Origin of the sequence: Glutamicibacter sp. M10 (genome assembly GCF_025452055.1) — a bacterium.
Taxonomy (GTDB): Bacteria; Actinomycetota; Actinomycetes; order Actinomycetales; family Micrococcaceae; genus Glutamicibacter.
Genome location: NZ_CP104918.1, coordinates 2,759,243 through 2,816,913 on the forward strand (window position 1 = coordinate 2,759,243; position 57,671 = coordinate 2,816,913).

Annotated in this window: 48 protein-coding genes and 6 pseudogenes (2 of these 54 running past the window's edge); 22 read left to right on the plus strand and 32 right to left on the minus strand. The window is 55.5% G+C overall.

Features of this window, described 5'->3' with window-relative positions; translation table 11 throughout:
* The 4 genes and pseudogenes from N6V40_RS13445 to hpaD all read left to right on the plus strand — a co-directional run.
* Positions 1-241 (plus strand): annotated as a pseudogene (locus tag N6V40_RS13445) (fumarylacetoacetate hydrolase family protein); it begins 1,285 nt to the left of the window's first position.
* Positions 241-899, plus strand: a pseudogene (locus N6V40_RS13450) (GntR family transcriptional regulator). Before N6V40_RS13445 ends, N6V40_RS13450 begins: the two co-directional pseudogenes overlap by 1 nt.
* 51 nt (positions 900-950) lie before the next feature.
* Positions 951-2,426 (plus strand): annotated as a pseudogene (locus N6V40_RS13455) (aldehyde dehydrogenase); the annotation flags it as partial.
* A 63-nt stretch (positions 2,427-2,489) separates the two neighbouring features.
* Positions 2,490-3,587 carry a 3,4-dihydroxyphenylacetate 2,3-dioxygenase gene (hpaD, locus tag N6V40_RS13460; protein ID WP_396268668.1) on the plus strand — a complete coding sequence of 366 codons (1,098 nt, stop codon included), beginning with the start codon at positions 2,490-2,492 and terminating at the stop codon, positions 3,585-3,587.
* A 158-nt stretch (positions 3,588-3,745) separates the two neighbouring features.
* On the opposite strand, the gene N6V40_RS13465 is transcribed toward hpaD, so the two are convergent.
* Positions 3,746-4,456, minus strand: coding sequence for a FadR/GntR family transcriptional regulator (locus tag N6V40_RS13465; protein ID WP_131087919.1), 711 nt, complete (start codon positions 4,454-4,456; stop codon positions 3,746-3,748).
* 153 nt (positions 4,457-4,609) lie between these two features.
* On the opposite strand from N6V40_RS13465, the gene N6V40_RS13470 reads away from it, so the two are divergent.
* The 5 genes from N6V40_RS13470 (at position 4,610) to N6V40_RS13490 (ending at position 11,712) form a co-directional block, all read left to right on the plus strand.
* On the plus strand, positions 4,610-5,971 hold the full coding sequence (locus N6V40_RS13470) for an SLC13 family permease (protein WP_262197980.1): 1,362 nt from the start codon (positions 4,610-4,612) through the stop codon (positions 5,969-5,971).
* Positions 5,972-6,015: 44 nt separating this feature from the next.
* Positions 6,016-7,242 carry a CaiB/BaiF CoA transferase family protein gene (locus tag N6V40_RS13475; RefSeq protein ID WP_131087917.1) on the plus strand — a complete coding sequence of 409 codons (1,227 nt, stop codon included), beginning with the start codon at positions 6,016-6,018 and terminating at the stop codon, positions 7,240-7,242.
* The gene (locus N6V40_RS13480; RefSeq protein ID WP_131087916.1) at positions 7,243-8,751 is read left to right on the plus strand and encodes a carboxyl transferase domain-containing protein; all 1,509 of its coding nucleotides are present in this window, start codon (positions 7,243-7,245) and stop codon (positions 8,749-8,751) included. It begins immediately after the preceding gene.
* Between the two features lie 94 nt (positions 8,752-8,845).
* Positions 8,846-10,486: an ABC-F family ATP-binding cassette domain-containing protein gene (locus N6V40_RS13485; RefSeq protein WP_262197981.1), complete on the plus strand. Its 1,641-nt coding sequence runs from the start codon at positions 8,846-8,848 to the stop codon at positions 10,484-10,486.
* 128 nt (positions 10,487-10,614) lie between these two features.
* The gene (locus N6V40_RS13490) at positions 10,615-11,712 is read left to right on the plus strand and encodes a fatty acid desaturase family protein (RefSeq protein WP_131087914.1); all 1,098 of its coding nucleotides are present in this window, start codon (positions 10,615-10,617) and stop codon (positions 11,710-11,712) included.
* An 80-nt stretch (positions 11,713-11,792) separates the two neighbouring features.
* Here the strand turns inward: N6V40_RS13490 and N6V40_RS13495 are convergent, their stop codons facing one another.
* The 7 genes from N6V40_RS13495 to N6V40_RS13525 form a co-directional block, all read right to left on the minus strand.
* The gene (locus N6V40_RS13495; RefSeq protein ID WP_396267883.1) at positions 11,793-12,467 is read right to left on the minus strand and encodes an MFS transporter; all 675 of its coding nucleotides are present in this window, start codon (positions 12,465-12,467) and stop codon (positions 11,793-11,795) included.
* Positions 12,386-13,348 (minus strand): MFS transporter, encoded by a 963-nt coding sequence (locus N6V40_RS13500; RefSeq protein ID WP_396267885.1) that lies wholly within the window; start codon positions 13,346-13,348, stop codon positions 12,386-12,388. The genes N6V40_RS13495 and N6V40_RS13500 overlap by 82 nt, the downstream gene beginning before the upstream one ends.
* Before the next feature lie 97 nt (positions 13,349-13,445).
* Positions 13,446-14,174, minus strand: a complete 729-nt coding sequence (locus N6V40_RS13505) for a TetR/AcrR family transcriptional regulator (protein WP_262197983.1) — start codon at positions 14,172-14,174, stop codon at positions 13,446-13,448.
* A gap of 81 nt (positions 14,175-14,255) precedes the next feature.
* On the minus strand, positions 14,256-15,245 hold the full coding sequence (locus N6V40_RS13510; RefSeq protein ID WP_262197984.1) for a DUF1700 domain-containing protein: 990 nt from the start codon (positions 15,243-15,245) through the stop codon (positions 14,256-14,258).
* A 104-nt stretch (positions 15,246-15,349) separates the two neighbouring features.
* A complete protein-coding gene (locus tag N6V40_RS13515; protein ID WP_242632423.1) occupies positions 15,350-16,261 on the minus strand; it encodes a sugar ABC transporter permease in 912 nt (303 codons plus the stop codon).
* The gene (locus N6V40_RS13520) at positions 16,261-17,850 is read right to left on the minus strand and encodes an ABC transporter permease subunit (RefSeq protein WP_262197985.1); all 1,590 of its coding nucleotides are present in this window, start codon (positions 17,848-17,850) and stop codon (positions 16,261-16,263) included. The genes N6V40_RS13515 and N6V40_RS13520 overlap by 1 nt, the downstream gene beginning before the upstream one ends.
* 123 nt (positions 17,851-17,973) lie before the next feature.
* A complete protein-coding gene (locus N6V40_RS13525; protein WP_131087909.1) occupies positions 17,974-19,239 on the minus strand; it encodes a sugar ABC transporter substrate-binding protein in 1,266 nt (421 codons plus the stop codon).
* A 265-nt stretch (positions 19,240-19,504) separates the two neighbouring features.
* Between N6V40_RS13525 and N6V40_RS13530 the strand changes: the two are divergent.
* Both N6V40_RS13530 and N6V40_RS13535 read left to right on the plus strand, forming a co-directional pair.
* A pseudogene (locus tag N6V40_RS13530) lies at positions 19,505-21,192 on the plus strand (alpha-amylase family glycosyl hydrolase).
* Between the two features lie 118 nt (positions 21,193-21,310).
* Positions 21,311-22,324: a LacI family DNA-binding transcriptional regulator gene (locus N6V40_RS13535; RefSeq protein ID WP_262197986.1), complete on the plus strand. Its 1,014-nt coding sequence runs from the start codon at positions 21,311-21,313 to the stop codon at positions 22,322-22,324.
* A 121-nt stretch (positions 22,325-22,445) separates the two neighbouring features.
* On the opposite strand, the gene N6V40_RS13540 is transcribed toward N6V40_RS13535, so the two are convergent.
* Entirely contained in the window at positions 22,446-23,786 is a 1,341-nt protein-coding gene (locus tag N6V40_RS13540; protein ID WP_262197987.1) for an MFS transporter, read from the minus strand.
* Between the two features lie 266 nt (positions 23,787-24,052).
* Between N6V40_RS13540 and N6V40_RS13545 the strand changes: the two genes are divergently transcribed.
* Positions 24,053-24,748 (plus strand): IclR family transcriptional regulator, encoded by a 696-nt coding sequence (locus tag N6V40_RS13545; RefSeq protein ID WP_262197988.1) that lies wholly within the window; start codon positions 24,053-24,055, stop codon positions 24,746-24,748.
* Between the two features lie 86 nt (positions 24,749-24,834).
* On the opposite strand, the gene N6V40_RS13550 is transcribed toward N6V40_RS13545, so the two are convergent.
* From N6V40_RS13550 to N6V40_RS13560, 3 genes are all read right to left on the minus strand, one after another.
* A complete protein-coding gene (locus N6V40_RS13550; RefSeq protein WP_262197989.1) occupies positions 24,835-25,962 on the minus strand; it encodes an MFS transporter in 1,128 nt (375 codons plus the stop codon).
* Between the two features lie 261 nt (positions 25,963-26,223).
* Positions 26,224-29,277, minus strand: a complete 3,054-nt coding sequence (locus N6V40_RS13555; protein WP_262197990.1) for an AAA family ATPase — start codon at positions 29,275-29,277, stop codon at positions 26,224-26,226.
* Positions 29,274-30,440 (minus strand): exonuclease SbcCD subunit D, encoded by a 1,167-nt coding sequence (locus N6V40_RS13560; protein ID WP_131087902.1) that lies wholly within the window; start codon positions 30,438-30,440, stop codon positions 29,274-29,276. Before N6V40_RS13560 ends, N6V40_RS13555 begins: the two co-directional genes overlap by 4 nt.
* A 51-nt stretch (positions 30,441-30,491) precedes the next feature.
* On the opposite strand from N6V40_RS13560, the gene N6V40_RS13565 reads away from it, so the two are divergent.
* Positions 30,492-31,430: a hypothetical protein gene (locus tag N6V40_RS13565; RefSeq protein ID WP_262197991.1), complete on the plus strand. Its 939-nt coding sequence runs from the start codon at positions 30,492-30,494 to the stop codon at positions 31,428-31,430.
* A gap of 89 nt (positions 31,431-31,519) precedes the next feature.
* Here N6V40_RS13565 and N6V40_RS13570 read toward each other — a convergent pair whose 3' ends face one another.
* From N6V40_RS13570 to N6V40_RS13590, 5 genes are all read right to left on the minus strand, one after another.
* Positions 31,520-32,521, minus strand: a complete 1,002-nt coding sequence (locus N6V40_RS13570) for a 3'-5' exonuclease (protein ID WP_131087900.1) — start codon at positions 32,519-32,521, stop codon at positions 31,520-31,522.
* A gap of 196 nt (positions 32,522-32,717) precedes the next feature.
* Complete coding sequence (locus N6V40_RS13575) at positions 32,718-33,215, minus strand: SRPBCC domain-containing protein (protein WP_262197992.1); 498 nt, start codon at positions 33,213-33,215, stop codon at positions 32,718-32,720.
* A gap of 135 nt (positions 33,216-33,350) precedes the next feature.
* On the minus strand, positions 33,351-34,046 hold the full coding sequence (locus tag N6V40_RS13580) for a hypothetical protein (RefSeq protein WP_131087898.1): 696 nt from the start codon (positions 34,044-34,046) through the stop codon (positions 33,351-33,353).
* Positions 34,043-34,954, minus strand: a complete 912-nt coding sequence (locus tag N6V40_RS13585) for an ABC transporter ATP-binding protein (protein WP_262197993.1) — start codon at positions 34,952-34,954, stop codon at positions 34,043-34,045. The genes N6V40_RS13580 and N6V40_RS13585 overlap by 4 nt, the downstream gene beginning before the upstream one ends.
* A 28-nt stretch (positions 34,955-34,982) precedes the next feature.
* On the minus strand, positions 34,983-35,342 hold the full coding sequence (locus N6V40_RS13590) for a GntR family transcriptional regulator (protein ID WP_131087896.1): 360 nt from the start codon (positions 35,340-35,342) through the stop codon (positions 34,983-34,985).
* Positions 35,343-35,670: 328 nt separating this feature from the next.
* On the opposite strand from N6V40_RS13590, the gene N6V40_RS13595 reads away from it, so the two are divergent.
* Genes N6V40_RS13595 through N6V40_RS13605 form a run of 3 tightly spaced genes read left to right on the plus strand, consistent with a single transcriptional unit; the run spans position 35,671 to position 38,646 of the window.
* Positions 35,671-36,288, plus strand: coding sequence for a DUF4956 domain-containing protein (locus N6V40_RS13595; RefSeq protein ID WP_262197994.1), 618 nt, complete (start codon positions 35,671-35,673; stop codon positions 36,286-36,288).
* Positions 36,285-37,058 carry a polyphosphate polymerase domain-containing protein gene (locus N6V40_RS13600; RefSeq protein WP_262197995.1) on the plus strand — a complete coding sequence of 258 codons (774 nt, stop codon included), beginning with the start codon at positions 36,285-36,287 and terminating at the stop codon, positions 37,056-37,058. The genes N6V40_RS13595 and N6V40_RS13600 overlap by 4 nt, the downstream gene beginning before the upstream one ends.
* Positions 37,059-37,065: 7 nt before the next feature.
* Complete coding sequence (locus N6V40_RS13605) at positions 37,066-38,646, plus strand: CotH kinase family protein (RefSeq protein WP_262197996.1); 1,581 nt, start codon at positions 37,066-37,068, stop codon at positions 38,644-38,646.
* Positions 38,647-38,894: 248 nt separating this feature from the next.
* On the opposite strand, the gene rdgB is transcribed toward N6V40_RS13605, so the two are convergent.
* From rdgB to clpS, 6 genes and pseudogenes are all read right to left on the minus strand, one after another.
* The gene (rdgB, locus tag N6V40_RS13610) at positions 38,895-39,530 is read right to left on the minus strand and encodes an RdgB/HAM1 family non-canonical purine NTP pyrophosphatase (RefSeq protein WP_262197997.1); all 636 of its coding nucleotides are present in this window, start codon (positions 39,528-39,530) and stop codon (positions 38,895-38,897) included.
* Positions 39,527-40,261 carry a ribonuclease PH gene (gene rph, locus N6V40_RS13615; protein WP_131087891.1) on the minus strand — a complete coding sequence of 245 codons (735 nt, stop codon included), beginning with the start codon at positions 40,259-40,261 and terminating at the stop codon, positions 39,527-39,529. The genes rdgB and rph overlap by 4 nt, the downstream gene beginning before the upstream one ends.
* Before the next feature lie 289 nt (positions 40,262-40,550).
* Positions 40,551-41,345 (minus strand): annotated as a pseudogene (locus tag N6V40_RS13620) (MBL fold metallo-hydrolase); the annotation flags it as partial.
* Positions 41,342-42,265, minus strand: coding sequence for a glutamate racemase (murI, locus tag N6V40_RS13625; protein WP_262197998.1), 924 nt, complete (start codon positions 42,263-42,265; stop codon positions 41,342-41,344). The pseudogene N6V40_RS13620 and the gene murI, both read right to left, overlap by 4 nt.
* Positions 42,266-42,268: 3 nt before the next feature.
* Positions 42,269-42,846, minus strand: a pseudogene (locus tag N6V40_RS13635) (DUF2017 domain-containing protein).
* Between the two features lie 2 nt (positions 42,847-42,848).
* A complete protein-coding gene (clpS, locus tag N6V40_RS13640) occupies positions 42,849-43,133 on the minus strand; it encodes an ATP-dependent Clp protease adapter ClpS (RefSeq protein ID WP_262198000.1) in 285 nt (94 codons plus the stop codon).
* Between the two features lie 141 nt (positions 43,134-43,274).
* Between clpS and N6V40_RS13645 the strand changes: the two genes are divergently transcribed.
* From N6V40_RS13645 to N6V40_RS13655, 3 genes are all read left to right on the plus strand, one after another.
* Complete coding sequence (locus N6V40_RS13645; protein WP_131087886.1) at positions 43,275-44,573, plus strand: nicotinate phosphoribosyltransferase; 1,299 nt, start codon at positions 43,275-43,277, stop codon at positions 44,571-44,573.
* 40 nt (positions 44,574-44,613) lie between these two features.
* Positions 44,614-45,207 carry an isochorismatase family protein gene (locus N6V40_RS13650; RefSeq protein ID WP_262198001.1) on the plus strand — a complete coding sequence of 198 codons (594 nt, stop codon included), beginning with the start codon at positions 44,614-44,616 and terminating at the stop codon, positions 45,205-45,207.
* An 84-nt stretch (positions 45,208-45,291) separates the two neighbouring features.
* Positions 45,292-45,876: a dihydrofolate reductase family protein gene (locus N6V40_RS13655; RefSeq protein WP_131087884.1), complete on the plus strand. Its 585-nt coding sequence runs from the start codon at positions 45,292-45,294 to the stop codon at positions 45,874-45,876.
* A 149-nt stretch (positions 45,877-46,025) separates the two neighbouring features.
* Here N6V40_RS13655 and N6V40_RS13660 read toward each other — a convergent pair whose 3' ends face one another.
* The 7 genes from N6V40_RS13660 to N6V40_RS13690 form a co-directional block, all read right to left on the minus strand.
* On the minus strand, positions 46,026-47,792 hold the full coding sequence (locus N6V40_RS13660; protein ID WP_262198002.1) for a DEAD/DEAH box helicase: 1,767 nt from the start codon (positions 47,790-47,792) through the stop codon (positions 46,026-46,028).
* Between the two features lie 54 nt (positions 47,793-47,846).
* Positions 47,847-48,098, minus strand: a complete 252-nt coding sequence (locus N6V40_RS13665; protein WP_131087882.1) for a DUF3039 domain-containing protein — start codon at positions 48,096-48,098, stop codon at positions 47,847-47,849.
* A 224-nt stretch (positions 48,099-48,322) separates the two neighbouring features.
* Positions 48,323-49,888 carry a transporter gene (locus tag N6V40_RS13670; RefSeq protein WP_262198003.1) on the minus strand — a complete coding sequence of 522 codons (1,566 nt, stop codon included), beginning with the start codon at positions 49,886-49,888 and terminating at the stop codon, positions 48,323-48,325.
* Positions 49,864-50,628 (minus strand): ABC transporter ATP-binding protein, encoded by a 765-nt coding sequence (locus N6V40_RS13675; protein ID WP_262198004.1) that lies wholly within the window; start codon positions 50,626-50,628, stop codon positions 49,864-49,866. Before N6V40_RS13675 ends, N6V40_RS13670 begins: the two co-directional genes overlap by 25 nt.
* Positions 50,629-50,748: 120 nt before the next feature.
* Positions 50,749-51,027, minus strand: a complete 279-nt coding sequence (locus tag N6V40_RS13680; protein ID WP_262198005.1) for a tetratricopeptide repeat protein — start codon at positions 51,025-51,027, stop codon at positions 50,749-50,751.
* Between the two features lie 50 nt (positions 51,028-51,077).
* On the minus strand, positions 51,078-51,662 hold the full coding sequence (locus tag N6V40_RS13685) for a thioredoxin domain-containing protein (RefSeq protein WP_262198006.1): 585 nt from the start codon (positions 51,660-51,662) through the stop codon (positions 51,078-51,080).
* Between the two features lie 5 nt (positions 51,663-51,667).
* Entirely contained in the window at positions 51,668-53,365 is a 1,698-nt protein-coding gene (locus N6V40_RS13690; RefSeq protein WP_262198007.1) for a hypothetical protein, read from the minus strand.
* Positions 53,366-53,526: 161 nt separating this feature from the next.
* On the opposite strand from N6V40_RS13690, the gene N6V40_RS13695 reads away from it, so the two are divergent.
* Entirely contained in the window at positions 53,527-54,843 is a 1,317-nt protein-coding gene (locus tag N6V40_RS13695) for an AI-2E family transporter (protein WP_262198008.1), read from the plus strand.
* A gap of 29 nt (positions 54,844-54,872) precedes the next feature.
* Here the strand turns inward: N6V40_RS13695 and N6V40_RS13700 are convergent, their stop codons facing one another.
* Positions 54,873-55,223, minus strand: a complete 351-nt coding sequence (locus tag N6V40_RS13700; RefSeq protein WP_131087876.1) for an Rv1322 family protein — start codon at positions 55,221-55,223, stop codon at positions 54,873-54,875.
* A 59-nt stretch (positions 55,224-55,282) separates the two neighbouring features.
* On the opposite strand from N6V40_RS13700, the gene nucS reads away from it, so the two are divergent.
* Entirely contained in the window at positions 55,283-55,978 is a 696-nt protein-coding gene (gene nucS / locus N6V40_RS13705) for an endonuclease NucS (RefSeq protein WP_131087875.1), read from the plus strand.
* A gap of 65 nt (positions 55,979-56,043) precedes the next feature.
* On the plus strand, positions 56,044-57,252 hold the full coding sequence (gene nagA / locus N6V40_RS13710; RefSeq protein WP_262198009.1) for an N-acetylglucosamine-6-phosphate deacetylase: 1,209 nt from the start codon (positions 56,044-56,046) through the stop codon (positions 57,250-57,252).
* 63 nt (positions 57,253-57,315) lie between these two features.
* Here the strand turns inward: nagA and N6V40_RS13715 are convergent, their stop codons facing one another.
* Positions 57,316-57,671, minus strand: the 3' portion of a protein-coding gene (locus tag N6V40_RS13715; protein WP_396267898.1) for an NAD-dependent epimerase/dehydratase family protein. Its footprint extends 625 nt past the window's final position; the window shows 356 of its 981 coding nt (coding positions 626-981); the start codon falls outside the window, past its right edge — the gene reads right to left on this strand; the stop codon is at positions 57,316-57,318.

Below are 57,671 nucleotides of genomic sequence, written 5' to 3' on the forward strand. Positions count from 1 at the left end.
AGTCCAGCCAGGCGATGTGATCGTTGCAGACTCAGACGGCATTGTGGTCATCCCACCAGCAATGGTTCAAGAAGTTGCCGCAGAAGCGGTAGTCACCGAGTCCAATGACGAATTCATTTTCGCCATGGTCAAACGTGGCTACGGCATTGAAGGCCTGTTCCCAATGAATGCTGAGTGGAAAGCCAAGTACAACGCTTGGCAAGAAGCAGGATGCCCGGAGCTAGATTCATGGTCACTCTAATGACTGCTTCGAAGTCCGAGGTCGCTTACCAACTGGTTTCAGAGCGAATCAACACAGGCGCCTACTCCCCGGGTACCGTCTGGTGCTTGGCACTATTGCCGAAGAACTTGGCTGCTCGGTAGTACCGGTACGCGAAGCAATTCGCCGGCTAGAAGCTGAAGGGCTAGTTCACTTCACTCGAAATGTCGGAGCCACGGTGGCCCAGGTTGATTCCACCCTCTACCTGCACACAATGCAGACGCTGATGATTATTGAGTCTGCGGCAACCGCGCTAGCCGCCGATGCCATGGACGCCGCGTGGCTGTCCAAGGCCCGAGAGCTGAACGAAAAAATGCGTCAATGCTTGGAAGATTTTGATCCGCTAGCTTTCACCCGCATGAACACCGAGTTCCACCAGCTGCTCTACGGCCAGTGCCCCAACCCGCACATTCTTGATCTAGTGCAGCGCGGATGGCGCCGACTTGCAGCGATGCGTGCCAGCAGCTTCACACACATCCCGTACCGTGCCCGCGAATCGGTCAAGGAACACGATGCGCTCCTGGATTTGATCGCCGATCACGCCACCCCGGCGCAGATCGAAGCGGCCTGCCGCGAACACCGCGCCCATACCCTGAACAGCTATTTGAAGGCTGCGGGCATGGAACCGAGCGCGATCTAGAACCTGATTTTTCACGACACACCAACACTCACCAGCACGAAAGGAATTGCCATGAGCAAGCACTTCGTACCAGAACACCTGCCAACTCACCTGCAGCACTACATTGACGGCGTATTTGTTGACTCCAAAGGCGGAGCAACCTTCGACGTTCAAGAACCGGTCACCAATCAGAATTACGCCACCGCAGCTTCTGCTCAGCCAGAAGACGTGGATCTGGCAGTCGCTGCCGCCAAGAAGGCCTTCAAGGAAGGACCTTGGTCCAAGATGCTTCCGCGCGAACGTTCGCGGGTACTGCATAAGATCGCTGACATCGTTGAGTCCCGCGATGACGAGTTGGCTCTGCTTGAGTCCTACGACTCCGGTCTGCCTATCACCCAGGCCAAGGGTCAGGCCCGCCGGGCGGCAGAGAACTTCCGCTTCTTCGCTGACCTGATCGTGGCTCAGGTAGATAATTCCTTCCGCGTGCCAGGGCGCCAGATGAACTATGTGAACCGCAAGCCAATTGGCGTGGCCGCACTGATCACCCCATGGAACGTTCCGTTCATGCAGGAATCTTGGAAGCTCGCTCCGGCCATCGCTACCGGCAACTCCGTGGTGATGAAGCCTGCCAGCTACACGCCACTTTCTGCTGGCCTGTGGCCTGGGATCTTCCGCGAAGCAGGCCTGCCTGAAGGCGTTTTTAACCTGATCTTCGGCTCCGGCTCTGTGGCCGGAGACTACCTGGTCAAGCACCCAGATGTGCCACTGGTTTCCTTCACCGGAGATTCCTCCACCGGCGCCACCATCTCCACCGCGGCTGCCCCGTTCTTCAAGGGCCTGTCCCTGGAGCTAGGCGGCAAGTCCCCGGCAGTGGTCTTCGCCGACGCTGATTTGGATGCGGCCCTGGATGCCACCGTCTTCGGCGTGTTCTCGCTGAACGGCGAGCGCTGCACCGCCGGCTCCCGCGTGCTGGTCCAGCGCGATATCTATGATGATTTTGTTGCCAAGTTCGCAGAACGCGCCAAAAACATCCGTGTGGGCCTGCCAAGCGATCCGAAGACCGAGGTCGGCTCGCTGGTGCACCCTAAGCATTTCGAGAAGGTCATGAGCTACATCGAAATCGGCAAGAAGGAAGGCCGCCTGCTGGCCGGTGGCGGCCGTGCCGAAGGCTTCGAAGAGGGCAATTACGTTGCCCCTACCGTTTTCGCCGATGTCGCCCCTGATGCACAGATCTTCCAGGAAGAAATCTTCGGCCCAGTGGTAGCCATTACCCCGTTCGACACCGACGAGGAAGCGCTGGAGCTGGCCAACAACACCAAGTACGGCCTGGCCGCCTACGTATGGACTTCCAATTTGAAGCGCGCGCACAACTTCGCGCACCAGATCGAGTCCGGCATGGTGTGGCTGAACTCGAACAACGTCCGCGACCTGCGCACCCCATTCGGCGGTGTGAAGGCTTCGGGTCTGGGACGCGAGGGAGGCTACCGTTCGGTGGACTTCTACACCACCCAGCAGTCCATCCAGATCACCCTGAACGAAGCCCACTCCCTAAGTTCGGCGTCTAACTCGTACTTTGATTGTTTGCAAAGGAGCAACAACATGAGCAAAGAGATTTCTAACCCAATCCCTACCCCTTCTCTTTCAGCGCCGGATATTCTGCGCTGCGCCTACGCCGAACTGGTGGTCACCGACCTGGCCGCCTCGCGCAAGTTCTACGTGGACGTACTAGGCCTTCATGTTTCTTATGAAGATGAGAACCAGATCTACCTGCGTTCCTTCGAGGAATTCATTCACCACAACTTGGTACTCACCAAGGGGCCGGTGGCAGCGCTCAAAGCGATGGCATTCCGTGTACGCTCCACCGAAGAAGTGGATAAGGCCGAGGCTTACTACAAGGAACTGGGCTGTCGCACCGAACGCCGCAAAGAAGGCTTCGTCAAGGGCATCGGCGACGCCGTGCGTGTGGAAGATCCACTGGGCTTCCCTTACGAGTTCTTCTTCGAAACCACCCACGTTGAGCGCCTACACATGCGTTACGACCTGTACTCGGCTGGAGAATTGGTTCGTCTGGACCACTTCAACCAGGTCACCCCAGATGTGCCCCGCGGACGTAAGTACCTGGAAAACTTGGGCTTCACCGTCACCGAGGACATTCAGGACCAAGAAGGCACCACCTACGCGGCCTGGATGCAGCGTAAGGGTACCGTGCATGACACCGCGCTCACCGGTGGTGATGGACCACGTCTGCACCACGTAGCTTTCTCCACTCACGAAAAGCACAACATCATTCAGATCTGCGACAAGATGGGTGCACTGCGCATCTCGGATCGCATCGAGCGCGGCCCAGGCCGTCACGGTGTCTCCAATGCGTTCTACCTGTACATCTTGGATCCAGATGATCACCGCATCGAGATTTACACGCAGGACTACTACACCGGCGATCCAGACAACCCGGTCATCACCTGGGATGTGCACGATAACCAGCGCCGCGACTGGTGGGGCAACCCGGTTGTACCGTCCTGGTACACCGAAGCTTCCAAAGTCTTGGATCTGGACGGCAACGTTCAGGAAGTTATCGCCCGCACCGATGACTCGGAGATGGCGGTGACCGTCGGCGCCGACGGCTTCTCCTACACTCGCGAAAAAGATGAAGACGGCACCTACCGAGGTGAGCCGTCGAAGGGCTTCAAGCTGGGCAACCAGGTATAGGACACATCATTCAAAAGACTCCTGTGAGACAACGTCATCTCGTTATCCCACGGGAGTCTTCGCGTTTGAAGCACGTGGAGCTGTAGCCCGCGCGCTAAATCCGAATCAGGTGACCGTCTGGATCTGCGCCGGCATTAGATACTCAACAACCCGCTGACCTAGGAAAGATCCTTAAGCAACGCAACGTCGGAAACCATCTCGATGTGCTCTTGCATCGCAACCGCAGCACCCTGAGAATCACCATCTCGGATTGCCTCAGCAATTTTCCGATGCGACTCCAAAGACCGCTCCGGACGCCCGGGCTGACCCAGAGATTCCAGACGCGTTTCTAGCACCATCTCGGAAATAAAAGTCATCAGCTTCTGTAGAACCGCAGACTTTGCGGCCCTCGTAATTGCCTCGTGGAAAAGTTCGTCACCCTTCTCACCTCGGCCGCCATTAGCAATTTCTTCACCCATGACATCCAGGGCTTGGTTGATGCTTTTGAGGTCCTCTTCGGTACGTCGTTCGGCCGCCAGCGATGCCAACTTCACTTCGAGGGTGCTACGGGCTTCGACAATTTCGGGAAGCCTATTTTCGTGTTCGCGTAGCTCCCGCAACACTGTGGCCACACTCGGTCGATACACCAAGACGGCACCGGTTCCGTGCTTTACGTCAATGACGCCCAAGACCTCCAACGCCACAAGCGCTTGAGCCAACGTTGCTCGGGAAACCCCAAGCTGGTCTGCTAATTCTCGCTCAGCTGGCAGGTGGTCACCGGCCCCGAGTTGCTCTTGTTCCACAAAGGCCAGGATCTGCTGCATGAGCTGTTCATAAAGCCTAGGGCGCTGCACTTTGGCAAAGCCCTTAGGCTTCTGGATCTCAGCCATGTTCACTCCTTTTTGATGTTTCTTAGCACCAACCTACACCGAAAATTGACTTGACAAGACACTCAGAGTCTAGGAGGCTAGGCCAGTGAGCCAGTGACGCTCGTCACATACAAACTACCTCGCTTTGCGGCCACCACGAAAAGGATATTCCACATGTCTGTCGCATTAGTTTCCATCATCATTCTGGCGGTGATGTTCATCGTCGCCACAATGTTCCCCATCAATATGGGGGCCCTGGCCTTCGTCGGAGCATTCCTGCTCGGCACTCTTTTCCTTGGCATGGATTCCAAAGAAATTCTCGCCAGTTTCCCTGGCGGTCTGTTCTTAACGTTGGTAGGCGTTACCTACCTCTTTGCCATAGCCCAAAATAACGGCACCATCGATATCTTGGTGGACAGAGCCGTGAAACTGGTGGACAGCCGCATTGCGCTGATTCCTTGGGTCATGTTTGTCATCACCGCAGCCATCACCGCCATTGGCGCCTTGGGCCCAGCGGCGGTTGCGATCATCGCACCTATCGCTTTGAACTTCGCGCAGCGCTACAAGATCAACCCACTGATGATGGGCATGCTCGTTGTACACGGCGCCCAGGCCGGCGGCTTCTCCCCTATCGCCGTCTACGGCGTCATCGTCAACGGCCTGATCGACAAGGCCGGTTTTGAATTCAGCCCGACCGCTTTGTTCCTGACCAGCTTTATTTTCAACCTGGCCATCGCCATTGTCCTCTTCCTCGTTTTGGGTGGACGTAAGCTTGCCGGCCAGCGCGCTGGTGCAATTGCTGAACGTGTTGCCGAAGCACGCTTAAGCGTTTCTGCCGGTGCCCATGCGGCAGACGTTGACTTCAAGGCCAGTGGCTCGGGAACCTACGGACCACGCGACCCAGCTGGCGACGGTGCCGCTCCGCATGCTCCGGGCCAGCGTTTTGGCCAGATTATGACCATCATCGGATTGATCGCCCTGGCAGTAATCGCTCTGGGCTTCAAGGTTGATGTTGGATTTGTTTCGATCACCATCGCTGTCTTCCTCGCACTGGTCAACCCGGCTGCACAAAAGGGTGCCGTCAACAAGATCAGCTGGTCTACCGTCTTGCTCATCTGCGGCATGCTCACCTTTGTTGGTGTCCTGGAAGAAGCCGGAACCATCAAGTACGTTTCTGACGGTGTGGCCAACCTTGGGGCACCATTGCTCGCCGGGCTACTGATTTGCTACATCGGCGCTGTGGTCTCCGCCTTCGCGTCCTCCACCGCCATCTTGGCAGCATTGATTCCACTGGCCATTCCATTCCTTGACAGCGGATCAATCAGCGCTACCGGATTGATCTGCGCGTTGGCCATCGCCTCGACCGTTGTTGACGTCTCGCCCTTCTCTACCAACGGTGCGCTGGTTCTTGCCAATGCCCCGGAAGGCACCGACAAGGACCGGTTCTACAAGCAGGTGCTTGGCTACGGCGGCATCATCGTTGTTGCAGGACCAATCTTGGCTTGGGCGCTGCTGGTACTTCCCGGTTGGCTCTAAACACTAATTCTCATTACTTACCTGCCATCTAAAGGAGGCTCCTCATGAGTTCAACTACGCAAACAGCTGCCACTTCGAGCCAAGGTGCCACCGGACCACTGAGCGGCTACGTTGTTCTGGACCTAACCCGTGCCTTGGCCGGCCCCCACGCCGGCATGATGATGGGCGACCTTGGCGCCAAGGTCATCAAGATCGAGACCGTCGGTACCGGAGATGACACCAGAAGTTGGGGTCCGCCCTTTGTTGGACCAGAAGATAACCGTCAGGCCACCTACTTCCTGTCGTGCAATCGCAATAAGCTCTCGCTGTCACTAAATCTGAAAGATGAAGAGCACAAAGCCAAGCTGGTTCAGTTGATCAAAAACAGCGATGTTCTGATGGAAAATTTCCGCACGGGCGTGCTGGACCGACTCGGCTTCAGCGTTGAGGTTCTTCACGAACTGAACCCGCGCTTGGTCATCTTGTCGATTACCGGTTTTGGCCACGACGGACCAGAAGCTCACCGCAGCGGTTACGATCAGATCCTTCAAGGTGAAGCTGGGCTCATGTCGATCACCGGTTCAGGCCCGGAAGATCCACAGAAGGTCGGTGTTCCCATCGCGGATCTGCTCTCCGGGATGTACGGAGCCTACGGCGCATTGGCCGCGCTACTTGAACGAGAAAAGACCGGACGCGGACAGGTAGTTCGCACCTCCCTGCTGGCCTCAATCATCGGTGTGCATGCGTTCCAAGGAACCCGTGCCACCGTGGCCGGACAAAATCCGAAGGCCATCGGTAATCACCACCCCTCGATCGCCCCGTACGGTTTGTACGCCTGTAAGGACTCGAAGGTTCAGATCAGCATCGGCAGCCAGAAGCTGTGGCAGAACTTCGCCAACTCTTTCGGTCTTCCTCCTGATGATCCACGCTTTGCCGATAACTCGGCCCGCGTGGAAAACCGTCCGGAACTGAACGTTTTGATCGAAGAAGCATTCGCTAGCTACACCGCGCAGGATCTGCTAGTCGCACTCGATGAAGCCGGGATTCCTTCGGGCAAGGTACGCAGCATCGAAGAAGTGTATGAGTGGGAACAGGTCAAGTCGCAAGGTCTGATCGTCGAAGTTGAGCATGAGGTCCTTGGCAAGATCAACCTTCCTGGCCCCCCGCTGCGTTTCTTTGACCCGGCCACGAATCAGGAAACCACACGCACCAAGCACAGCGCACCTCCAGTACTCAACGGTGACGCCGAAGAAATTGAGCAATGGCTACAGGCTCGAAAGGATGAAGCCTAGATGAGTACCCCAACGTTGCGCATCGACGCCGCGGCCCTGCTTGATATTGTGCTGGACGCTGATTCTTTTGAATCTTGGGATAAAAAGCCACAACAGCCACCGCTGAGCGCAGAATACGCGGCAGATCTTCAGGCGGCCGAAGCTAAAAGTGGCGCCGACGAAGCGGTTATTACCGGTAAGGGTCGGATCCACGGGCGCGAAGTGGCGGTCATCGTTTCTGAGTTCAAATTCCTTGCCGGTTCTATCGGGCAGGCAGCGGTACAGCGCATTGTGGCTGCGATTCAGCGGGCCACCGCGCAAAAGCTTCCGCTGCTCGCCGGACCAGCCTCCGGCGGTACCCGAATGCAGGAAGGCACACTGGCATTTTTGGGCATGGTCTCCATTACCGATGCGGTGCGTCGACATAAGGAAGCTGGCCTGCCTTACCTGGTGTACCTACGTCACCCCACCACCGGTGGTGTCATGGCTTCGTGGGGATCATTGGGGCATATCACCGTCGCTGAACCCGGAGCCCTGCTAGGCTTCCTGGGCCCGCGCGTCTACGAAGCACTTTATGATCAGACGTTCCCAGATGGCGTGCAGGTTTCAGAAAATCTGTTCCGTAAGGGACTGATTGATGCTGTCGTTCCGCCGCAGGAACTCTCCAGCTTGGTAGATCGTGCGTTGTCTATTTTGCAGGCAGCTCCGTCGGGCAATGAATTTCCGGCCCCGGCAGGTCAGCCGTATCTGCGCGAAAGCAAAGACGTCTGGGAATCGGTGATTGCTAGTCGCAACCCCCGTCGGCCCGATACTCGGATGCTGTTAGCATCTGCTGACGAGGCCTTGCCGCTGAACGGCACCGGCCAGGGTGAAAAGGATCCCGGCTTGATGCTTGCCCTGGCTCGCTTTGGCGACCAGGGGTGTGTGGTAATTGGGCAACAGCGTCCTCGGCACCCGGAGACAGCAAGTTTGGGTCCAGCGTCGTTACGTGAGGCACGACGAGGTATGCAGCTGGCTCAAGAATTGAACTTACCGTTGGTGACCATCATTGATACCACCGGAGCCGAGCTATCGGTGCAGTCAGAAGAAGGTGGGTTGGCCGGGGAAATCGCGCGATCGCTGAATGAACTCATTGGCCTGCGCGCCCCTTCGGTGTCAGTGCTCTTGGGCCAAGGAACTGGTGGCGCAGCGTTGGCACTGCTCCCGGCGGACCGCACCCTGGCTGCCGAAAATTCTTGGCTTTCGCCGTTGCCACCGGAAGGTGCCAGCGCGATCATTCACCGCACCACCGACAAGGCGGCCGATATGGCTCGCGGACAAAAGATCAGTGTTGCTTCATTGTGCGAGGCCGGACTAGTTGACCATGTAGTGGAGGAACAGATCGATGCGGCGAAGCGTCCTCGCGAATTCTGTCAGGAACTTGGCGCTGCAATTGCTGCCGAGATTTCGTTGGCGCGGGCTATTCCTGATGCCCATCGTTTGGCGCGTCGTCAGCTGAAGTTCCAGCGCATTGGTGAAGCTTCCGCCTAGGAAGTCATCACACAAAAGTGGTTCGAGCTCTTCTAATATGAGGGCTCGAACCACTCGTCTGTGTTCAAGCTGATTTCAAACTAGACTTAACGCCATGACTGCAACACTCGTGGCCAAAGACCTTTCTGGTGGCCACGCCCACCGAACCCTGTTTTCTCTTCTGAGCTTCACTGCCAGTACCTCGGATGTTTACGGAGTGGTGGGAGCCAACGGCGCAGGCAAATCAACTTTGCTCTCGCTGTTAGCCAAGGCAGCAACCCCACAGGCAGGAACGGTCAGCACCGCACCGGATTCTGCTTTTATCGGATGGCTTCCTCAGGAGCACGAAAGAATTCCTGGCGAAACGATCACCGGATATCTGGCTCGTCGCACTGGTTGCGCCGAGGCCACCGCACGCATGGAAGCCACGGCAGAAGACCTAGGTAGCGACAAGCCGGGCGCCGATGATGCCTACGCCAACGCTTTTGATCACTGGATGGCCTCCGGCGCCATGGACCTCGAGGACCGCATTCCTGAGGTGCTGGCCAAATTAGGTTTCACCCTGTCTTTAGAAACGGAAATGACAGCCCTTTCCGGCGGACAAGTAGCCCGAGTCGCTCTGGCAGCGCTACTGCTTTCTCGTTTTGACATCATCTTGCTTGATGAGCCCACCAACGACCTAGATCTCGCCGGACTCGAACTGCTTGAAGAGTTCATTAATTCCCTGCGCTCCCCGGTCATTCTGGTATCCCACGACCGCGAATTTTTAGCGCGTTGCACCACCGGCATCATCGAATTGGACCTGGCCCAAAATAAGGTGGCCGTCTATGAGGGTGGCTATGACTCCTACCTCGCCGAACGTGCCATCAGCCGCACCCATGCCCGGGAAGCCTACGAGCAATTCGAAAATCAGAAAGCCGACCTCGTCTCCCGTGCCCGCACCCAGCGCGAGTGGTCTTCCCAAGGCGTACGTAACGCCATGCGTAAGGCGCCTGATAATGACAAGATCCGTCGTCGTGCCAATAGCGAGTCCTCAGAAAAGCAGGCCGCCAAGGTTCGCCAAATGGAATCTCGTATCGCCCGGCTGGATGAAGTTGATGAACCTCGCAAAGAGTGGATACTGCAATTCTCGATTGCACCCGCACCGCGTGGCTCATCGGTGATGTGCACTTTGAACGAAGCGGCGCTACAGCAGGGCGACTATAACTTTGGTCCGGTCTCCGTGCAGGTTAATTCCGAGGACCGCATTGGCATCACCGGCCCCAATGGTGCCGGCAAGTCCACACTGCTGAACATGTTGCTCGGCAAGCTCTCCCCGGATCACGGCAGTGCTTCGTTGGGTAGCTCGGTGAGCATTGGCGAAATTGATCAGGCCCGTAGCCAGCTGCCAGGGGATCTGGCCTTGGGCATGGCTTTTGAACAAGCGGTCCCCGAGTATTCGTCAGCTGAAGTGCGCACCCTGCTGGCAAAGTTTGGGCTGAAGGCAGACCAATCCACTGCGCTGGTCAAGTCCTTGTCACCCGGCGAACGCACCCGCGCGTCGATGGCTCTACTGCAAGCGCGTGGCGTGAATCTGCTGGTGCTTGACGAGCCGACGAACCACTTGGATGTCCCGGCCATCGAGCAATTAGAAGAAGCCCTCGAAGCTTACGAAGGCGCGTTGCTGTTGGTCACCCACGACCGTAGGTTGCTGGAGAATGTCCGGCTTACAACCCGTTGGGAAATCTCCGATGGCCAACTCACCGTTGTCTATTAATACGGGAGAAGATCAAGGACATTTAGGGTTCGTTCACAGACGCATACCGTAGTCTTGAAGACATAGGAGCCGAGACTTTCCGTTCTTTCGACTGAGATGTCGCCAGCTACTTCAACTTAGGAAATTACTTGAGTAGCAGTTCCGTTCTTCAGAACTCCGCACCTACCACCAGGCCCGGAGACCCCAAGAGCTTTTTCCACGTTAAGAAACTCGTTCAGGATGCAGGTTTGTCCGGACGTCGTCGCGCCCATTACCTTGGCCTCGGATCAGTGCTGGTTATCCTTTTGGGTTCAGCCATTGCCGGGTCAATCCTCTTGGGCCACAGCTGGTTCCAGCTACTGATTGCTGCAGCGCTGGGAATCCTACTTACGCAATTTGCATTCCTCGCACACGAAGCGGCCCACCGTCAGATCCTGTCCTCGGGCAAGACCAATGACAAGCTGGGCCAGTTCCTGGCCAATATCGTTGTGGGCATCAGCTACCAGTGGTGGATGAACAAGCACAACAAGCACCACGCGACTCCCAACACCATTGGCAAGGATCCCGACATCGAGTGGGACACCATCTCATTCCAGCCGGTTGATGCTCAGCGCCAGCGTGGAATCCTCAAGTGGATCACCGAGCGTCAGGGATACCTGTTCTTCCCATTGTTAACGATGGAAGGATTGAATCTTCATATTCAGTCAATCCGTTACTTGTTCACCGCTGATCGCGCCAAGCGCCGTAAGCGTGAGATCTGGGCTATCGCACTGCGTGTGGGACTGTATGTTGCACTGATTTTTGTCTTCCTTCCCGTTGGCATGGCGTTCGCTTTTATCGGCGTGCAGCTAGCTGTCTTCGGTATCTACATGGGCGCTTCATTCGCACCGAACCACAAGGGCATGCCTATGGTTCCGGGCGATGCTCGCATTGACTTCTTCTCACGTCAGGTACTGACCAGCCGTAACATCATGGCTCGCTCGTCGTGGGGCAACCGGATTCTCTCCCACCTGTTTGGTGGCTTGAATTACCAGGTGGAGCACCACCTGTTCCCTTCCATGCCGCGTGCCAATCTTGCAGCAGTGTCCGACATCGTGCGTCAGTACTGCGCAGATCACCAGATCCCCTACACCGTGGCCAGCATGCGCGAATCCTACGCACAGGTGATCACTTACCTCAACAAGGTGGGCCTGTCCGCACGAGATCCTTTTGATTGCCCTTTGGTTTCTGGCTACCGCGTGAGCTAAGAACTATCTGCAGGCATTACCAATAAAGCGAGAGGACACTGACCAATTGGTCTGTCCTCTCGCTTTTCGCTTTGCTGCCCTTATGGCTGAGCGTCGGCAGGTTGGCTCGGCTTCTTAGGTCCAACAACCTCGATCGCACCAGTCACCGTGCATTGCGCACCTTCTTCAACCGGGATGTATTCTTCTCGCGTTGAGACGCGCTTGATGGTACGGCTTTGCCGTAAGTCAACGATGGCCACCAGCAGGGTTGCAATCACCAATACTGAGATCGCGACGAAGGATAATTCCATGGCCACTGAGTAGCCGGCAACGTGGTTCAAACCGTAGAAGATTGCGGTGATCACCGCGATGCCCACAGCAGTTCCCACACGTTGCGAAGTCTGCATCAGACCGCCGGCGCTGCCCGAATTGGCCACGGGCACTTCCATCAGGGTCAACGCCTGGTTGGGGGAAATGATGAAGCCTTGAGCAATACCGATAAAGGTCAGTGACAACAACATCCACCAGACGTTGAGGTTGCCTCGATCTTCGAAGAACACCACAGCAATCGTTGCAATCAAGCCCAACAACGCACTGAGCGTTCCCCCGATCAGCAGCTTGCGCCCCAGCGTGGTGGCATAACGGCCTGCAATATGAGAACTAAACGCCGAAAGCAAGGCAGCGGGTAAACAGATCAGGCCAGCTTCCAGTGCAGTGAAACCTTGGGAAGCTTGAACGTAGATGGCCACCAGCACCCACACGCTGGAGACACCCATGAAGTACAGTCCAGCAATGAGCGTACCGTTGGTGAAACTGCGAATTTTGAACAATCCCAGTTCCACCATTGGCTCACGGCCACGTTCTTTGTAATTTTTTCCCACCAGATCCACACCAACAGCAACACGGCGGCTGCGAGAAGCAACCACCACAACATTGGATTTTCGCGGCCTTGAACAAAAGGTAGCAACAACGCAAAGATGCTCATCGCCAGCACCAGTCCACCCACTGGATCCAGATCGAGTTTTCCTGCTGGCTTGGTGAATAGTGGTTTGGGAAGCCACAAGAGAGCTAGGGTGATGGCGACTACGCCTACGGGAACGTTGATGAGGAAAGTCGAACGCCAGCCTGCATCCGCACCCAGCCAGTTGATCAATAGCCCACCGAGTACCGGACCAACGGCTACGGAGAATCCGACCACGGTGCCCAACAGTCCGTAGGCGCGTCCTCGGGCGGCACCGCGGAAGTGTTGCTGGATCATGCCCATAACTTGCGGGTTGAGCAGCCCTGATCCAATGCCCATGATAAATCGGGCAACATTGAGCATCAGCGGATCAGCGGCGAACCCCGCCAAGATGCTGGCCACGGTAAAAATCGCGACACCGGCGACAAAGATGACACCTCGACCCAGCAGGTCACCGACCCGTCCGGCGGCGACAAGAACCACGCCGAAGGTCAATGCATACCCGGCTAGAACCCACTGCATATCGGCTTCGCTGGCGTGCAACGTGGAACCGATGGACGGTAGCACGACGTTGACGATACTGACCGAGACCAGCGACATGAACATGGCAGCGAGCAGCACACCGAGCAAGCGCCAGCGGGCTGCCGGTGATAGTTCTCCGGACTCAGGTGGCGCTTCGGGTGGGCTCTGCGACATAGTGGGCAACTTTCAGCACATTTTTCGAGCCACAGGATCCTTTGGCTTTAGTCCCTACAGCGCAACTACGTCGCGGATTATTCCTTGACCAGAAGTTTTATGCTTGGTCAGTCTCGGATTGACGATTTTTCGACACGCACTGTTCAATGGCAAGAATCCGAGTTTCGATAACTTCTTCAAAGAGCTCGTCACTATCCGGCGCAGGCAGTTCTAGTGCCTGACGCGCTAACGGTGCTGAAATCTCTGGGTAGGCATCAAGACGTTGTGCTGAGACAAGGTGGCTCAAGGAGTCCGAGTTCCCAGCTTCACGTCGGTCAAAGAAGTAATCAACGTGCAGGACAAATCCCAAAACGTCTCGTTCTAGCGCGCGAACCATGGTTACCGCTTGTTGCAGCGTCAGCCCGATTTCAACGTAGAAACGTAGTACACGCTCAATGAGTTCGGTGCGTCGTGGTCCGGGCGCGACATCTACCTTGTCGTCCCAGCTCATTTGGGATGCACGTGGGTAGGCGCGATAGGCAGTCCGCGTGGCGACGTAGGCCTGGCGGACTCCTTGCTTCCAGTTGGAAGAATCAAATTCAACCAGCGGGCTAATAGCTAGGAAGCGTTGCACTGCGAGGTTAACGACCTCTTGACGGTCCGCCACGTAGTTGTATAGGGCGCGGGGCGTAACACCAAAGTCGGAAGCCAGGCGGTGCATGGTCAGTGCTCCGTACCCTTCAGCACCAGCAATTTCCAGTGCCTTTTCGGCCAACAAATCTTTGCTTAAAGATGTGAACTCAGAATCTTTGCGGGGGCGTCCGCGTCCTCGCTTCGCCGTCGGCACGGGCGAAGTTTCCTTAATTTCGGCCATCTCATGAGGATATACGCAATATCGGAGTAAATACGTTTAGCACGCCCAATAGCACTAGAACAAAGCCAATAGCTTTCGTGCCCGCTCGTGCCACAGATCCGCAGCCATGGCCAAGTGGCCTGCCGCAAATGCCAAACCGCCAGCTAGCCAAGGCCACAGTAGAACTGCACCATAGGTACTCGGTAGCGAGGCGCTAAAGCCTGCGACAATCACCAGTATCCCGGTGACGACCAAGGCAATATGTGCACTCTTCCAGCGCAGTGGAAGCAAGATGGCCAGTACCACCAGCAACGCAGCCGGGGCCAAAATCATCCACACCGGACCTTCAAAACCCTGCAAGCCCTGGAAGGTAGTAAAGGCAACTGCAGCAGTGAGGAGCACCGCAGCGGTGATCATCCATCCTGGGTCTGGACGGGCCATGGAACCACGCATCATCAATAGTGGTGTGAATATCTGGGCCCACAACAATACAGTGACCGGGATGAAATACGCGGCCATAACTGAGCCGCCGCTGATACAAACAGCGCTCATCAGCAACGCCCCGATAACCTGAAGAATCAGCGACGTCACACCGCTAATTCGCAATGGGATCAAGCTCAACACAGCCGGGATAAACGCCAACCAGATCAGCTGCGCACCCATCACTTTTTCAAGCTCGGCCAGCCAGCCGCCGGGTGAATTCAGCCAACCAGTCAAACCAACCGGGCCAATCATCGCGTCGTGTGGCGGGGAGAAAAGAACCACCACTACGGTGATCAGCGACAAAGCAAAAATTGGCCAAGCCAGAATTCGAGTCAAGAAGTGCTTACCACTGCTCACTTCCAAATCTTCGGGTTCGGTGCGCTCGAACTTCATCGCTCTGACGGCAGGCTCCCCCAGCAGACTAATTAGTTCGCGCTTACGCCGTCCACCATCGGGCAGTCGTTTAATCTCGTCACGAGTTTGTTCAAGAACTTGCTTGCGTTCATCCTCGGAGAGGAAATCCAAGGCACGGCGAAGTTGCTCCAAGTAATTGCGGGCAGCACGTGGCAGGTTCTGGCTCATGGTTTTAACTTTACGTGGAGCGGGCAGCGCTAGAGCGCAATAATGCGGGGCAACGCCAGTGGCGTGCCCCGCATCGTCAATAGTTATTAGCGTCTAATCCTGCTTTATTTGCCAGCGCCGGCAGTCAATCCCCCGACAATGTACTTCTGCAAGAACAGGAACAATGCCATGACCGGCAACGCTGCAAGCACTGCACCGGCGGCAAAGACCGACCAGTTGGAAGTGAATTCTTCAGACACATAGGAGTAGAGCCCCACGGCCAGAGTCTGCTTTTCTGGAGAAACCAGAACGACAGAGGCCAGAACAAAGTCGCTGGTGCTAGAGATGAAGGACAACAGCCCCACCACGGCGAGAATCGGGGCAACCAGGCGAAGAATCATCGTGAAGAAAATGCGCGCATGGCTCGCACCGTCAATCTTGGCTGCTTCATCAATTTCCACCGGAACGGTGTTGAAGAAGCCGTACATCAGGTAAGTATTCACACCCAAGGCACCGCCAAGATAAACCATGATCAACGCGATCTGGTTATCAATTCCCAAGGCCGGGAACACATCGCCCAGGGAGGTCAGCAGAATAAAGATTGCCACTACAGCCAGCAGCTGCGGGAAGATCTGCACAACGAGCAAACTAACCAGACCTACTCGCCGGCCGGTGAAGCGCATACGCGAGAAGCTGTAGGCAGCTAGTGCTCCGAGGAAGACCGAAGCTACCGCCGTGGTTAGCCCGATGAACAGCGTGTTGGCGAACCAGGCTGCATAGGGTCGCTGCTCGTTGTGGAAGAGATCAATGTAGCTCTGTAGCCCGATGGTGCTGAAGAATCCGTTGGAGGAGAGCAAGGTTCCCTCGGGATTCAGCGATGCGGATAGTACGTACAGCAGTGGGAATGCCGCATAGATGCACAGGGCCACACCAATCAGGTGCCGCCATCCGGTGGTGGCGAACCACTTGCCAAAGGTTCGCCGAGCGGGCTTCGGGATGGAACGGAAAGTTGGTGTTGATGTCATGTCGGCGCTCATTAGTTCAGCTCCTCCAGTGCCTTGGTCTGCTTGAAACTGATAATTGAGATGATGGCAACGATCACGAAGATGATGATGGAGAACGCACTGGCCAAACCATAATCACGTTGGGATCCGACGAAGGCAACCTTATAAACCAATGAAATCAAGATGTCTGTTGCGCCGACGTTCAGCCCTGCGTCTTCCAAACGCGGACCACCTTCGGTGAGCATGTAGATGATGTTGAAGTTATTGAAGTTGAAGGCAAATGAGCTGATCAACAACGGAGCAACTGAGACCAGCAACAATGGCAACTTGATCAGACGGAAGATCTGCAAAGGCTTGGCACCGTCAATGGTGGCAGCTTCTGATAACTCCTGCGGGATGGACTGCAATGCGCCGGTACAGACCAAGAACATGTATGGGAAGCCGAGCCACAGGTTAACCCAGAGCACTGCGAACTTTGCGAGCCAGGGGTCGGTGAGCCATGGGATTTCCGCTCCGCCAAAGAGAACTTGGTTTACAAAGCCAAAGTCCTTGTTCAACATGCCTGCCCAGACCAGACCGCCCAAGAAGGCAGGGAATGCGTAGGGAAGAATTGAGATGACGCGGTAAATCTTGCGCCCCCTCATTCGCATGTCGTTGAAGACGATAGCCAGGAAAAGTCCCAAGAAGAAGGTGGAGGCTACCGAAAGGAACGCAAAGGCGAAGGTCCATACGGTCACCGAGAAGAGCGCGCTACGAATGGATGAGTCGGTGAAGGCACGGGTGAAGTTATCAAAGCCCACATTGATGGACCAGCCCGGCATCAGCTGCGAACCGTCCTCTGCGGTGAACGCGCCCACGCCAGTGTCTTTGTAGACGGTGCCCGTTTTCTGATCCGTCATCGTGTCAGCATTGCTGTCGTAGCTCAGTGATGAGGTGTACTGGTAGGCGGTTCGTCCGTCGCTGGTGCGCAGGGTGCCTTCAGCTGGATCATCGCTCAGTGCGACCTTCAGTGAGGTCACTTCCTCTTGGCGGCCCAAAAGATCAGCGAATTTTAGCTGTGTGTAGTTTTCTAGGCTGGCCGGATCAACCGGTGCAAAGGCGTCGTCCACGTCGCCTAGTAGCTGTTGGCCGTCACGTTCGATAACCATGGCCAGACCGTCAGCACCGTTGTACATCGTGACAGGGTAGCCAGGTGATCCAGCAACGCGTTCCTGGTTGGACTGCAAGAGTGAAGACACCGCGTCGGCTTTATCCGAGTTGTGCCCGGAGCCGTAGTTGGTGAACGCAATATAGCCGGTATAACCAATGACAAAAACTTGGAAGATAAGCAAGAAGATGGTGCCCGGAAGCAAGTACTTTGCAGGAAGCCAACCCTTTTTGAAGTAGACAACATTGATCACCACAGTGATCACTGCGATGACTGAGGCAATCAACCATGCTTCACGGCCGATAGCAGTGAAAATTGCAAAGAGCGCCGTCGCATCAACAAGTGCGACCAAAATGATCTTGATTAGCGTTGAGCCTAGGCTCGTGCTTGATGCATGAGCGAAGCGTTGTGCAGCTGGGGACAGCTTACGCTTGGGATCCTCAGTACTGTTCGGTGGTGCCTCAGGGGCTGTCATAGTCATCTTCCAGATGTGCCTGTCATTAAAATTCGTTCAGTGCTGGCCGGAGATAGACGCCGGAGCCGGCGGCGATGGCCGTTCCGGCTCCAGCGTTATCGGTACTACTTTGAGCAGGCGAGCCTACTTGTTGATGGCCTTTTCGATATCTTCGGTCATCTTCTTCCAACGCTTGGTTGGGTCGGCCTTGCCAGTGATGATTTCAGCTTCAGCAACACCCCAGTATTCCCATACCGCTGCCATCTCTGGAACGTTTGGCATTGGAACACCGTTGGCGCCTACTTCGCCGAAGGCGGCGATCGTCTTGTCAGACTTGGCGGCTTCGAATGCTGCCTTATTTGCAGGTGGACGGTTGCCAACTTCGTACAGCTCGGTCTGAACTTCTTCGGTACCGATGTAGTTGGTCAGGAACTCAGTAGCTGCCAGCAAGTTTTCGGTCTTCGATGAGACGAAGAAGCCCTGAACGGCAACAAATGGCTGCGCTTCTTCTCCACCGGCACTTGGGATTGGATCAATAGCTAGGTTGATCTTTCCCTTTTCGGCCGCTTCCACGTTCCATGGACCAGTCAAGAGGAATGGTGAGTCGCCCGAGGCGAACTTTTCCTTGGCAATGTCAGCGTCGATGCTGGTCTTTAGAGTTCCAGCCTCACCCTGCTCTGCCAGCCACTTGGCGAATTCAACGCCACCCTCGTTACCAATCTGCAGGTCCTTCGGGTCGTACGCACCGGTGTCATCGGTTCCGAAGACTGGAGCGCCAAACGAAGTCTGGAATGGGTAGGCGTGGAATGGGTCGCCCACTTCGGTGACCTGCACCAGGAATGGGAACTTGGTGTCTGCCTTTTTGCCAGCAGCGATCATGTCGTCAAAGGTTTTTGGGGCTTCCTTGACCAGGTCTGCGTTGCGCAGTAGGGCCAAGTTTTCGGTGGCATATGGCACGCCGTAGCTCTTGCCTTCGTAGCTCATGGCGTCGACGGAAACTTCTTGGAAGTCACCAGCCTTGTCCCCCAGCTCAACTGGCTGAACTACACCGTTGTTGACCAGGTTGCCCAACCAGTCGTGGGCGCCGATGGTGATGTCGGGGCCCTTGCCGGTAGGAACCTGACGCAGGAAGTCTTCCTGGATCTTGGAGAAGTCCTTGACGACCAATTTCACTTTGACGCCGGACTGCTTCTCGAAGTCGGCGGCTGCTTCTTTGAGCACTGGCTGACGGTTTGCGTCAACCCAAACGGTTAGCGATCCACCGGAGGCGGCAGCTGGTGAGGATTCTGCGGCAGCAGGGCTAGAGGATGGTTGGGTTGTTGAACCGGACCCGCCGCAAGCAGTCAGTGATAGAGCTGCAATTGCAGTCAATGCTCCGCCAAGTAGCCAAGGGTGTTTGTTCACCTTCATGGAATGTCCTTTCGTGACAACTTTGTCCGATGGGCCGGTGACGTTACGGTTTTCCGCAGAGCCGCCGGTGAAGTCTAAAAATGCGAGTGCGCATAATTTGTAAGCGTTTCCAGAGTGGCACAGATCACGAGACTTGGCAAGACAAAAGATAAAAAATCCGATTCTTAGGCAAAGTAGACAGATACTGGCGCTCAGCGGACGTTATTCATGAAAAGCAAGAATGCAAGCGTTTACAATCAAGTCGTCATCTATTATCGTTACCGTCATGACTCAAACACGTACCGACGTTGAAAACCTCGCTGAATCCAAAGATGCGCAGTGGTGGCGCTCCTCGGTGATCTATCAGATTTACCCTCGCTCCTTTGCTGATTCCAATTCGGATGGCATGGGCGACCTAAAGGGCATTACGCAACGGCTAGAAAGCATCGCAGAACTTTCTGTTGACGCCATCTGGCTCTCACCTTTCTTCTCGTCTCCGCAGAAGGACGCCGGCTACGACGTCTCCAACTACTGCGATGTAGACCCGTTATTCGGTACCCTTCAGGACTATGACGCAATGGTGGCGAAGGCGCATTCGTTAGGCTTGAAGGTCATTGTTGACCTTGTTCCTAACCACTGCTCTGATCAGCACCCATGGTTCCAAGAAGCCCTTGCGGCAGCTCCCGGCTCCCCGAGCGAGATCGCTTTATGTTCCAGGACGCCCCGGAAACGGGCCTTCCAAATAACTGGGAATCGGTCTTTGGTGGACCTATGTGGACCGCCACCACTAACCCAGACGGAAGTGTAGGCCAGTCTTACCTCCACGTTTTTGATTCTTCGCAGCCCGACTTTAATTGGAAGAATGAGGAAGTTCGGGCTATGTTCCGCGATGTCCTTCGCTTCTGGTTAGATCGTGGCACCGATGGCTTCCGCGTTGATGTGGCTCACGGGTTAATCAAGGCTGAGGGCCTACCGGACTTCACCCCGAATCCGATGGCAGCTTCCATGGGCGGCACCGAAGAACTTGCACCATGGTGGGGTCAGGATGGTGTTCACGAGATCTACCGCGACTGGCGCAAGGTCATCGATGAATATGACGGTGAGCGTGTCTTGTGTGCAGAAGCTTGGGTTAATCCACTCTCGCTGATGGCCAAGTGGGTTCGCCCAGATGAGATGCATCAGGCATTCAACTTCCCGTACCTGTCTTGCGACTACGACGCGCAGCAGATCCGCGAAACCGTCGATGAGTCGCTGAAAGAATTTGGCGCGGTCGGAGCACCAAGCACCTGGGTATTGTCCAACCATGACGTGGTCCGTCATGCCACCCGCTTGGCACTAACGGACGAAAATCCTCAGGGTGAAGGCATCGGTCCAAAAACCCCTAACCTTCCGGATCCTGCGGTCGGCCTGCGCCGTGCACGTTCTTCAACCGCGCTCATGCTTGCCCTACCCGGTGGCGCCTACCTTTATCAGGGTGAGGAGTTAGGTCTTCCGGAAGCAATCGATCTGCCCGACGAAGCACGCCAGGACCCGACTTGGTTCCGCACCAACAAGGAACGCTACGGCCGTGATGGTTGTCGAGTTCCTTTGCCATGGGAAGCCGAGGGAGCCTCGTTCGGGTTTAGCGACAACGGCGAAAGCTGGTTGCCTCAGCCTGCCCAGTGGGCGTCTTTCGCTCGCTCGGTCCAACGTGATGATCCCGATTCCACGCTGAGCCTGTACCGAAAGCTACTGGAGCTACGCAAGACGCACAACCTAGGTGCGGGTCAGCTGACCTGGGTCACCGATGAACAGCCAGATCTGTTGGCATTTACCAACGGCAAGATCCTGGCGATAGCCAACTTCGGTCAGTCACCGTTGGATCTTGGGCAGCTGGCAAATGGCGCGCAAGAACTAGTGCGCAGTCAGCCTGCAACGGATGCGGAGAACGGGAGCATCCCTGCGGAAACCACCATCTGGTTCTTGCTGCCTTAGTAAGGTCACATGGTGCTTGTTCTATTGAGAGCACCGGTACTGTTGAAAAGTGGCCGCGGTCTGGAGATATTTCATCTTCATCACCACCGCGGCCACAAACACTTAGGAAGGACTTATCGTGGCAGGGATTAAAGATGTCGCTGAAGCGGCCGGAGTCTCTATCGCGACCGTCTCTCGCGCCTTATCGGGACGCGGCTCCGTCTCGTCCTCCGCGCAAGAGGCAGTGCAACATGCTGCCGCGGAACTGGGATATGTAGTTTCGTCCTCGGCGTCTGGCCTCGCCTCAGGACGCACCCGAAATATCGGAGTCTTAGTTCCGGTCATCAATCACTGGTTCTACGCCAGCGTGCTGGAAGGCATTACCAGCTCACTGATGAACGAAGGTTATGACACCACGCTGTATCAGCTGACCAAAGACCGGGCACAACGCGAAAAGATCTTCTCGGACTTCCTACTCCGTCAGCGTGTGGATGCGGTGATCGCGGTCAACGTTGAATTGGATACTGAAGAAGTCCAGGCGCTACACGCCGTGGATAAGCCTTTGGTTGGAGTCGGTGGACCGCTTCCCGGTGTTCCGACTTTGCATGTTGATGATGAAGGTATCTCCGCATTGGCCACTCAGCATCTAATTGCTTTAGGCCATGAACGTATTGGATTTATTGGTGGCAATGAAGAAACCGACGTTGACTTCAGGGTCCCCAGCCATCGGCGCACCGGTTATGAAAGCGCACTGAAAGATGCTGGAATTCCCGTAGACCATTCTTTGTGTCTTGGTGCAGACTTCACCATGCCGCAGGCCTACACGATTGCCAAACAATTGCTCGGCAGCCCGGCTGCTCGCCCGACGGCAGTGTTAGCCGCCAGTGATGAAATGGCCATCGGTGCCATACTCGCGGCCCGTGATCTGGGGTTGCAGGTCCCCCATGATCTATCAGTGATTGGCGTGGATAACCATGACCTCGCTGAGATGTTTGGTCTAACTACCGTCGAGCAGCGTCCACATGAACAGGGAAATCTTGCTGTCGCGATGTTGCTTCGGGCCATTCGCGGTCAGGAGCCGGCGGCAGCTCATGAACTGGAGCACCGTCTGGTTGTACGCTCCTCAACCATGAAGCCGCAGCCTACTTCTTAGCTTGTTCGTACCTGGAGCTACGGTAAGTAATTCTTCTGAAGTCGATAGTACAAAAAACTGCCCGAGTAACAACTGGAATGAGATCCAGCCGCTACCCGGGCAGTTTGTCGTTCGGTGTCTTCTAGAGCGCGCCTTCCAGATCAGCGGAAGTTCCCTCAACCTCTTCCACATTCAGGTTTCGGCCACGCGTCTCGCCGGCCCACAATACGGCACCGACCGAGATGACCGTCAGAACCATAATGTAGATAGCGATGGAGATGGATGACTTGGTCGTTTCGAGCAAAATCTGCGCCACGGTGGCAGCAAAAGCGCCGCCAAGAATAGCGCCGAGTGCGTAGCCAATCGAGATGCCTGAGTAACGCACATGTGCAGGGAACATTTCGGCGTACATGGCCGACTGAGGTCCGTAGGACAGTCCCAATCCGACGGTTAGAACGAAGATTGCTACCGTGTACAGCACGATATTTCCCGTATCAACGAGCATGAACATTGGAATCATCCAAACAAACACCAGACCGTAGCCAATCACGAAGGTTGCTCGGCGTCCGATCACGTCGGAGAGCCAACCGCCAACCAAGGTGAAGATCAGCCAGCCAACCGAACCGATAGTGGTTGCCAAGAGCACCGGCGCCACTGGCATTTTGAGCACTGCAGTGGTGTAGGAAATGAAGAACGCGATCACCAAATATCCAGCGGCATTGTTGGAAATAAAGATCAGCGCGGCCTGGATTACCTGCTTGGTGTTTTTTGCCATCAGCTCGCGAAGCGGCGTGTGCTCGGCAGCTTTGCGTAGGGCCAGCTGCTTAAACACTGGGGATTCTTCCACAGCTCGGCGGATCACGTAGCCCACAAGAACAAGTACGACCGAGAGTAGGAATGGGATGCGCCAGCCCCAAGCCCCGAAGGCTTCGGGAGACATGGAAATTCGAAGAATGTAGAGCAAACCGGTAGCCAAGATCATGCCAATTGGCACACCGATCTGCGGGAAGGAACCGAAGTATCCGCGACGATTCTTGGGAGCGTGCTCCACGGCCATCAAAGCTGCACCGCCCCATTCACCGCCGGCCGAGAATCCCTGAATAACGCGAAGAAGCACCAAGAGGATTGGTGCTGCAATGCCAATGGATGCATAGGTTGGCAGCAAGCCAATCAATGCGGTGGCCACACCCATAAGAATCAGGGTGAGGACAAGAATTCTCTTGCGTCCGTAGCGGTCCCCCAAATGACCTGCTACCACCGCACCCAGTGGGCGGAAGAAGAACGAGATTCCGATCATTGCGAAGGAAAGAATCTGAGCTAGTCCAGGATTTGATGCACCGAGCGGTGCGAGGAATAGCGGGGTCAGAAGTGTTGCGGTGAGTTGTGCAAAGATGAAAAAGTCGTACCACTCAATGGTGGTTCCCACGAGAGTGCCGGCGAGAACGCGACGCTCTTCCTGGGTGCGAGTGACTGTGGATGTCATGGGCGCCCCTTGAAGCTTACTTTACCGACCGTTCGGACGGTTTATGATGCTCTCAATCATAAACACAGAGTGAAGCAGATCACAACAATCGCAGGTTTCTTGCCCAAACTCTGAATGCAGAGCTATAGACCGCGCTCGAAAAGAATTCGGTGTTCTAATAGAGAACGACTAAAATTTCGAATAAGAGCAACTATTCAGCAGTCGCAAGGCTCACAGCGAAGGCGCGTGGAGGCATTGGAAAATGCCGTGTGCCAGATTGAAGTTTCATGCCTACCTCTCAGACGCTTTCCCGCGGAATCCGCGTCCTAGAAATCGTCGCCAATTCGCCGGTGCATCTGTCTATCGCGGACATTGCCGAAAAGCTTGAAGTGCACCGTTCCATTGCATACCGAATCATCCGGACTCTAGAACAGCATCACCTGCTCAACCGTGATGACGCAGGGCATATCCGTTCTGCTTCGGGTCTTGCCGTACTTGCCCGTTCGGTACAACATGACCTTCAAGCGATCTCCACAGTAGAACTCACCACGTTGGCCAATGAACTGTCTATGACAGCATTTGTTGCCGTCTGGGAGTACGACTTGTGCACCACCTTGCAATCCGTTGCACCCCTAAATTCGCAGCGCGCTATTGTCCACCGTCCCGGATCGGTGCACGGCATGGATGTAGGCGCTGCAGGCATCGCAATTCAATCGCATTACAGCAAAGAGCAATGGGACTCGCTGGAAAGCACCGTGGACTACCGCGACGCGGCGGTTCAGGCACGCCTCGACGGCTACGCCACCAGTGAGGATGAAGTTATCCAAGGCGTAACTTCCATCGCTGTCCCGATTGCCCAGCCTGGTCAGACCCCTGCCGCCTTGGCTGTAGTTTTTGCTAGCAGCACTGTTGATAGCTTCGAACCAATCATCGAGGAACTCAAACTGGCAGCACAACGCATTGCCGACAAGCTTTCTGCCTAATCATCGGCACAACGGCAAAAGGCGACCCCGCGATGAATCGTGTTTCACGATTCACTGCGAGGTCGCCTGTTCAGTTTCTAATGGAACTAGCGCACCCGCGAGAGCGACGGAGCTTTGGCAACGATAATCTTCATTGCCAGGGCCGCGAGGAAAATAACGGCAGCACCGCCGCTGGATACCCAGAACGCTCCGAGGTAGCCCAGCGAATCAGCAAAGACACCGGCCAAGCCGTTGCCGATGGCCGTGCCAACAACAATGCCGGCGGAGAGCATAGTCATCACCGTAGATAGTCGGGCAGCCGGAGCAACTTCCCCACCCAGAGTCATGACCGTGACAATTACCGGTCCTACGGCAAAGCCAGCAACAAACAACGCCACGACCATCCATGGTGTGCTTGAGGCCAGGTGAAGACCGAAGCTCAAAATAGTCAGCAAAGCACCGCAGAGAACCCAACGGTTGATCTGCCTAAAGTACTGTGGCCAGGCGGCAACAGAAATGGCTGCGATGGCACTGGACAATCCCATGGCACCATAGAGCAGGCCACCCTGGTTCGAGTTTCCCTGTTCCCCGGCAAAGGCCAAGGTACCGGCGGCAGAGGAACCAAAAACAGTTCCCAGTGCGATCATGCCCAGGACCAGCGCACTGATAGCAGCAACTTGAGCTCGAGTAATTGACACCTTTGGTGCACTCTTCGCGCCAGCTACCGGCTTCACTACATTTCCGGTGCGGTGCGTGGCAAAAATTGGAACCAGCACTAGCGTCAGAATGGCGGCTAAGTACAACGGCAGCACAGGATCAACCAGCGAAGCCAGCAAGCCGACTGCCACCGGACCGAACACAAAGCCCAATTCATCAAACATGGATTCAAGGCTTAGTGCAGCCGAAAGCACTTTGGGATTTTTCTGCTGCTGGCGGGTCATGGCAATCCACCGAACACGAGACATCGGGCCAACCTGAGGTCCCGTTGCTCCGGTAATGAGACACATAAGAACCAGCAACGGCACAGACAGTTCTGGCCCGCTGGCGCCAAGGAGGGTAAGCAAGACCAGCAAAACACTATGGATCAGAGAGACGGCCACCAAGATGGGACGCTGACCAAAACGGTCAGCAAGGTAACCAACGCTAGGCCCGCCAACGGCAGAGCCTAAACCAACCATGGCAGCAGCAAGACCACCCAAGGCATACGAGCCGGTGGTGGCTGTCACCAGGGTCATGGACCCGATGGTAAGCATCGCCAGAGGAAGGCGAGCAAAAATGTTAGCGGTAGGAACGGTGCTCCTACCAGGGGAACGAGTGCAGAGTAACCGGATTTCATCGCTGAATCCTCACGGTTTCCTTTGGACAACGCATATTGAGTCAACAAAAACTCCATAACGAAGCGTACGTCGTCCCGCGCCCCCCGACGTACAAAATTTCCCAAGCATGCCTAATGGCACTACCTACAAGATAGCTAGCCGGGCGGAACAAGTCCAGTTCTAGAGACTAAGGGTAAGCAACCCCTCACGTTGGATCGTTGAACCGTACTGAGTTTTGAGCACCGAGACGCGATTAGTAATGCGCTGCTTCATCTCTGCCACATGCGAAACCAGACCGATGGTCCGCCCACCAGCTCGCAGATTTTCCAAGGCCTGCATGACTTCTTCCAACGTTTCGGCATCGAGGGAACCGAAACCTTCATCAACAAAGAGCGTTTGCATATCCACCGCTCCAGAATGGTGGGAAATCACGTCGGCCAGCCCGAGGGCCAGCGCCAGTGAAGCCATAAAGGTTTCACCGCCGGATAGGGTCTGGGTTTCGCGATATTTGCCGGTCCATGAATCTAGGACACGCAATCCAAGACCAGATTTTGAATTGCCTTGCTTGGAGTCGTCGTGGTGCAGTGAATACCGCCCACCACTCATGGCATCAAGACGTTCAGTTGCCGCGATGGCCACTTCTTCTAAACGGGCGGCCAGCACATAGGTACTCAAGGTCATCTTGTACAGATTCTCGCCTCCACCTCGAATGACCTCAGCTAGGGACCGCAACCGCCGATAGGACTCGATGACCGGTCCGGCATCCGCGCGCAACTTCTCAAGTTGACCGACCGACTCGTCGTGGCGTTCCAGTCTGGTTTGCGCTAGAACAACACGTTCGCGGGCCACTTCAAATTGCTCCTCCGCGGCGCGGGCCAATTGGGCGGCTTCTAGGATCTGCTCTTCATCAGGTGCTCGGAGACCGTCAGTTTCAAGTTCCAGTGCTTTGCGGCAATCTTCAGACTGTTCGAGAGTGGCAATGGCACTGGCTAGATCCGCGTCGGTTCGCTGGATCTGTCGCAGCTGTTCACGCTCTGGTGCATCAAGCAAGGCGGCCTCAAAGTCAGCCAGAGTGGCAAAACCTGCACCAGTTCGTTGTGTATTCCACGTGGCTTCGGCTTTATTTAAAGCCGCGACTGCGTCATGAAGCAGCTGTAAAGACTGCACGGCTCCAGACAGTCCATTGGATTGTTGCGAAAGTTCTGCGACCAAGGCTGCGAGATTATCTTTACCTTGGCGTAGTTCTGTCAGCTTGGCGTCCAACTGCTTCAGCTGCTCCGCCAGCGATTGGGCGTTTTGCACAGCGGTGGCGTGCTCCAGCGACACCTGCGAAACGCGGGCCGTTAGCTGTTCGACGCGTTGGCGTACCTGCTCCAGTTTTTTCACTCGTGCAGCCACTTCAGTCTGGCGCTTGCTAGCTTGCTCCAGCGTGTTTTGTGTTTCCCCAAGGTCAAGACGTAGCTGCTCCACGGTGTTTTCGCCCGCTGCCTGCTGAGCCGTCTCCAATTTTGCTAGGAGCATGTCTCGGCTTTGTGCGGTCTTTTGTCCTTGGGAACGAGCACTTGCCACGGCGGCTTCAAATTCCAAGATTTGTTCATCATCAATCAGCGTAGCATCGGCATCAGCCTGTGCCGGTGCCGGATGTTCTGCCGAACCGCAGACCAGGCAAGGTTGCCCATCTTCCAACGCCGCGGCCAGTCGCAATGCGCTTTGGTTTAGTTGCTCTGTGCGCAGAGCTAACAAGCTTTTTTCGGTGTCAACAATCTTCAGTTCTTGTGCACTGGCCTTTTCGCGGGCTGAAAGAACCTTTTTCTCTAAATCATCACGGACCGTCGCATGCCCAATTTGGGTTACGAGCAGCTGCTGGCGCTCTTTGACTTGTTGTAAATTTTCACCCGCGGCCACTTGGTCCAGGTCTTCGGCCTCCAGCTTTTCTCGTTCAGTTTTCAGCTGAGCTACTTCAGCCTGAGCTTTGTCCCGGGTCTGCTTATGCTCTGTTGCCAGCTGTTCTGCTTTGCCGACTTGAGCCGCCAGCAACGTGCGCTTCTGTTCTTCTTCGACAGCAGATTTGGCCACGGCGTGTTCTTCGGCTGCCACCAGCGCGCGCTCTCGAAGATCTTCGAGGGCTTGAATATCAGATCCGCAATCTAGTTCAAGCGCAGTGTTTAGCCACAACTGATGTTTTTCCCACGACAAGGTGCTCTCGTGCTTGGTCGTCTGTGCAGTTTTGACCTGCGCCAGGTAGGCCTGCACCGAGACTGCCTTGACGTCATGTTCCAATTTGCTGGCTGCGATCGTTGCGCCTTCATGCTGTTGGGCATAACGAGTCTGTGTTGCGCGCAGTTCGCCCAGTCGCGCAAATACTCTTTGTTGCTCTTCTAACTTCTTAGCGTCCTGAGCAGTTCGCGTCTTTTGTACCCGCAGCTTTTGCGCTTCTTCATCCGCCTGCGCTCGCAAGACATCGATGCGGCGGTGAAAATCAGCAAAGCGGTCATCGACACTTAGTAGCGCCGCATCATCTTGTTCTTCGGAGTTCGTCGGAACTTCCCTACCAGCTAAGAACGCGGCGGCTTCAGCGGCAATGGATTCTTCGCTGGCGCTTAGACGTGCCTCAATGGTCTCCGTGTTTTTGCGTTCTTCGGCCAGCCTGGCGGCAAACTCTTCTTCAATCCGCGCGTAATCGCTCGTGTCGAATAGGTTGGCCAATAGGTCTTCGCGGTCCTTGGCCTTGGCACGTAAGAAATCTGCAAAACCACCTTGCGGGAGCATGACCACTTTGGTGAATTGCTCACGGTCCAGTCCCATGAGACTGCCCAAGACATGGCCAACTTCATCGTTACGCGTCGACAGTTCCTTCCACCCGCTACCGGTGAACTCGCGCAGCAGGCTAGATGCCTTCTGTTCAGTTGTCTTGTTCTTGCCACGCTTTGACGGGCGCATCCATGCCGGTGATCGAGTGACTTCAAATCGGCGATCACCAATGGTCAGTTCACAAACAATTTCCGGCGCTAAGTCTGACGCTGCGTGGTCTGAACGGATTTGTCGGCTTCCAGTTCGGCTACCGGGCAGCGAACCGTAGAGCGCATAACAAATTGCGTCCAAGATACTTGATTTACCAGCTCCGGTGGGGCCATCAAGGAGGAAGAGTCCCCCGTCAGCTAGTTCATCAAAGTTAATCTCTTCACTGCCTGCGAAGGGACCAAACGCCTGAATTTGAAGTTTATGGATTCTCACTGGCTAACCTGCGATTCTCGGGTGGCACGGATGACCGAAGTGATGACTTCACGTTCTGGTTCATCTACAGAACGTTCACGCACATGCTCCATGAAGTCGCTGACTACTTCTTCGGTACTGGCCGCCTTGGCCATTCGTTCTGCATAGCTTGACGGCTTTTCTTTGTCATCTGCACCCTCCGGCGCAAAGTTCAGCACCACGGTATCCGGGAAGCGTTCGCGGATTACTGTCATGGCATCCGCTGGCCGTTGCGAATCAGTGAGCGTGACCTGACACCAGGCGGTGGTGGCGAATTCAAGAGCAGGATCACTGAGCAGATCTGCCAGTTTGCCTTTGAGCACCGCTAACTTTTTCGGCACGGTCAGCAAGATTTCTTGGATTGATTCAATGCCTTGAGCATTGGTGTCGATAAGCCACACACCTTTGGTTTGATTCACTTCAGAGAATGAATAAGCCAAGGGTGAGCCCGAGTAGCGGACATGCTCACGGACTTTCTGTCGCCCGTGGAGGTGCCCGAGCGCGGCATAGTTGAAATGCTCAAATAGCTCGACCGGTACCACATCAAGGTTGCCGGTGCTGAGTTCGCGTTCTGAGTCGCTTCCGATTCCTCCCGCGGCAAATAGATGAGCCATGGCGATTGATACAACCGGTTTGTCGATGCCAGTCCTCGTCTTCAGATGCTCATCGATGGTTCCAATGGCCGCGCGAACCACTGCTTCATGGCTGGCCTTGGTGACACCCAAACGCTCCATGACCATTCGTGGTTCCAAATATGGGATCCCATAAATCAGAACCTGGTGGTCTTCAGCTTCACGAACTACCGGAATGAGCATGCGGTCAAGATCCGCAATGATGTGCACCCCAGCGCTGTCCAAAAGGTCAGCACCAAATCCTAGACGAGACGCTGAGTCGTGGTTTCCGCTGGTAATCACGATGGTGGCACCTGTGGCGCGTAGTTCTCGCAAAACCCAGTTGCACAGCTGGACGGCATCCACATGCGGAAGAGCACGATCATAAATGTCACCTGAGATCAGCACCACCTCAACCTGCTGATTGATGGTGATGTTAATAATCTCTTGCAACACGGTTCGTTGCGCTTCGAGCAAGGAGGCACCGTGAAAGGTCCGTCCCAAATGCCAGTCTGAAGTGTGAAGCAATCGCATGTTTCCAACCATATGCAATAACAGGGACAACTTGGACATTAGAATAGAGGTGTGAATGAAACCGGTGAATCTGCAGTCCTGCCAGAGAACTACTCAGACAAGGTGTTTGCGATCTTGCTCGGCCTAGCCGACGGCGCAACCCACGCCCGTGACGACATCGATCCCGGAGCCACCGAAATCCTTCCGCTCTATATGGCCGATGGCCTGCTAGAAGCGTTGGAGTGGGCTCGTGACGGTGTTGCTAGCGATGAAGCCGCCTGCATGTGGCTGGCTGCACTTCGCGGCTACAAAAAACTTACCGGGTCCTTCCCGGCCGGCGCTCCGGAACCCCTGAGCCGCTGGATTGATAAGGAATTCCCTAAGGTCGAGATCTTCGAGAAGATCGCCGACGGAGACCCGAAGAACATTGCTGGGCTAAACAGCGTAGACATGGGCCATCCAGGCCGCCCAACAGCGCCGGGTGCTGACTCCACGGGTGTGTTGCCTCGTGCAGCCATTACCGCGTTGTTGGCTCGCGTTCCTGTGGGCACCACCGAGTCCTTGGCTCGTTCCGCAGCCTTCCTAACCCACGACGTTCAAGCAGCAAAAACCGCTGTGGCCGCGGCAAAGATTCTTCGCACCGCGATCGAGCGCAGCGAAGAGTCCGCTGGCGAGTGGGAGTCACTGCTCGAAGGCCTTGAAGGACCGTCGGCTGATGCCCTGCGTGAAGTGGTCACCAAGATCCGCGAGAACATTAGCCTGTCCCCCTCAGCAGCCTACGACGCTTACTTTGGTGAGAATGCTGTTGAAGAATCCGAGGAATCTGATGTCTCGGCAGCTCCGGAGTCGATCGTTGCCGATCCAGAAGATCGGGATCCAGAGGTTGACGCTTACGCCGTAGCCTTGCTGGCTGCGATCTATGGAACCGAAGCTGTCGGAGATCGTCCGGCCAGCGCGTTGGATGACATCATTTCTGAATTACACGATCGTTGGATGGATCTAGTCGCTTAGCCATTGCACTGAACCATGACGAACTGAAGGCCGGCTCATTGAGCCGGCCTTCAGTTCGTTAATGCTGAAATTATTTGACGGGTTGCGAACTAGACGGTCAGTCCGAAGCCGCCAACCATTTGCATAAATTCGCCTTCGGAAATGATCGAAACTTTCTGACCATTTTCGCGCAGGCGCAGTACGTGTTTTGCCTTGTTGGTCAATCTGCCGTTGGCAAGATCCTCAGGAACAAAACCGTCACCAACCACCAGTGCCGTGGTGGCACGGGTTACCCGCGAAGCAGTTTGCGCACCGTTCTCCGCAGCCAATTCTTTGGCTTGTGAACGGGGCAATGCCAAGTTGCCGGTGAACACCATGATCTGCCCGAACAATGGATGACTTGGGTCAGCGTCGTGGTTTGGCGTCGGGTTAGGACCTTCTTGCGGCCAATTATTAAACGCATCTTGGGGAGGCAAGGGATGACCCGATGCCAGCCAGCCTTGAGCGTCGCGGGTTGCCCGCGAGTATTCGTCGCCTGGCAGCCAGGCCGAGGTCAGTCCGAGGCGAACACCGTAGTGGTCAGCGGTCTCTAGCAGTGACTCAAAGCCTGCGCGTTCGGCGATATCGATCATTGCCCAGGCACACGCTACGGAGTCGGCGAGCGCCTCGTGGTGATTCTCGATGGGGTGCCCTGCTTCTTCAGCGACGAAGGGCAGTGAGTAACTCGGTAGGTCGTAGGCCTTACGCGAAAGTTTCACCGTGCAGAGGTGAGCGATTTCCGGTACGCGGATCCCACTGGCTTCAGACGCGGCACGGATTACACCTGAATCAAAGGAGGAATTGTGGGCGACCAGTACGTCAGGCCCGATGAAGTCCAGTAGCGCTGGCAGTAGCTCGGTAACGCGCGGAGCATCAACCACCATGTCTGGGGTGATGTGATGAATCGATACGTTGCGCGGGTCAAAGTGGTCAAAGCCCACAGGCGGCTTCATGAGCCACTGTTTGGTTTCAACGATCTGCCCGGAACGGACTTTGACCAGACCCACCGAACAGGCGGAGCCGATAAAACCGTTTGCTGTCTCAAAATCTACTGCTGTGAAGTCCAATGCCACGCCCAATAGCTTACTCTCCTTAGCTCAAGACTCGGCATTCAAGACCTCGGCTAGGTTCGAAGGGAATCTGCCAGGTTGCATCGACCCGGCCGGCGTTTTCCTTGCATGTCAGTGCTGACGTGCGCGTATTACCCATGGCCCGAAAACTGGGAGGTTCTACCAAGGCAGGGCATCTCACATTGGAGTGGTGCGTGGTTTATGAGTTGAACAGCGTCTTATAGTATTCGCTCAGTCCCGGATAGTAGTTAGGTTCAAACACCACAAGGACAGCGTCTTTTCCACTCACGGCAGCGACCAGTCTATCCAGATAAAATTCCCATCCAGGTCCCACCGAAGAGGCCATCTGCGGATCAAGTCCGGGCATCCGGAAGACCAATTCGCTCCCCTCGTCCCGCGTCTCGATGTGCAGTTCCAGCTGCCAGCTTTCGCTGCCCTGACCCGTGCGAACTTCCAGAAGCAAGGCGCGCTGGTCGCAATCAACAATCTCCACCGACTCTGTGGGTGAGCCTTCTTCGGCACTGAGCGTGACCTGTACCCGCCGGTTCGCGGGCTCCCCCTGCCAGGTTCCAAACCACTGATCTAGATAGTCCGAGTTAACGAGGTACCGCCATAATTTAGTCGCCCTGATCCTGAAAGAGCGCCGTAATTCCAAGACATCCAAATGATCTCGCGTCCCCGTTCCTTGGATACTCATGGCGGTTCTCCTACGCGATAGCGGCGGCATTGTCGAAGTCTTCAAAGAGTAACAAGAGTCTCTTAGACCAGACAGAGCAATGCCCCCGCCAGTGGCGAGGGCATTGCAATTGATGTACCCGTTCTATTCCAGCGATCAGGCGGTGGCTTTGCGCAAGGTGAGATATGAACCAGCAGCCATCAGTACAGCTGCGAGCGCACCCCACAGGCTGACAGACCCGGCAGTCCAAGTCAACGCCCAGCTCCAGAACTGATCCCAGAAGCTCGTGAAAGTGAACAAAGCGATAATGCCCAGGATCAGCAATCCCAACAGAGTAAAGAAGACCACCATGCCGGCATGGCGCCAGCGCATGTAGATGGTTGCGATAAAGAACCCAACCATGAACAGCAGGACCATTAGCACGAAGTAGAACATGATCTGGATGAACCCGTTATTGTCGGCAATCCATTGCAGTGCGAAGAATCGTCCGTCAAGTCCCCACCCGCCGGTAGCGGTTTCCACCAAACCCATGAGGTAGTAGAAGACCGAGAGTACTAGGGCACAGACCGAGAACAGCATTAGGGTACCCAAGTAGAAGGTACGTCGCGAGATGCTCATCGCCATGGAGAATGGGAATGTCATCGTCAGCGCTTGAATACCAAGCGCCAGGAAGTACCACATGGGTGCCTGAGCTCCGCCGCCATACAGCACGCCGTCCCCTCCGCTTCGGCGAACCAACCACCAAATAGCCACAGTAAAGAGGAACGCACTGATCAGGATCATCAGCGGAATACCGATAAAGGTGGCTTTATTGATCAGCTGCATGCGCGCAACTTTCATGATGCGGTTCATGCTCGTGCCTCCGTTCTTTCATCAGTTCCTTCGTTGGTGCTCAACGCACTGCGAACCACCAGCTGCTGCAGTGAGACTGGGCTCAAATCCAACCCCATGAGCTTTGCTTGTTCGCGTTGGTCCGCGCTGAGCTTGGCCTTGATGGTCACGCTGGCCAGCGCGCCCAGTGAATCACGGTGCAGTACGTCGGCCGCCTCAATGAATTCTTGGACCCTCTTCGCATCGCCGGTTACGGTAACAGCGGCCCCACGCAGCTCTTCAGCGTCACTGTCCACTACGATCCGGCCCTTGTCGATCACGATGACGTGTTCAAGCAGGTTCGCCACCTCATCGATCAAGTGGCTGGAAAGCACGATGGTCCGCGGATACTCGGCAAAATCTTCAACCAGGCGGTCGTAGAAGATCTGCCGTGCCACGGCATCCAAGCCCAGATACGGTTCATCAAAGAAGGTGATCTCGGCGCGAGAAGCCATGCCGATGATGACGCCGACAGCGGAGAGCTGACCGCGGGATAGCTTCTTGATCCGGCGCTTGGTAGGCAAGGCGAAGGCCTCAACGAGATCTTGAGCAAGTTGCTCGTCCCAGTTCTCGAAGAACATCGCCGCGGCTTTGAAAGCTTGATGGACTTTGAAATCGTCGGGGTACTTTTGCGATTCGCGAATGAAGCAGATGCGCGAAAGGATCAGGTCATGCTCGAATGGTTCGTGCCCGAAGATGTGCGCCGTGCCCTGATCAGGGTAGTTCTGTCCGGTTAGGATGGACATCAGTGTGGTCTTGCCTGCGCCGTTGCGGCCGAGCAGCCCGTAGATCCGGTTAGGTTCCAAATCCAGAGTCACATTGTCCAGGGCGCGTACGTCTTTATACGTCTTGCTCAGCTCGCGGGTGGCGATCGCTGTTGATCGAGTCATGCCGTTCCTCCCTACCTCGTGATGGTTTTTAGCCTGCTGAACCGGTCTTGATCATGGATACCAGTTCTTCGATGCCGATGCCGAGCTTGGATGCTTCGGCGGTCAGTGGTGCGATGAATTGCTGTTGGAATTTCTCGCGGCGCTTTTCGCGTAACCGCTGTGGCGCGCCCTGCGTGACAAACATGCCGATCCCCCGCTTCTTGTAGAGCAGCCCGTCTTCCACCAATCGATTAATGCCTTTGGCAGCCGTCGCTGGGTTGATCCGGTAGAAAGCCGCGAACTCATTGGTTGATGGAACTTGCGCTTCTTCAGCTAGAACACCAGAGATGATGTCGTTCTCGATCAGCTCAGCGATCTGCATGAAAATCGGTTTCGAATCATCGATCATGCTGGCCCCTCTCCGTGCTCAAACCCACCAGGTTAGTTAGTGGGTTAGTTACTCATGCAACTAACCATAGAACCCATTCTGGTAGAGCGCAAGCCGTGACCCATTTTTCCTTTCTGGGCATTCTCATAATCAATGCATACGAAAGCCAAAATTTCGTTGAAATTCCTCAGCATTCCGCGCTTTTAACTGCTGTAAAACAATCCATTTTTCTTGTCCGAGAGTTCCCTTTGACCTGTGCCTTAGGTTCTACAAGTGGTCGTCCTACGAATCACACAGTAATGAATTCAATGATTATTGCAGCCCCCTTCCGAAAACATCAAGGAAATTCATGAACGTCTTGCTCTTTGCCGCTGCCGATATCGCTGCCATTCTGATCCTCACCTTTGGCCTCTACCTTCGTCGCCACCGACGCCGAGATTTGGCGGTGTCCTACATCGGAATCAACATCGGTGTTTTCGCCGTCGCCACTGCACTGGCCGGAAGCACCGTAAGCGCCGGATTGGGCATGGGTTTGTTCGGAGTTCTCTCTATCATCCGCCTACGCTCAACCGAGCTGGAACAGCACGAGATCGCCTACTACTTCTCAGCTCTGGCCATCGGTCTGATCACCGGCATGGGCCCAACCCCCATCTGGCTGCCACTGGCCTTGGTCGCGCTCATCCTTATCGCCATGCTCATTGCCGATCACTCCAAGGTTCTTCCTACCTACCGACACCAAGAAGTCATTCTGGACCGTGCTATCGCTAACGACGCTGAGATGTTTGCCCACCTGAGCCTGCTCTTCGGTGGAGCAACCATTCACCAGGCCGTTGTTCAGCAGCTGGACTTGGTCAATGACAAAACCATCGTCAAGGTCCGTTATTCACAGGCCAACGATGCGCTACCAACCTCAGCTTCGACCCGTTCGGTCGAAAATCATGAAGTTATTTCGGAGCAAGCACGATGAATTTCACCGACAGTCTAGAAACCATCAGCCTTGAACAGCTCAACGAGGCCGCCGCTTTACAAACCCGCACCGACCGCAAATACATATTGACCGAGCAGCAGGCAGAACAGGTACTTCCCCTCCTAGCCCAGCAAGCACTGGTCCTGTCCATTGATGGACGCCGGTCATCGGACTACACCTCGGTCTACTTTGATACCCCTGACCTAGCCAGCTTCCATCTAGCCGCCCACCCGCGTCGACGTCGCTTCAAGGTACGCACTCGTAGCTACATGGATACCCAGCAGTGCTATCTGGAAGTGAAAACCGAAGGTGCCCGTGCACAAACGGTCAAAGAACGCATCGAGCATCCGTTTATCGCTCGGGACGCGCTGAGCGAGAATTCGCTGAACTACATTCAAGAGACTTTGGACCACGAGCTAGGAAGCTGTCCCATCCTTCCCAGTGCACTGACACCAGTGATCGATTCTTCCTATACCCGTACCACCTTGTATCTGCCACAAACCAATAGTCGGGTGACGGTGGACGAGAACTTGGTATGGCGGGATCCAAAGTCAGGCTTCCAGCTTGAATGCAACGAGATCATCGTGGAAACCAAATCAGCTATGAATGCTGGGCCTGCCGACAAGTTGTTGTGGAGCCGCCAAATCCGGCCTTCGCGGATCTCAAAGTTTGCCACCGGTATGAGCCTGCTGCATAAGCATCTTCCAGCCAACCGCTGGCACAACACCACCACACATAAAATTTCCACCGCAGTATCCCTGCATCCTTAGGAGCATCATGATTGACTCACCCAAACATCGGGCGCAGTCCCCAGGTCGTTTCTCCGTGAAATCACCACGCGTCTTAACTGCCGTTGCCTCATTGTCCATTGGCGCCCTAGCCTTGGCCGGTTGCAGCAATGCTGCCCAAGCGCAAAGCGTAGTCAACACGGATATCAGTACCGAAACATCAGCCTTCTTTAATGCCGATTCGGTGCACGAGATCAGTGTGACCGCGGAGCCTGATGACATTACCAAAGCACTCAAGGCTTACGCAGCTGATGGAACGAAGGACTGGATCTCGGCCGACGTGACCATTGATGGTCAGACCTTCAAGAATGTCGGCATGAAGCTCAAGGGCAACTCCACGTTGCGTGGAGCTGACGAATCATCGGATGCTGCCACCCTTCCGTGGGTTGTGCGGTTGGACAAATTTGAAGAGAACCAAAGCTACTCAGGGCGAACAGAATTTGTTGTTCGCACCAACTCCAGTGAATCCTCACTCAATGAGGCCGTAGCCCTTGATTTGCTCGGCGAGGCAGGACTTGCCACCGAGCACGCCGCGGCCACACAATTCAGTCTCAATGGTTCCGACGCTGAACTGCGTTTGGTGATCGACAACCCGTCCGATGAGCTCTACAGCGATGAAACCTTTGAGGGTGATGGCATCACGTACAAGGCTGATGCTGACGGTGACTACTCCTACCGAGGGGATTCAGCAAGCGACTACGAATCAGCCTTCGAAGTTGAGGCAGGTGAAGATGATCTAACTCCCATCGCCACGTTCCTGGACTTTGTGAATAACTCTTCAGATGAAGACTTCGCCAGCAAGCTCTCCGAGTATCTCGACACCGACCAATTTGCCACCTACTTGGCCATGCAGGATCTGGTCTCCAACACAGATGACATTGACGGCCCAGGCAATAACTCGTTCTTGCGCTACGACACGGCAACCAAGAAGATGACCGTCGTGGCGTGGGACCAGAACCTATCCTTCGGTTCGATGCCAGGTGGCATGGGCGGAGCAATGGGTGGAAACGGCGGCGGTCCAGGAAAGATGGACGCCGATTCATTGTTGACCAGCATGCTGCCTGATGGACTCAAGCTAGCGGATGCCAAGAAGCAGATTGCTGCTGGCACGGTTCCTGACGGTATGGAACTGCCTGAACAGATGAAGCTTGAGGACGGCACCAAGCTCATTGATGTTCTCAAGGATCTGGTTGATGGCGACATGCCGGACGGTCTCACCTTTGGTGGAGGCGGTGGTGGCCAGCGTCCAGAGATGAACGGTGACGGTGGTGCACCGGGTGGGAACATGACTCCCCCAGATCAGAATTCAACGGATGATTCCAAAACCACTGACTCCAAGGCCACTGACTCCACGTCTACGGACACTGGCGATAACAAAGCAGCTGGCGGTCAGGGCGGCGGCAAGATGGGCGGAAAATCTAACCCGCTGGTAACCCGCTTCTTGGCTGATGAAGATTTCAAGGCGCAGTATGAGTCAGCAAAAACTGAGCTTTCCGACAAGCTCTACGCCTCGGGAACCGCTGAAGAAATTCTTAAAGTGGACCGACCTGCTGACCAGCGAGGCCAGTGATCTGGTTGATTCAACGACGGTGACCAGCGAAGCAGATTCGATCCGCACGCACTTCACCTCTGATTCGGCTGATAGTTCTTCATCTACGACCCAGCAGCCATCAACCGCTCCAAGATCTGAGGAGGATGACGCCGCACCAAGCGCATCAACTTCAGCAGCTACTGATTCCTAAGCATCACTTTTCCCAAAAGTCAGGCCAGCATCCCGGTACAGGGATGCTGGCCTGACTGCTTAGAATCGCTAAGAACTTAGTCTTGCTTCAAGGCTTTGTCAACGGCCCCGACAATCACGGGGAGCAAGACTGCAAAAGCACGTGCTCGGTGCGAGATCGCGTTCTTTTCTTCCGGCGTGTGCTGTGCCATCGACTTGCCAGCACCCACAGGTTCAAAGATCGGGTCATAACCGAAGCCATGTTCACCAGCACGTTCGGTGCGTAGCGAACCTTCAACCTTACCCAGCTCAACGTGCTCGTCACCGGCCGGGGTGGCCAGCGCCGCGGCACAGACAAACTGTGCCCCACGGTGCTCTGCGGCTATATCGCCAAGCTGCGCAAGCAACAGGTCAATATTCGCTTCATCATTGCCGTGGACACCGGACCAACGCGCCGAGAAGATTCCCGGAGCTCCGCCGAGCACATCTACGCTCAAACCCGAATCATCGGCGAGCGCAATGAGTCCGGTAGACGCAGAGATTTCGCGGGCCTTCTTTAGCGCATTGCCTTGGAAGGTTACTTGGTCTTCTACTGGATCTTTTGCGCCGGCAGTTGCGGCGTCAATGACCTGAGTATCAACATCCAGTCCGGGCACTTGTCCGCGCAGCAGTTCGCGTAGTTCACGCAGTTTGCCTTGGTTATGCGAAGCAAGGACTAGAACTGGCTTGCTCATTTGGTGTTCTTCAGAGTTTCGCGCTGGATCTGAGCCAGCTCGTTGGTTCCGCTCAAAGCTAGATCCAACAGCTCATCAAGTTCGGAACGCTTGAACGGTGCACCCTCGGCAGTACCCTGAACCTCAACAAAATCACCGCTTCCGGTAACTACGACGTTCATGTCGGTTTCTGCACGCACGTCTTCTTCGTAAGGCAGGTCCAACATTGGGGTGCCGTCGATGATGCCTACTGAGATGGCAGCGACCGAGTCGGTGAGCACCTGGGCGTTAGCCTTCACGATGCCCTGGGAACGAGCCCACGACAGTGCTTCCGCCAGTGCCACGTAGGCGCCGGTGATTGCCGCGGTGCGGGTTCCGCCGTCGGCCTGCAGTACGTCGCAGTCAAGCACGATGGTGTTTTCGCCCAGCGCCTTGGTGTCCACTACTGCGCGCAAGGAGCGGCCTATGAGTCGGGAGATCTCGTGGGTACGTCCCGACAGCTTTCCCTTGACCGATTCGCGGGAGTTACGGGTGTTGGTGGCGCGTGGCAGCATTGCGTACTCGGCGGTGACCCAGCCGGTGCCCTGGCCCTTGAGCCAGCGTGGCACACCTTCGGTGAAGGATGCGGTACACAGTACTCGGGTGTTTCCGAATTCAATCAGAGCCGAACCTTCGGCCTGAGCGGACCAGCCGCGGGTGATGGTGATATCTCGAAGTTGCGCGGCTCCTCGGCCGTCAGCACGTAAAGTCATAGTTCCATCCTAACCACGCTTGAGTGCAGCTGTTGCGCCGATGTGCCAAGAGTTGCGGTGAAATGCACCTCGCTTGTGGAAAACGAACAGCACCGCAGAATTGGACTGTCCAATTCTGCGGTGCTGTTTGTACTCTGGGTTCGTTACTTTTTGCGCTTGAGTAACGGGAACTTTCGAGTTTTTTCATAAGAAATTGTTGGCAAGGTACCGGTACGCGTCTTGAGGTAGTCGGTGCCGCGCTCCCCTTGAACTGCACTGGTTCCTGATCTTGCTTCAGGCTTCCTGAGTACACTCCGTAAGTCACGCCAGATACAGCCACGGCAATGCCGCCTTCGTAGGTGCCCTTGGCTTCTTCAACCACCTTGTTGATGTCAGTCCATACCGGGATATGCGTCAGTAGCATGCGTTCAGCGCCTGCAGCCGTCGCCATTTCGCCGGCACGCTTGCCGGTCAGGTGCACACCGTCAATGGCGTCGTCGCGGCCCTCTTCAAAGGCTGCTTCGCACAAGAACATGTCGGCATCTTTAGCAGCTTCAACTAGGCCGTCGCAGGTATCGGTGTCACCCGAGTAGGTCAGCACGCTGGTGAGCATTTCGCCATCAGGACCAGGCTCGGTGGCTTCCACGCGCAGGGCGTAAGCCTCTTCGATTGGGTGGCGCACCGGAATAGGCGTGATCTTGAATGGGCCGATATTCACCGGCTTGCGCGGGGTCCAGACCTGGAAGTCATAGTCCTTGGCCATGGTGTCGCCGTCAGGCAACGAGTACGCCGTCTCAATACGATCGGCGGTATCTTTTGGACCGTGGACCAACATGCGGTCTCGGCCCCACCCATTAGGATCCCAACGGATGGCCACATGCATGCCACAGAGGTCCATGCAGTGATCTGGGTGTAGATGGGAAACCATGATCCCATCGATATCTTTGATATCTGTGTAGCGCTGTAGCACGCCTAAAGCCCCGGAGCCCAAATCCAATAGGATCTTCCAGTCGCGGGTGCCATCAAAGGCAGACACCAGGTAGCAGGACGCAGGCGAGCCCGGTCCCGGGAACGACCCGGTACATCCAATGATGGTCAGCTTCATTCGTTTCTCGCTTTCGACGCGGCAATCAACTGCGGAGTAATCCGCGCGATGGCACCGGTCGGATAGTGGGCGGCTACATGGTCCACGTGACGCACCTGCAAAACCTCAGGTCCGAGGAAACGGCGAGCCAGTACACCAAAGCTATCAGCGTTGCCTGTGGCAAGGAACTCATGACTCGCCGGGCTGCCGTCTTCACGAACCAAGGAGTGACGGGTCAATGCGCGGAATGCGTCCTTGGCTGTTTCCTCGGCACTGGAAACCAAAGTGACGCTGTCCCCCATGACGTAGGAGATCACACCGGTCAGCAGCGGATAGTGGGTGCAACCCAAAATCAGCGTATCGACCCCGGCTTGCTGCAACGGTGCCAGATATTCTTGGGCGATCTCCAATAGCTCTGGTCCAGCAGTAATCCCGGATTCCACAAACTCAACAAATCGTGGGCAAGCAACCGAAGTCACTTGCAAGTCAGGAGCTGCAGCAAAAGCATCTTCATAGGCACGGGAGCCGACGGTCGCCTGGGTTCCAATGATGCCGATTTTGCCTGTCTTGGTGCCGGCCACGGCACGTCGAACGGCCGGCTGGATGACCTCAACGACGGGAATGCCATAACGCGCGGTGTAACGTTCACGCGCATCGCGCAAAACGGCTGACGAAGCGGAGTTACAGGCGATCACCAAAAGCTTCACCCCGGCGTCAACCAGCTCGTCCATAACGCCCAGCGCATTGGCTCGCACCTGCGCGATAGGCAAAGGACCATAGGGTGAATTAGCCGTATCCCCAACGTAGATCAATGACTCACCAGGCAGCTGGTCGATAATTGCTCGGGCAACAGTCAGTCCACCCACACCGGAGTCAAAAATCCCAATCGGAGTATCAGAATCGGGAGCCGAAACCTGACCGGTGGCAAAATAAGAATTCATCGATTAAAGCTCCGCATCCATCAGTGCGTTGATCAAAGTTTCTTGGATCCACGAGACCAAGTTGTAAACCAAGGCCAAGTATTCGTCCGGGCTCTGCACCTCGGCGGCATCAAGAACCTCGGAAACTCTGGCTGCATCATCTTCGTTGCGGATCTCTAGACGCTCAGAGAGAACTAAACGAACGTCGTTAAGTGCTTGGGCGAAGCGCTGAGCGTTGTCTTTTTCAAAACAATCTTGTCAGTTTCCATCAGGAATTGAGCTTCACGTAATTGACCGATCTTGGTTGTAATCAGATCTGCTTCGGTCAGTCGACGGTGCTCCGCGGCAACCACCGGATCCTCGCTAGCATCCGGCAGCAGACGGGCCAGCGCAGGATCTGCAACTGCAGGAAGATCCATGGACTCCGGCCGCATGCCGGTCAGCGCGTAGAGCGGATCAATGTCTTCGGGTAGCTGATGCACTTCGGCGCGATCTTCAAGCATCAAGATGACGTCATTAAACAGCTCTCGCAGTAGCTTGCGTTCAGGTGCATGGATGGTGCCGGTAATACCGTGCGCACCATATTTGAAGGCCTTGGCCACGTTTAGGCTCCCTGGGTCATGGTCGCGTTCAAGCCGAAACCGTGCATCGCTTGCACATCCGATTCAATGGCTTCGCGGCTACCGCTGCGCACCATGCAGAAACCATCGTGGTGCACCTGCAGCATGAGCTGTTCGGCTTTTTCCTTAGAGAAACCGAAGTATGAACGGAACACGTACGACACGTAGCTCATCAGATTCACCGGGTCATTCCACACAATCAAGCGCCATGGCTTTTCATTGGTGGCGGCGGTTTCGATTTCGGGAAGTACATCGGGCATTGCGGTCATAAATTCCATTTTACGCTTGGATCGTCAACGCCACGCAGGACACGGTAAATATCATCTTCAGCGTGAGCCGTTATACAGTAAAACCGGTCGCTGGTATCACCAGCGCCACCGTTGACCCTTTTCGATCCTCAGGAGCGTCCCATGCGCACCAGCCTCTTCACCGACCACTATGAGCTGACTATGCTTCAAGCCGCGCTCGAGTCCGGTGCGGCCCACCGCCCATCCGTGTTTGAAGCATTTGCGCGGCGCCTTCCCGAGGGACGACGCTATGGCGTAGTTGGTGGCACCGGTCGTCTGCTCGAAGGCCTAAAAGATTTCCACTTTGATGATGAGCAATTGCGCTTCCTGAGCGATAACAAGGTAGTGAACGCGCAGACCATCAAATACTTGGAAAACTACCGTTTCTCCGGCAACATCTCTGGCTATGCCGAAGGTGAACTGTACTTCCCGAATTCACCACTGTTGACGGTGGAATCCACCTTTGCTGAAGCCTGCGTGATTGAAACCTATCTGCTTTCGATCATGAATCACGATTCGGCCATCGCTTCGGCGGCTTCCCGCATGATTGCTTCGGCCGGCGACCGTCCATGTATTGAAATGGGCTCGCGTCGAACCCATGAAGAATCCGCTGTGGCCGCAGCTCGCGCAGCGATGATTGCTGGTTTCACCTCCACCTCAAATTTGGAAGCCGGTGCACGCTACGGGCTAAAGACCGTTGGCACCTCGGCTCACTCCTTCACATTGCTTCATGATTCGGAGCGGGCCGCCTTTGAAGCGCAGGTCGCTTCCTTGGGCAAGGACACCATCTTGTTGGTTGACACCTACGACGTAGAAAATGGTGTGCGCACCGCCGTTGAGGTTGCTGGTCCGGAACTTGGCGGGGTACGCCTTGACTCTGGTGACCTGGTGCAGCAGGCAGGCTGGGTTCGCAAGCTGCTTGATGATCTGGGTAACTGGAATACCAAGATCACCGTCACCTCGGACCTAGACGAATACGCCATCGCAGCCTTGGCTAGCGCACCGGTTGATTCCTACGGGGTGGGTACCGCACTGGTCACCGGTTCGGGACATCCGACTGCGTCTATGGTGTACAAGTTGGTGGCGCGTCAAGACGACGCCGGCGAATGGATTCCAGTGGCCAAGGCCGCCTTGAATAAGGCCAGCGTTGGCGGACGTAAACATGCAGTGCGCCAGCTCAACGACCGTCAGCGCGCAGTTGCCGAGGTTATCTCCACAACTTCGCACACCACTGGTGGACCGGAGCGAGAATTGGTAGTACCACTGGTTGTAAACGGTGAAATTGATCAGTCCTACACCGGCGCTTCGGGCGTCAAGCTGGCTACTGAACGCCACCGCACTTCAATTCAGGAGTTGCCTGGTGTGGCACGCAAGTTGCAGCGTGGAGAACCGGTCATCCCGACCATCATGATCCAAGCCTAAATAACTGCAAAGTACCCACCGCGCCGCCAAGGAGCCTGCAATGAACCGAGCACTATTGATCATTGATCTACAGCCCGATTTTTGTGAGGGTGGCGCCTTGGCGGTTGCTGGTGGGAACGCGGTAGCTGCGGCTATCGCCAAGGATGTTGCCTTGCGCGTTGCGAGTTACTCCGCGATTATCACCACTCAGGATTGGCACATTGAGCCCGGGGATCATTTCTCGGATCAGCCGGACTTTGTGGACTCTTGGCCCGATCACTGTGTTGCCGGAACCAATGGGGCTGCGTTGCATCCGCTGATTGCGCAGCTGAACGTGGATGCGCACTTTGCCAAGGGCCGCTTCACCGCAGCGTACTCAGGCTTTGAAGCAAGACTGCTAGATACGCAGGCCGATATCGCGGATGAAAGCGGCGTACTACTTGCCCCGTGGCTACGCTCGCGACAGATCGACACCGTAGACATCGTTGGTTTAGCCGCAGATCACTGTGTTCGAGCCACGGCCTTGGACGCCGTGGCAGGAGGCTTTACAGCCACTGTCATCTCGACCCTGACCGCTGCCGTGAACGGTGAAAACTTACCTACCGTCCACGAAGAATTGCGCTCAGCAGGCGTCAGCGTTGTGAGTGCGAGCTAGCCTAAGAGTCCATGAGCCATTGACCAGCGTCGGTTCAATTGACATGCTAGGTGCACACTTTTCATGTTGATGAACGGACTGCGTATGAGAAAGCTCGTGTACTACGTTGCCACCACTCTAGATGGCTTCATCGCTTCCCCAGACGGCGGGGACCCCAGCGGCTCAGAGTTTTTCCCAATCACCGATGACCTCATCAAATTCATCGTAACGAACTACCCGGAAACCTTGCCAGCGCCTGCTCGTGAAGCCATGGGGCTGTCTGCGCCGGGCGAGCATTTTGACACTGTTTTAGAGGGTCGATCATCGTATGAGTTGGGCGTGGCCGCCGGCTTGAGTGATGCCTACCCGCATCTTCGCCACCTAGTATTTTCAACTACGTTGACTAGCGTTGGTCCTGGTGTTGAGCTCGTCAGCGAACGTGGCCTTGAACGGGTACGCGAGTTGAAGTCCGAGGACGGTAAAGACCTATGGCTTGCCGGTGGCGGAACACTTGCCCATAGCCTGCTACCGGAAATCGACAGGCTGGTTCTGAAAGTGAACCGCTCAATTATCGGCTCGGGAATCCCATTGTTCAACGGCCCATTCGCGTTCCACGACTACCAACCAACCAGCGAGGTACTTCTCGACTCCGGAGTCCGGGTTCTGGTTTATGACCGCGTCTCGTCCTGACGTGCACCAGCTGCGATGAATCCTGCGTATGATGCAGAGAATACTTGCGCCGCACCAGAGACGACCGCCCGGATGCGATCTCTACAATGCACCCGGGCGGCCGGAAAAATGACGTCAGTGTCTGCGCAGAGCGTTATCTGCGCTAAGCGCTACTTGCGTCCAACAAACCAATCTTGCAACTTATCAATTCTGGCTTGCAACTGGTCAGCGTTGGCCTGAGGCACTGCTGGCCCTCCACACACGCTACGCAGCTTATTGTGAATCTGACCGTGTGGTGCTCCGGTGCGAGCAGCCCAAGCGGACACATTCTTAGAAAGCTTGGTACGCAGATCCATCATCCGTCGGTGATCCGAGACAGGTTCAGGCTTGGTAGCGCCCTTACTGATCTGCTTGTTCTGTTGCTTGCGTAGAAGCTCAGATACCTGCTCGGTGTCTAACAGACCGGGAATGCCTAGGAACCCAAGTTCCTCGTCGCTACCAATATCTGCACCGGTACCAAATTCGCCGCCGTCAAAGAGCACACGGTCGAAGGAAGCTTGAGAATTCAGTGCCTCAAACTTACTGCGCACCAGATCATCGCTGGCCTTGTCTTCCTTGTTGGCAGCTTCAAGAAGCGAGTCATCAAGACCGTCTTCTTCCTTTGAACCTTCACGGTCCAAGGCGTGGTCACGTTCAACTTCCATCTCGTTGGCCAGGGCCATCAAGATTGGCACCGAAGGAAGGAAAACGCTGGCTACCTCGCCGCGCTTACGACTACGCACAAAGCGTCCAACAGCCTGCGCAAAGAACAACGGAGTTGAAGTACTCGTGGCGTAAACGCCAACACACAAACGCGGAACGTCCACGCCTTCAGACACCATGCGCACAGCGACCATCCAGCGTGCCTCAGATGCCGAGAAATCATCAATCTTCTGCGACGCTTTAGGGTCATCCGAAAGAATCGTGGTGACCTTTTCGCCACAAATCGCTTCGAGCTGTGCGGCGTAACCGCGCGCGTCTTCATGGTCGGTGGCAATGATCAGTCCGCCAGCATCTTTTACGGTGCGACGAACTTCGGACAGGCGTCGATCCGCTGCTTGAAGCACCGAAGGAATCCAGTCACCGTGCGGGTCCAACGCGGTACGCCAAGCATGGGCCGTGATGTCCTTAGTAAACCCTTCACCAAGGTTTGCTTCCATTTCCTCACCGGCGGCGGTACGCCAGCGCATATTGCCCGAGTACGCCATGAAGAGCACAGGACGAACCACATGGTCAGCCAAGGCGTTGCCGTAGCCATAGGTGTAGTCAGCCTTGGAACGGCGGATGCCATCACCTTCGTCAACGTACTGAACGAAGGGAATCGGTGCCGCGTCGGAACGGAACGGTGTACCGGTCAGGGCAAGACGGCGTGTGGCCGGTTCAAATGCTTCGCGGATACCGTCACCCCAGGACAGTGCGTCACCTGCGTGGTGGACCTCATCCATGATGACCAGGGTACGGGCACCCTCAGTTTTTGCACGGTGTACTGCTGGCTTCAGCGAAACCTGCGCATAGGTGACAACAACACCCATATAGTGCGAACCGTGGCGTCCATCTGAGTTCTTGTAATTGGGGTCCAAGGCGATACCCACGCGCGCTGCTGCGTCCGCCCACTGTTTTTTCAAGTGATCGGTAGGCGCAACAACGATCATGCGGTTGATCTTGCCAGAGTCAATCAAAACTTTTGCAAGGCGCAGTGCAAACGTGGTTTTACCCGCACCAGGGGTAGCCACTGCCATAAAGTCTTTGGGCTCAGTATCAAAGTACTGAGCCAGTGCTTCCGCCTGCCAAGCTCGAAGCTTAGGCCCGGTGCCCCAGGCCGTACGCTCCGGATACGCTAAAGGGAGTTTGTCTTCCAGTGGAAGCTTGTCACCAAAATCAAAAAGTGTCTCGGTCATATACCTTTTCCCGGCCGCGTGCTGTGTGTGAACTAGTGCTGTATTTCTTAGGCACTAACCCATCAAGGATTCGTAAACTTCCTTGCACTCAGGGCATACCGGGAACTTCTTTGGGTCACGGCCTGGGGTCCAGACCTTGCCGCACAGAGCAATCACTGGATCACCGGACATCGCCGATTCCATGATCTTTTCCTTCTGGACGTAGTGGGCAAAACGCTCATGATCGCCGGCCTCGACACTCTGGGTTGTCTCGGTACGTTCGATTGTTGCTGTGCCGCCACGGGTTTCTTCAGACTGTTCCACCATGCCTTCAAGTCTAATACGTATTGGTCTGTACGTGGGTCGTTAGCTCATGGGAGCTTGTCCACATTCCACGTCCAAAACACGCTTCACGGCGCTCTCACCTGCCTCGTTTCGACCGCGCGGACGGCGCAGAATTCACCGGGTTTTAACATCAAAAAACGACACGGGAACATCGATCAAAAATTGCGTCTGATCGGTGTGCCCGTGTCGTACTGGTACCAAGTCTGCTATTTGTTCAGCATCACAGCTTGCATTAGTTCAGGTGCCCGCTTCTCATACCATTTTCCGCCAACGATAATCCCAACGACCAACAGCGTCATTCCGAGGATTAGTCCGACCGCTAGGGTCACCAGACCCAGCGCCGCAGACTTTTGGATCCAACCGATCACATAAGGAATCAACACCGGGATCAGCAAGACCGCCATGGAACCAACGGTTCCCAGCTGCGTTAATGCCACGCGTACTCCGTTGCCCGGAGGTGTTTTCATGGGGTTATCCCCCGGCAATGGAACAGCATAGGTGTACCGGGCCGAAGCCAGCGAAGCCACTCCCAACGCAATGAGCAACGCGGCCAAGGAAAGCCCCAGGTCCCCGGCAATTCGCCAGCTCTGGCCGGAAATGGCGCCAGGCAGAATTGCGGCCAGCAGCACCGGAATAATCGAAAGGGTGAAGCAGGCCGCGGCACGCCCCGCCCTATCTGCCTTGCCATGAACGCCAGTAAGAATGTGCAACGCAAAAGCAGTGTTGTCATAAGAGATATCTGCAGAAATTGAGAAGCCCAGCAAGATACCAATGATCGGTCCGATCAAGAACATCATGGTGTAATCGCCGGACTGATTGCCGCTGAACCAGAAAATCAACGGAAGAACCGGCACCAGCAGCACACCAATTGCATATCGCGGATCTTTGAACCAGTAGGTTAATGCTCGTGCAGCTACGGCACCAGTCGGCGTGGCAGGAACGAACTTGAAAAAGCCGAGGCCACTTTGTTTAGCAGCGCGTTGTTCGGGCGGCGGGGTCACCGTGGCTTCTGCTGTGGCCTTGTTGACCAAGAGGTAGAGTCCACCGAGGTAAACGATGGCCAGTACCAAACAGATGGCAAACTTCGCATAGTTCCCCGAGGCCAGCGCTCCTGGCAAGGCAGCTGCGGCACCCAATGGGGTGTAGGACAGAACATTGGTCAGTGGAGCAAGCCAATCCATCATGCTCTGGGCGGCTGAAGCTACTGAAGAAATGATTGGGCCAAAGCAGATGAGTACAAGGAACAACAAGGCAAAGGTAAGCTCGCGGAATCGGCGCTTAGCACGCAGTGCGGTGGACATGATGGTCAGGTACTGGCAAACCAGTATAGCCATCACCGCGGTAGCTAAAGCTGCCAGTACAGCCACCGGCAAGATGGCAACCTCTAGGCGCCAGATCAGTGAAGCGCCGATCAGTCCGATAATGGTGAGTATTGCTGGCACAGAGATGAAGCCAGAAAGTACCAGTGCCGGGCCTAAGGTTTTTTGAGGAATACCAAAGTGCACAAAGCGCGAAGGTTCCAGAGTCAGATCTACACCGGTCAGTAGCGGCGGAATAATCGCCCAGCCGAGCACGGCAAGCGATCCAGTGATGATACTGATTTCGGAAGCAATAGTGGTTTCACCGGCCGAGACCACTGCGAAGATGGTGAGCATCGTGATCATCCCAAGGGCGTACACGCCACCGATGATCACACCGATCAGTTGACCGATTGAGCGTTTAAAACCGTTGCCCAGCAATCTCAGTTTTAGTTTGAGGATGTGCGCAACCATGACAACCCTTCGTTATTTCCGCGTCCGCCAACCAGATCCACAAAGCGATCTTCCAAGCTCATGCCGCCACGGACATCGTCTACCGAACCCTGCGCCTTGAGCACACCGCCAGCGATAACTGCCACGTGTGTACACATACGCTGCACTAGATCCATCACGTGCGAGGAAACGATTACGGTACCGCCATAGGCAACGTAGTCGTTAAGAATGTCTCGGATGTTCGCTGCCGAGACTGGGTCAACAGCTTCAAAAGGTTCGTCGAGAACTAGAAGTTTTGGAGAATGGATCATCGCTGTGGCCAAGGAAATCTTCTTGGTCATACCGGCGGAATAGTCCACGACCAGTTTGTCGCCGTCGTTACTCAGGTCCATCACGCGCAGCAAATCTTCGGTGCGCTGGGCAACTTCTGCACGGTTCATTCCGCGCAAGAGACCCGAGTAGCTGACCAGTTGCCGGCCGGTCAGACGGTCAAATTGCCTCACCCCGTCGGCCAGCACACCTAGGGTCGCTTTGGCTTCTTGCGGTTGGGCCCAGATGTCCAGACCATTGACCAGCGCCTGGCCGGAGTCCGGACGAAGCAGGCCGGTGGCCATCGACAACATTGTCGTTTTGCCTGCACCGTTGGGGCCGACGAGACCATAAAAAGATCCGGTGGGAACTTGCAAGCTGACGTTGTTCACTGCGACTTTGGGGCCAAATTGCTTGGCGAGGCCGCGGATATCCAGTGCGATCTGACTCATAAAATTAGCCTAGCAATTGCCCTAGTCAGAACACATCATCCTTTGGAGTTATCCTCGCAGACAGTAAAGCGCCGCGGTTCAAAGATTTCTCTTTGAATCGCGGCGCTTTATTGCTGTGACTTAGAACAGCACTCGTGCCAATTTCTGACGTGAGGCTGCAACACGTGGATCGGTATTACCAACCACCGCGTAAAGCTCAATGAGACGGCGGCGAACGCGTTCACGCTCGTCGTCAACCAACCGAGAAATCAGCGTCACCAAACGAGCAAACGCATCTTCTACGTGGCCGCCGATGACATCAAGATCAGCGACTTCCAACTGCGCAGCGATATCCTCTGGATTCTGCGCAGCCTGTTCACGTGACTTGTTCAGGTCAAGGTTCTGCGTGCGTGAAAGCAAACGAACCTGATAGATACCAACCTGTGCATCGTGGTCGTTTGGCTTCTCGTTCAGCGCTTCGTGATAAGCAGCTTCAGCTGCAGCGTAGTCCCCGCATCAATGGCATCGATGGCCTTCTGATGCAACGGTGGCAGTGCTGGCTCAGTGTCGGTAGCAGTTCCGGAGAACGGTGGAACAGTTCCGCTCAGACCCTGCTGAACTGCCAACTGTTCAAGCTGCACAAAGAGCTGGCTGATCTGTTCTTCGGCCGCTGGGCCTTGGAACAGCGGAACCGGTTGGCCCTTGATCAGCGCAACAACCATCGGGATTTGCTGGGCTTGGAAAGCCTGAGCAATCTGCGGGTAGGTTTCTGCGTCAACCAAGCCGAGGACAAACTTGCCTCCCTTGGAATCGACCAAACGAGTGAGCAGTGCATCAAGATCAACTGACACCTGGACACGAGGCGAACCCAAAGAAACGATGGCTGGCACGTTCTGGGACAAGCCAACAAACTGTTGGAAAGCCGCCTCGTCCACATTGATGGTCCAGCTAGCAGCAGTAGCAGCCGCCGAGCTGTCAACAGCCTTTGGGGCCTGGTTAGCCAAGGCCGACAGGTCTACCGCGCCGCGGGTCGATGGGATGTTCTCTTGAGTCATGGGTACTAGTCAACTTCCTTTACACCGAGTAGGACCTGATCAGCTGAGATCAGCTGGATCTTATCGTCAGAGCCATCAGCAGGAATGTAGAACATTACTGGTTCAGCGTAAGTGCTTTCTACGCTACCGTTGGACTGATTCTTACCCAACAACTGCTGGGTGAGCTTGTCCGTGCTCTTGAGCGGATCAGCATCTTCAGTTCGTTCGAACTTTGCCTTGTTCTCCAGCTTGCCAGCAACAATGGCGCCGCCGTCTGGGGTAGATACTACGTAGGTATCACCCTTGTTGACACTGCGCTTGTAGCTCACCTTTGCCTGGTCAGCATCCTTTGACTCAGACTTCTGAGCGGCATGGATTGCCTTGATGAAATCAGAATCAGCGAATTTGTCCGCCTGCTTCGACTTCTCGTTGGTCAAAACATCGCCCAGTGCGTCCAGTGCCTTTTCAGGGGTCATCTGCAAGTTCTTGGCGTCAGCGGTCAACTGCTTGGTAGCAGGATCTCCCACAGCAATACCTGGGAAGGAAGAGTTTGGCAGCATTTGGCCGGCAAAGACTACCTGGTAGTTTTCACGAGCACTCTTCTGTACCAAGGTCAAAGCCTGTGGCAAGGTGTTGGCGTCGTTGTCCTTTGCGGTAACCACGGAGATTACGCGAGGGAACTTGGCACCACTAGCGTTTGGTACAGCGGCCGAACGCAAAACCTGAGTATTCAGGGCCTCTGGCTTATCAACCTGGAACTTCTCCTTCAGCATGTCGTAGCGCTTGCCACGCAGGTACTTGAAGGCTCCGGCAGTACGAGCTTCCAATGCCTTGGAGTCGTTCTTCTCGTCAGCAGCAGCGACCTGCTTCTGCACATCAGCCAAAACATTCTTCAGCTGTTCTTCGGTCAGCACAGGGAACTCGGTAGTTTCCTTCTTGCTGCTAGATGCCGAAGCGGACTCATCGGCAGGAGCCGAGGAGGCTGGGCTAGAGCTAGCATCTGCAGACTCCGAAGGCTTTGCGCTTGCATCATCCGAAGGCTGCATTGGCAGGGTCACGCCAGAAATTGCCAAAGCAACGACGGCAGCAGCAGCCACCGAGTGCTGGGTGTTTGTACCCTTGGTCTTTGGCTTACCTGGACGCATAACCAGCAGTGCCAGTCCGAAGACCAACAGCAGTGCGCCAGCAATGATCAGTGGCAATGCGAATGGCATTGCATCGTCATTGGCGTAAGTTACGGAAATATCCACTGGAGCGGCGTCCTTTCCGTCAGCAGCCAACAGCAGTGACCAATCACCGGAGTCTGGAGCAGTCCAGCGGTAGGTCATGGTGCCATCGGCACTCTGGGAATCGAAGAAGATGTCATCACCAGCAGGGTTAGGTACTTGCGCATCACCCTTGACATACTCGGCAATCATCTTATGGTTCTCGGTATCGATACCGGTCAGCGAAACGTGCGCTGCCTTGTCAACCCAAGCGTCAACGTCATAGCTACGGCCCAGAGACGCGGTGAAATCACCCTTGCCCTTAATGACCAGATCTATGGGGTCCAGTTTGGAATCATCGATCGATGGCTCGATCAATGTCAGCGGCGCCTCACCGTCCAGTTGCGGCATGGAAGCGGTGACCGTTTCGGGCGGGGCCCAAAAGGTCTTCTGTCCGATGCCAACTACAAGGGCCGCAGCCCCTAGCAGCATCGCGATCACGGAGATTACTTTTCGCACGAGTTCACCTATTCGCCTACGTCTCACAGCAGTTCTGTCCCAAGTCTAACGAGTCCAGCGCATTCATGGTTCCGTTCTTCGCTTGTGAAGTGACTCATTAGCTATTGCGTTCGGTGTCTTGAAACACAAAATCATCTTATTACCGCGATATGCTCAGTGCCATGGAGCAAGATCAGCCGCGTGAGCACCGCGATCCCAACGAGACCGACGAAGTTGTTAGTACGCCACAATCCGGTTCAGAATCACCATCAACTGGATCGTCTGCTCCTGACGCGTCTTCGGCAACTGGGCCTATGCCGACGGCCCCGCACACTGTTTCGGCGCAAGACGGTTTGGTCCCCCGGCTGATCACCACCCTGAACAAATTACTTAACGTGCCTCAGCGCGCCGCGGCACTGGGCGAAGAGCCCGAGCACCATTCGGGAGAAACATTTGAACCGTTCCCCTCGTTGCACCCGATCTCCATGGGCTTCTTGGCCACGATCGGTGTGGGTTTGGCGCTGGGCGGTTTTTACCTGCTAACCAACGTTGGTTCCCTACTAACTTGGATCGCCATTGCGCTGTTTATTGCGTTGGGTCTGGACCCGGTGGTTCGCTTCCTGATGCGCAAGGGACTTTCTCGACCGCTAGCAGTGGTGGCAACCATGGTGGGGATGCTGATCATTTTTGGTGGCTTCATGGCGCTGATCATTCCAACACTGGTTAATCAGATCTCCACGTTCATTGCTCGCGCGCCTGAGATCGTGGCCGATTTCTTGAACACGCAATGGGTTCAAGACATTGATACGCAGTACGCGCTCACTGAACGAGTGACGGAAGAGGTTGACCGGTTCTTTGGTGATTCAGGTGCCGTAACCAACGTCTTTGGTGGCGTTCTCGGCGTGTCACAAACCGTTGCACAGTCGATGTTTGGCGTGCTGATTGTTCTGGTCTTGGCCATCTACTTCTTAGCTTCACTGCCAGGCATGATGGGCTTCTCGCTTCGCTTAGCCCCTCGTTCAAAACGAGAACGGGTCGCTGGGTTAGCTGAAAGGATTACCCGCTCGGTAGGTAACTACGTCATGGGCCAGGCCACTGTGGCGGTTCTGAACGCATTGGTTGCCCTGCTGTTGATGACCATACTTGGCGTTCCGTTTACTGCTTTGCTTACCCTGCTTGTCGCAGTGCTCGCTTTTATACCGCTAGTGGGCGGTGTCATCGCCGGAATTTTAGTCACCTTGGTGACGCTCTCGCTGGGTTGGCAGACTGCGGTAATTTACGCGGTTTGCTACTTCGGCTACCTGCAGGTTGAAGCCTACTTCGTCTCCCCACGCATCATGCGTCGAGCCGTTGCCGTTCCAGGTGCAGTTGCGGTGATCTCGGTGATTGCCGGAGGCGCCTTGGCCGGAGTCACCGGTGCGTTGATGGCTATCCCGGTTGCAGCCAGCGCCATGATTCTTTTGCGTGAAGTGTTCATCGCACGGCAGGACCGCCGCTAGTTACTTGTCTGCTGATACTTCAGCCAAGCTTAGTAACGGTAGGAACGGGTATCCCAGCAGTGCGAATGCCAATGTCGCCTCGCGGTAGCTGCAGCGTCCTCGCCGGACCAGTGGTCCGCTCGCCACGCCACCAGATGCCCTACTCCAACGCCAATCTGTCGATTGCAACCAGGGCAGGTATAAGTCTTACTCGCGTTCATTGGTGAGATTTTGCGTACGTGCCACTGACCATCGGGGGCGTCTTGCAGTCGCACCACGCCAAAGCGTGCTTTTTGTAACCAGTCATCGGAGCCCGCTTCGTAGTCTGATTCTTCATCATGATTCCGCGCATTACCCGGACGTGAACTCTTGGGACGGCGTGGACGATTTGAACGAGGCATGTCATTAATCATGCCGTATCTCCCGGCGCATTACGCAACCACCTAGTAAAGTGTGTGAAGTGCGTTTAGTGGTTGCAAAGTGTTCAGTAGATTATGAGGGCCGTCTTCGTGCCCACCTCCCATTGGCGACTCGTCTGGTGATGGTCAAAGCCGATGGTTCGGTACTAATTCACTCCGATGGCGGTAGTTACAAGCCATTGAACTGGATGAACCCGCCGTTGACTCTTCACGAGGTTGAGCCGGACGAAGATGCCGCCGCGATGGGCGCTATTGCCACGTGGACCGTGGCCAGCGCCAAGACCGATGACAAGTTGACCATCAACTTCCACAGTTTTGAGCACGACTCGGCACACATTCTTGGCACCGACCCAGGGCTCATCAAAGATGGCGTCGAAGCTGATCTGCAGCGTCTGCTCGCCGAACAGATTGACTTGCTCGGTGACGGTCATAAGCTCATCCGCCGTGAATACATGACGCCTATTGGTCCTGTCGACATCCTCGCGCGCGATCACCAGGGCGCCACCGTTGCGGTGGAGCTCAAGCGTCGCGGAGATATCGACGGCGTTGAACAGCTCACCCGCTACCTAGAGTTGCTCAATCGTGATCCCTTGCTGCGACCCGTCACCGGAATCTTCGCTGCCCAGCAGATCAAACCGCAGGCCCGCACGCTGGCCGAGGATCGTGGAATTCGTTGCCTCACTTTGGATTATGACGCGATGCGCGGTGTCGATGACTCCGCTGGGCGCCTTTTCTAACCGTTCTTTGAGATCAATTGCCCGCAGTCGATGACTCAGAGCGTTCTGTCTTCTAAGCTGAGAGCATGACTTCGACGCGCTATGCACTTTTCGCCACCTTAGTTTCCGATGGGCTCGAGGTGACCGACGGCGTGTTAGCCGTTGATGGTGACCGCATCAGATTTGCTGGGAATAGAGATGACTTCGCTGCCCTCTCTGACTCAACCGACTACGAGATCCGAGAGCTTGATGCTGGATCCATCATCATTCCAGGACTTGTTGATGTACATTGTCACGGCGCATTGGGTACAGATTTTTCAGCGCCAGATCACTCGAATATCGCCCAGGCTGTGCAATTCCTTCACCGCGCAGGAACCACAACCTTGCTGGCGTCCCTCGTCACTGCAGAACCAAATTCCATGATCGAGGCCGCCGAAGTTTTGGCCGAATTTGCGGAAGACGCACAGATCGCGGGCATCCACGCTGAAGGACCGTTCCTCTCTGAAGCACGTTGCGGTGCCCAGGATCCGCACTTCCTTCAGGATCCTGACCCAGAGTTTGTCACCCAACTGGTTGCCGCCAGCCGTGGCCAGCTTCGCACCATGACCTACGCTCCTGAGCTAGAAGGCAGCGAAGAGCTCATCGAGCAGCTCGTTTCGCACGGTGTTGTTCCGTCCCTTGGGCACACCGACGCTAGTGCGCAGGTCGCTGCAGATTCACTGCGTTTCGCCAGTGAGGAACTTGGTAGCGCCGGGGTGGACGGTTTCACCGAACGACCGACAGTCACCCACCTGTTTAATGGAATGCCTTCGCTTCATCATCGTGAGCCAGGTCCGGTAGCCGCATGCCTTGAAGAAGCTGCAAACCACAATGCCTTTGTTGAACTCATTGCCGATGGGGTACACCTATCGCCCGATACGGTTCGTTTGGTCTACCGTCTGGTTGGTGCCAACAATATCTTGTTGGTGAGCGACTCCATGGCTGCCACCGGCCTAGAAGATGGTGCGTACACCCTTGGCCCACAGGACGTAAACGTTCGTGGTGGCGAAGCACGCTTAGCCAGTGATAACTCACTTGCAGGTGGCACCAGCACCCTACTTGAGATCGTCCAGCGCACCGTTGAGGCAGGCGTTCCACTAGTACAGGCCGTCACCTCGGCTACGAGCATTCCTGCCTCACTGATCGGTCTGGCCGACGAGGTCGGTTCCCTACACTATGGCTTCGCAGCGGATGCGTTGATCCTTGACTCGCATTTGCAGCTGACTCAGACCATCCGCAAGGGTGAGTATCTCTAGCGCATACACAACCGCTGTTATCAAAAGCCATCTCAAAACGAAATGAGATGGCTTTTGTGCTACTCACGCGCCAGTGACAAGTTCGCTGAGCAGTTGCATTTCCTCGCTGCGGCTCAGCCCCGCACGTCTGGTTCTTCTCAAGCCACGAGCCCGTTCATCGGCGAGGACATCGCTGAGCAAAGCTTCAAGTGCTCGCTCAAGTCCATTGGCATCGAGATACCGCTGATTGCTGCGCTGGGCGAAGCCAAGATCCTCTGTCGGTATCCATAGGGGCAACGAACGAGGCCCAGCCCAGTAATTGACTTCGCGTTCTCGTAGCCATGCATCGTCGGCGGTGACCAGTTCACCGCTGAAGCCTGCAATCGTTGAGGACAGATGCAAGAATTCATCAAAGCTATACGAGCTCCCGACGATGTTGA

Bases quoted from the DNA above. Each gene is read 5' to 3' on its own strand.
- N6V40_RS13545 (WP_262197988.1), top strand. From the start codon at position 24,053: ATGCCTACCTCTCAGACGCTTTCCCGCGGAATCCGCGTCCTAGAAATC.
- N6V40_RS13655 (WP_131087884.1), top strand. From the start codon at position 45,292: ATGAGAAAGCTCGTGTACTACGTTGCCACCACTCTAGATGGCTTCATC.
- N6V40_RS13605 (WP_262197996.1), top strand. From the start codon at position 37,066: ATGATTGACTCACCCAAACATCGGGCGCAGTCCCCAGGTCGTTTCTCC.
- N6V40_RS13645 (WP_131087886.1), top strand. From the start codon at position 43,275: ATGCGCACCAGCCTCTTCACCGACCACTATGAGCTGACTATGCTTCAA.
- N6V40_RS13700 (WP_131087876.1), bottom strand. From the start codon at position 55,223: ATGCCTCGTTCAAATCGTCCACGCCGTCCCAAGAGTTCACGTCCGGGT.
- N6V40_RS13585 (WP_262197993.1), bottom strand. From the start codon at position 34,954: ATGACTCGATCAACAGCGATCGCCACCCGCGAGCTGAGCAAGACGTAT.
- N6V40_RS13695 (WP_262198008.1), top strand. From the start codon at position 53,527: ATGGAGCAAGATCAGCCGCGTGAGCACCGCGATCCCAACGAGACCGAC.
- N6V40_RS13525 (WP_131087909.1), bottom strand. From the start codon at position 19,239: ATGAAGGTGAACAAACACCCTTGGCTACTTGGCGGAGCATTGACTGCA.
- N6V40_RS13540 (WP_262197987.1), bottom strand. From the start codon at position 23,786: ATGACATCCACAGTCACTCGCACCCAGGAAGAGCGTCGCGTTCTCGCC.
- N6V40_RS13465 (WP_131087919.1), bottom strand. From the start codon at position 4,456: ATGGCTGAGATCCAGAAGCCTAAGGGCTTTGCCAAAGTGCAGCGCCCT.
- N6V40_RS13685 (WP_262198006.1), bottom strand. From the start codon at position 51,662: ATGACTCAAGAGAACATCCCATCGACCCGCGGCGCGGTAGACCTGTCG.
- N6V40_RS13510 (WP_262197984.1), bottom strand. From the start codon at position 15,245: ATGAGCCAGAACCTGCCACGTGCTGCCCGCAATTACTTGGAGCAACTT.
- N6V40_RS13495 (WP_396267883.1), bottom strand. From the start codon at position 12,467: ATGGGTGTCTCCAGCGTGTGGGTGCTGGTGGCCATCTACGTTCAAGCT.
- N6V40_RS13590 (WP_131087896.1), bottom strand. From the start codon at position 35,342: ATGATCGATGATTCGAAACCGATTTTCATGCAGATCGCTGAGCTGATC.
- N6V40_RS13650 (WP_262198001.1), top strand. From the start codon at position 44,614: ATGAACCGAGCACTATTGATCATTGATCTACAGCCCGATTTTTGTGAG.
- nagA (WP_262198009.1), top strand. From the start codon at position 56,044: ATGACTTCGACGCGCTATGCACTTTTCGCCACCTTAGTTTCCGATGGG.
- N6V40_RS13575 (WP_262197992.1), bottom strand. From the start codon at position 33,215: ATGAGTATCCAAGGAACGGGGACGCGAGATCATTTGGATGTCTTGGAA.
- N6V40_RS13665 (WP_131087882.1), bottom strand. From the start codon at position 48,098: ATGGTGGAACAGTCTGAAGAAACCCGTGGCGGCACAGCAACAATCGAA.
- rdgB (WP_262197997.1), bottom strand. From the start codon at position 39,530: ATGAGCAAGCCAGTTCTAGTCCTTGCTTCGCATAACCAAGGCAAACTG.
- N6V40_RS13550 (WP_262197989.1), bottom strand. From the start codon at position 25,962: ATGACCCTGGTGACAGCCACCACCGGCTCGTATGCCTTGGGTGGTCTT.
- N6V40_RS13520 (WP_262197985.1), bottom strand. From the start codon at position 17,850: ATGACAGCCCCTGAGGCACCACCGAACAGTACTGAGGATCCCAAGCGT.
- N6V40_RS13515 (WP_242632423.1), bottom strand. From the start codon at position 16,261: ATGAGCGCCGACATGACATCAACACCAACTTTCCGTTCCATCCCGAAG.
- N6V40_RS13500 (WP_396267885.1), bottom strand. From the start codon at position 13,348: ATGTCGCAGAGCCCACCCGAAGCGCCACCTGAGTCCGGAGAACTATCA.
- rph (WP_131087891.1), bottom strand. From the start codon at position 40,261: ATGACTTTACGTGCTGACGGCCGAGGAGCCGCGCAACTTCGAGATATC.
- N6V40_RS13675 (WP_262198004.1), bottom strand. From the start codon at position 50,628: ATGAGTCAGATCGCACTGGATATCCGCGGCCTCGCCAAGCAATTTGGC.
- N6V40_RS13470 (WP_262197980.1), top strand. From the start codon at position 4,610: ATGTCTGTCGCATTAGTTTCCATCATCATTCTGGCGGTGATGTTCATC.
- N6V40_RS13485 (WP_262197981.1), top strand. From the start codon at position 8,846: ATGACTGCAACACTCGTGGCCAAAGACCTTTCTGGTGGCCACGCCCAC.
- N6V40_RS13600 (WP_262197995.1), top strand. From the start codon at position 36,285: ATGAATTTCACCGACAGTCTAGAAACCATCAGCCTTGAACAGCTCAAC.
- N6V40_RS13670 (WP_262198003.1), bottom strand. From the start codon at position 49,888: ATGGTTGCGCACATCCTCAAACTAAAACTGAGATTGCTGGGCAACGGT.
- N6V40_RS13475 (WP_131087917.1), top strand. From the start codon at position 6,016: ATGAGTTCAACTACGCAAACAGCTGCCACTTCGAGCCAAGGTGCCACC.
- murI (WP_262197998.1), bottom strand. From the start codon at position 42,265: ATGAATTCTTATTTTGCCACCGGTCAGGTTTCGGCTCCCGATTCTGAT.
- N6V40_RS13580 (WP_131087898.1), bottom strand. From the start codon at position 34,046: ATGAACCGCATCATGAAAGTTGCGCGCATGCAGCTGATCAATAAAGCC.
- clpS (WP_262198000.1), bottom strand. From the start codon at position 43,133: ATGACCGCAATGCCCGATGTACTTCCCGAAATCGAAACCGCCGCCACC.
- N6V40_RS13480 (WP_131087916.1), top strand. From the start codon at position 7,243: ATGAGTACCCCAACGTTGCGCATCGACGCCGCGGCCCTGCTTGATATT.
- N6V40_RS13560 (WP_131087902.1), bottom strand. From the start codon at position 30,440: ATGCGATTGCTTCACACTTCAGACTGGCATTTGGGACGGACCTTTCAC.
- N6V40_RS13660 (WP_262198002.1), bottom strand. From the start codon at position 47,792: ATGACCGAGACACTTTTTGATTTTGGTGACAAGCTTCCACTGGAAGAC.
- N6V40_RS13595 (WP_262197994.1), top strand. From the start codon at position 35,671: ATGAACGTCTTGCTCTTTGCCGCTGCCGATATCGCTGCCATTCTGATC.